Origin of the sequence: Paenibacillus antibioticophila (assembly GCF_000455265.1) — a bacterium.
Taxonomy (GTDB): domain Bacteria; phylum Bacillota; class Bacilli; order Paenibacillales; family Paenibacillaceae; genus Fontibacillus; species Fontibacillus antibioticophila.
In genome coordinates, this window is record NZ_HG005139.1 from 1,670,640 (window position 1) to 1,719,559 (window position 48,920).

Here is a 48,920-nt window from a genome sequence, read left to right on the forward strand (position 1 = left end):
ACAGCTCAGCCGTCTGGGGATCGGACTGGAAGAACGTCTCAAGGCGAAGGTCGGCACGCTGTCAGGCGGCGAAAGACAGGCGCTAAGCCTGTTGATGGCGACCTTTACCGAGCCGCAAATTTTGCTGCTTGACGAGCATACGGCTGCGCTGGATCCGGCACGGGCCGAATTGGTCACGCGCTTGACTCAAGCTATTGTAGAAGAGCTGAAGCTGACCACATTGATGGTGACACACAATATGGAGCAGGCAATTCGACTCGGAAACCGTCTCATTATGATGGACGGCGGGCGCATTATTCTGGATTTCAATGAGGAGCGGAAATCGGATCTGACGACTGAGCGTTTGCTTGGCGAGTTTGAGCGTATCAGCGGACACAAGCTGGCTGATGACCGCGTCGTACTTGGGTAATCTGCTGTCGAGACCGTCAGCTGGCCTTACTAGGCCGGTCTGGCGGTTTTTCATATGGCTTTTCGTTCATAATGTCGCAGGTCCGTGCTATAATCGATTAACGGAGGGGATGAAGCATGATACTGGAAGCAGCCCAGCTTCAAGTTAAGCCAGGCTTGATAAATGATTTTGAGAGTAATTTCCGTAAAGCATCCAAGATAATCTCACAGATGCCCGGATATCTATCGCATGAGCTACATAAATGTGTTGAGACAGAAGATAAGTATTTATTGCTTGTGAAATGGGAGTCCATCACTGCACATGAGGTCGGATTCCGCAAATCGCCTCAATATGAAGAGTGGAAAGCCTTATTGCATCATTTTTATGACCCTTTCCCAACGGTGGAACACTATGTACAAATTAAAAATTAACGATTATACCCTGCAGGATGCTGTTCTGTCTGATCTAGGGGATATTGTATCGATCTATAACGAGACCATTGCCGGACGAATGGTAACAGCCGATCTTGAACCGGTGTCTGTGGAGAGCCGGGTGAACTGGTTCAAGGAGCATTCACCGGATCACCGGCCTTTATGGGTGCTGAAATCCGGAGACAAGGTTGCGGCTTGGATCAGCTTTCAATCGTTCTATGGCCGGCCTGCTTATTCGGCAACCGCCGAGATCAGCATCTATATTTCCGAGGCCTATCGCTCCAAAGGCATAGGCAAAATACTCCTGGAGCAGGCGCTGGCCTTTTGTCCGCGAATCGGCGTGCTGACCTTGCTGGGCTTTGTCTTTGCGCATAACGAGCCAAGCCTGGCGCTGCTCAGAAAGTTCGGCTTTGAAGAGTGGGCTTTTTTACCTCGTGTTGCTAATCTAGATGGAATTGAGCGAGATCTGGTCATTTTGGGACGCCGAATAGATTCGGAGATCGAGATAGGAGAAGAGCTCCATTGAACGAATGGATTGAATCGATAACCGGGTGGCTGCTGGATGCTACCCAACTCAGCGGATTCGGCATACTTGCCATTACATTGCCGCTAGCCTTGATTCAAGGCACTTTCGGCGTGTTCCCCTTTGCGACCATTGTAATGCTGCATATTTCAACGCTTGGTGTGGCGCAGGGATTACTGGCGAGCTGGTTCACCGGATCGGTTGCTGGAATGATCGTATATTGGCTTTGTAAAACGACGTTTACAGAATGGATCAGCAAAAAATGGATGTACAAGCTGGAGAGATACGAAAAATGGCAGCGAAGTCTTGAGCGTTACGGGGTGTGGGCCGTGATTTTTTTGCGGACGATTCCAATCATGCCTAACAATCTGATCTCCTTCATGGCCGCGATCTCCAAGCTGAAGACAGCATCATATACCTGGTCCAATGCGGCAGGCAACTTATCGAGCATTTGGCTGTTCGGTATTTTAAGTGCTTCAATCGTATTTCCGGATATGGATTTGCGCAAGTTGATTTTCTCTTACGTGTTATTTCTTGCCTTGCTGCTATCTATGTTTGTTATTCGCCAGCGTCTGATGAAGCATCGGGAACATCATAAAAGCTCAGTGAAATCCTAATAATCATAATAGATGATAGATGGGCAGACCTTTAAATGGAGGCAGCAGGAATGAATATGAACGATAAGGCAGATGCCGTGACAAAGCCGAAACAAAGAAAGTTGCTATTTAGTGCAGGCCTAAGCTGGATGTTCGATGCGATGGATGTCGGGCTGATTTCATTTATTATCGCGGCGCTGGCTGCCGAGTGGAGCCTTTTGCCAGAGCAGACAGGCCTATTCACCAGCATAAATTCCATAGGCATGGCGGTTGGGGCGGCCATATCAGGCATACTCGCCGACAAATATGGCCGGAAAGCAATTCTGCTGTGGACGCTCCTGATTTTCTCGGTGGCCAGCGGATTGTCAGCCTTGGCAACCAGCTTCACCGTATTGTGCTTGTTGCGTTTTGTAGCAGGCTTCGGCCTTGGCGGAGAACTGCCGGTCGCTTCAACACTTGTATCGGAATCAGTTCCGGCAAAAGAGCGTGGACGAGCGGTCGTTCTGCTAGAGAGCTTCTGGGCTGCAGGCTGGATCTTGTCGGCCTTGATCGCTTACTTTGTGATTCCAAAGTACGGATGGCAGGCAGCCTTCATTCTTGGCGCAGTACCGGCGCTCTATGCGCTGTACTTGCGCAAATCAATTCAAGATCCTCCCCGTTATGTCCGGAGTACGGAGAGGCTTACGCTGGGTCAAAGCTTTATGTCCGTGTGGGCATCGCCGCACCGCAAGTCTACAATCATGCTGTGGATTCTCTGGTTTACCGTGGTCTTCTCCTACTATGGCATGTTTTTGTGGCTGCCAACGGTGATGGGGCTGAAGGGTTTCAGCCTAGTCAAGAGCTTTGAGTACGTTCTGATTATGACGCTGGCTCAGCTCCCTGGATATTTCACCGCAGCTTATCTGATTGAGAAGCTAGGCCGAAAGTTTGTATTGGTCGTCTATCTGCTTCTAACTGCTGTCAGTGCGGCCTGGTTCGGCAATGCCACCAGCGAGGGCATGCTGATTGCGGCGGGGATGTGCCTGTCATTCTTTAACTTGGGGGCATGGGGCGGCATGTATGCTTATACGCCAGAATTATATCCTACTTCAGTTCGTTCGACCGGTGTCGGCCTTGCCGCTTCGTTCGGCCGGGTTGGAGGAATTATCGCTCCGTTCATGGTTGGGATGCTTGTAGCGAGACAAGTACAGATCGGGTCCATATTCTGGATTTTCTTCGTAACGATTCTAATCGGAGCTGCGGCGGTATTATGGCTGGGAACCGAGACCAAAGGAAAAGAGCTTATCGATTAAGATAAGCTCTTTACGTCTATTCTGATTAGGGAATCACTCGAGCTCGGAGGATTGAATGAATTCTCCCGGCATGAGAGCCCGTCCTTGAATGCCCGATTCCTTCAAGGTTCTTACAAACAGATCGCCGTCCTGTTGAATTAGCCCGAAGGTATTGTAGTGAATTGGAACGACATGTCGTGCCTGCAGCCACTTGGCAGCCGTAAGAGCATCCTCCGGACCCATCGTGAAGTAATCCCCGATCGGCAGAAAAGCGAGATCAATACGGCGGCGTTCGCCGATGAGCTTCATATCACTGAACAAGGCGGTATCCCCGGCGTGATAGATCGTAAGCCCGTCCAGCTCAAGGACAATTCCTGCCGGGACACCCATATAGATGTTCGTTCCCTCAACCTCAATGGAGGAGGTGTGAAGCGCTGGTGTCAGGCGGAGCCGGCCAAAGGGAAACGGAAAGCTTCCGCCCAGATTCAGACCGGAGGTCTTTAGCCCTTTGTTAGCAAAATAATTGGCCAGTTCAACGATCGCGACAATTTCAGCACCGGTTCTCCGTGCAATCGGCTCTGCATCTCCGATATGGTCGGAATGCCCGTGGGTCAGCAGGATATAATCGGCCTGAATCGAGTCCGCCTTGCCGCTGCTTGAGGGGTTACCTGTGATGAAGGGGTCGATCAGAAGCTTGTAATCTCCGGTATCAATATGAACCGTGGAATGCCCAAGATAGGTAATCTTCATCCTTCATTACTCCTTTATTGGCAAATGTTGTACTGATTTCATTCTCTATTATAAAGAAACGAAATGCCTGTGTCATATCGCCAGAGCATCCATGCCCAGAATTCTGGATGCTTCGAACCGAGGAGGAGAGTCTTATGTCAAAGAATTTGCTGGATCAACTAAAAGAGGAGAGGATAGTAGCTATTTTGCGCGGTATTCCCAAGGAAAGGGCTAATCAGATTGCTCATGCTCTTTGCGAGGGCGGGATTGTCTTTACGGAGGTCACGATGAATACGGAGGGAGCGACCCGGATGATCTCAGACTGGAGAGAGCAATTCGGAGAGAGAATGCGGATCGGGGCCGGTACCGTGCTGGATCTTAAGACAGCTCAGGAAGCGGCCTCTGCCGGCGCCGAATACCTAGTCTCCCCAAATCTGGACGAATCCGTTGTTGAGTATGCATTAAGCCGGGGCTTATCCGTTTTTCCAGGGGCAATGACCCCAACCGAAATTATCCGGGCGTGGAAAGCTGGCGCAACCGCGGTGAAGATTTTTCCTATGGCTACATTAGGGGTGAGCTATTTGAAGGAAATACGTGCTCCGCTGGATCATATCCCGATGCTGGCGACCGGAGGGGTACGAATGGATAATATTCGCGAATTTCTCGCCGCCGGTGCTGTTGCAGTCGGTATAGGCGGGTATCTGGTGAATCCTGCGCTTGTGAGGGAAGGCCGCTATGAGCGGATTGCGCAAAATGCCAAGGATCTGGTTCGGGCTGTCAAGTCCTATGGACCTTCGCTTGTCTGACTGGCATTCCGGTCCTGTTCCGAATTTCACTAGCTCTAATGCGCAATAGCAAAGGATAGTTAAACATCGGAGGGCGAGTTAGAGGGGCAGCGTGTGAAGGGTTGCTACGATCGCTGTTGTTCGCGGATTTCTTTAATTGGACTAAGCTCTCGTAAGGGAGAAATCCGCTCACAAAGGCGAACGCTAACGCTCTATGCTTCCGAAGTAGCTTTCTTACAGAAAGCTTTTACCTTCACACTTATGCCCTGACTACTTCGCCTTTACGGTTTAACTGTAATGCAGTCTGCACATGGCTGAGCCATAAGCAGTGCTGCATGAGCTTGCGGCCTGCGGAATCATGCAAGCAGGGTACCACGCGCGCTAGAGTTGCGCCCTGCCCTAATGATGCTCCAAGCCTTGTAACGAAACTTCGCCTGCCCTGCTAGTACTGAAGTTTTCTCCGAGCTTAACTTGACCCACCGGCATTCCACCTTGCTCCGAACCTTATCCGCTCTTATTGACCAACCTTATTCTGCTCATGCTCATCCGGTCGCGATTTAGTGAAATTACTTACCTTAAAATCTTCATTCGACGCACGAACCCGCTTTTAGTGAAAAAACTTACCTTAGATCGCCAGTAACTAGCCAAATCCGTGTTTTAGTCCACTTTAAGTACAAAAATTTCACTATATCCGCATTTCTATCATTTCCACTGAATTTAAGCTAACTTTTTTCACTGCATGCGTAAGACCATATTTTCATACGGTCGACCGACCACTGTCATGCTGCGAGACACCGCGTCCTGTGAACGGTGCGCTCTGTGCGAGGTGTACGTATACGTATTTGGTGGGGGATGTTGCTGAACTACTGTAATAACTCCTGGGGCGGATAGAGTTGCACTCCGCTCACGATGCTCCTGCCTTGCGCGAACTTCGCTTGTCAGACTGGCCATTCCAGTCTTGCTTCGAACTTCACTCGCCCTACTTGAGTAACCTCATTCTGGTCACCCTTCAGTAAAGTCTGCATGCAATGGTTCAGCGTATAAGCCGGATGAACGAGCCTGAATGTGCATGTCGAGGGATTCGAGTGCTTAATCACCGCATGAACGGCATTGTTAGCAATTAATTTGCATTCGGCACCTATAAAGCCGGACTAAAGCCTGCGCTAAAAGGGTATAAGTGTGAAGGTTGGTGTAGAAACGGAGTGGTCGCCTTTGCGAGCTACCTTGTTATGGCTTATTCAATCAAGAAATCCGCGAGCAACAGCGAGCGAAGGCAACCTTCACACGTTACCCCCCGGCACGCAGAATCACTAGCCAGCTTTTTTGTGCTGCACAATGAGGCCGAATTTCATCCTTAACCAAGAAATTTGCATAGCATAGCCGAAGATGATGGATACTTTGATCAGGCTGTTCAACAGTTCATAAAGGGGATTATATCCGAGGACAAATAAAGTTCTTCTCAAAAGAAGGAATTCGTTAGTCGGGGAGCGAAAGATTTTAGTAATCGGTGATTCTTTGTATTCTCTTAACGATTCACTTGTTTAGAAGAAAGACGCAATGTGTCGAGAATGGCGGAATAAGGAAAGAAACATGAAAAAAGCGTCAACAACACGTGTCGACGCTTCATAAAATGACAGAAATTATCCTTGTTAAACATATTAAAATATGCTACAATGACGGATAGTCAAAACATATAATTTCTAACCAATATTGCTTATATATTAGCATATTACCGCCGATTTGTCAAATAAAGTGTATCGAAGTTAGAGAGAGAGCAGCCATTTATTTTTCCATATATTAGGGTGGGGGTCTGTAACCATGACAGAAGACTTGACCAAGAACCATGAACTTGATTTTGCGGATGACCTGTCATTGCCTCCGGGCGTGAAAATTGATGATCCGGTGCGGATGTATTTGAAGGAGATCGGCCGTGTTCCGCTTCTGTCTGCCGATGAAGAAATTCAATTGGCCCAGCGGATTGAGCAAGGGGATGAGGAAGCTAAACGACGTCTGGCCGAAGCGAATCTTCGACTTGTAGTTAGTATTGCTCGCCGCTATGTCGGTCGGGGAATGGTATTCCTTGATTTGATTCAGGAAGGCAATATGGGCTTAATTAAGGCTGTCGAAAAGTTCGATTATTCCAAGGGTTTTAAATTCAGTACCTATGCCACCTGGTGGATTCGCCAAGCCATTACAAGAGCGATTGCTGACCAAGCGAGAACGATCCGGATTCCGGTTCATATGGTGGAGACGATCAATAAGCTGATACGGGTATCCAGACAGCTGTTGCAAGAGATCGGCCGCGAGCCTACACCGGAGGAAATTGCGCAGGAGATGGATCTGACGCCGGAGAAGGTTCGGGAGATTATGAAGATCGCCCAGGAGCCAGTCTCGCTTGAGACTCCAATCGGTGAGGAAAATGACTCAAACCTTGGTGATTTTATTGAGGATCATGATGCTCCTGCTCCTGCGGAAGCAGCAGCTTATGAGTTATTGAAGGAACAGCTGGAAGAAGTGCTTGATACGCTGACCGAGCGGGAAGAGAATGTTCTTCGTCTTCGTTTCGGTATGGATGATGGTAGAACCCGTACCCTCGAGGAAGTCGGCAAGGAGTTCGGGGTCACAAGAGAACGGATCCGGCAGATTGAAGCCAAAGCTCTGCGTAAGCTTAGACACCCAAGCCGCAGCAAGCGGTTGAAGGATTTCATGGAATAAGGCAGAGAGGAAAGCATTCGCTTTCCTCTTTTTCTATTATTGGTCTATCGCTGATGATGGCAATGATACGGAGTCAGCCTTTTGCGTAATTGTGAATTTAATGGTCGGACACACATGTAGGATTTTCTCTTCCCTCTGGCGGGTGAGTTCAATGCGGATCGGCCTGAACGGGCAACACGAGTCCCGAACACCTTCATGAACCAGTCAATCGGATAGGCAATGGAAAGCCGGCCTTCATCGGAACCGGCAAAATTAACGGCGGCGGCTTGGTTGCCGGATTTGGTCAGCCAGACGGAGCCGGAATCCCCGGAGAGAGAGACGGGCTTTTTGCCGCGAATTACACTTTGATTCTTGAAAGTGATGGTTCCCAGATTGCCGTAACTGCCGTAATCTACCTGAATATCGGTATGAATGGACTCAACGCGCCCGGAGACAATGCCTGTGGTTCGGCCTACCTTCTTCATTCGATCTCCGATTTTATAGGTGCTTACATATCCAGGAACGTTTCCGAACACTGCATATTTGGGCGCTAGCAAGCGGCGGCGTAACGGTGCGGAGAGCGCGGCATCCAGATAATTGGGTTTGTTTTTATGGAGCTTGATAAATCGGGTCATGATCCCGATTTGATCCTTCCGCAGTGTTCCGTTATCAGCCGCTCCCGGTTGAAGCGTTGGAGAATAGCGGCTGCTGTTCTCATTTACAAGCACATGATTATTGCTCAGGATATATCTGGACCGCGGGCGACCTTTATCGCTGACAATTAGTCCGGTTGTACCCGAACCCTCCGGTGTTCCCACGCTATACCCGGCTATCACCGGGCGAATTCTGCGCCGGAAACGACCGCCGGAGCAGTCGACGGCGTTTTTTCGAAATTTCCCTGTTCCGACGATTCGGACAGGGACCTGCTTCTTAACTGCAGAAGGCAGGAGCGGCGGTTTTCTTCTCACAGGAGAGCCCGATTTGGTTCGAGGGGCGGAGGTAGTCACAGCTTTGTCGGCGTATACAATGAGGGCGGCCCCTTTATGGGGCTTGGCAGGGTCCTTGTATCCCACTCCTACGCCGTGAATTCCCCGTTTTTTGAGCATGGATGCCGCGTAACGCTGTTTCACCAGATAGGCACGTTTAAAACTGACCAATGACATCACCTTTTCTTCTTGGATTGCTTTATACTATGCAAAGGGGAAGAAGGGTGTATGTTCCTAAGGCTGAAATAAGGAGCAATTGGCATGATAAAAGCATCGGATATGAAAAGAAGATTAGCCAAGTGGGCCGGCAAGGAATCCTATTCCGGATTGATGGCTTCATTCTTAAAATGGGTGGTGCTTGGAGCCCTAATCGGTATTTTAACGGGAAGCGCATCCGCCCTGTTCCTGAAGGGGCTGGATGCAGTGACAGCGTATCGCATGGATCAGCCTTGGCTATTATATCTTCTTCCATTGGGCGGAGCATTGGTCAGTTTTCTTTATATGAGGTATGGCAAAAATAGCGGTCGGGGCAACAATCTGATTCTGGAGCAGGTACGGGGCGGACAAGAGACCATCCCTTTGCGGATGGCGCCTCTGGTGTTATTCGGAACACTGGTCACCCATCTCCTTGGCGGGTCAGCGGGAAGAGAAGGGACAGCGGTTCAAATGGGCGGCAGTCTTGCTGAAGGGGTTGGCAGGCTGATTCGCATTGATGCGGAGGATCGCAAGCTGCTGCTGATGTGCGGAATCAGCGGAGGATTTGGTTCCGTCTTCGGGACGCCGCTTGCCGGAACGATTTTCGGTCTGGAGGTCATAGCGATCGGCATGATCAGCCACCGTTCACTTGTTCCTTGCTTTACAGCGAGCTTTGTTGGGAACTTGACAGCGACCTACGTCTTGAAGGTCGGACATCTCCATTACGATATGGGACAGGTCCCGGGGTTGTCCGGCTTGATTTTGTTAAAGGTCTGCTTTGCCGCCATTTTGTTTGGCTTGACTGCCCGTCTCTTCAGTGAACTTTGCCACGCTTTTAAAAAAGCATTCACCCGGTTGTTTCCAAATCCGGTCCTGAAGACGGCGGCAGGAGGGGTGGCTGTCATTGTATTGGTATTTGTGGCCGGGACCCGGGACTATCTGGGATTAGGCATTCCGCTGATTCAGGACTCCTTTGAAGAAGGAGGTGTATCGCCATTCGCCTTCCTTTGGAAGCTGTTATTTACATCCGTTACACTAGGCGCAGGATTCCAGGGAGGGGAAGTGACACCGCTATTCGCTATCGGAGCTGCTCTCGGATCTTCTTTAGCGACACTGCTCCATATGTATGGTCCATTTCTGCCTGCCTTAGGATTCATTGCTGTATTCTGCGGAGCTGCCAATACACCGCTGGCCTGTTTCATCATGGGTATTGAGCTGTTTGGCTCCGAGGGAGCCGTTTATTTGATGATTGTTTGCATTATCAGCTATATTTTCTCGGGACATACCGGGATTTACAGCTCACAGCAGATTGGCATCCCGAAGGGCAGCATGCTGCTCATGCCCGGCGAAAGCTATACACTGGAAGAGTGGAAGCAGCGGAAGCGTTCGAAGCAAGATTAAGTGATCCTGAGGCGCTGTCTGAACCAGGCAGCGCCTCAGGTCTGTTCATGGCATAGATGCAGGGCAATGAGTTAGGTAATAATTGTGATCGTAGGCGCCGAAATGTCTGGAGGTGTTGTCATATCAGAGGTGACTCCGGCAAGACTAACAATTTCAAGTACGACCGGCACACCGGCAATGAGATCCGTGGTAGCCAGTACAAGAGAGGCTGTCGTAAGCGTCGATAATGAAGCTTGCTGAATAGTGCCGTTAATATATACGTTGAAGTAGTCGCTGGTACCCAATTCCGGCAAGGCTGTAACAGGTGCATCCGCATCGTCAACAAAGCTGGCGGCAGCAATCGTAGTGTCTGTTGCACCGATCATCCCGGCGTCAATAATGGCCAAGAAGCGGGTGGAATCCGGTGTGATCACCGTGGTCACTGTTCCTCCCGTGGCAACAGGTGCAGAGGATACAGCAGTAAAGTAGGGTTTAATAACAGGCATTTCTCTCACCTCCTTCCTAGCAAATAGAATCGAATTATATCGATCCTCTATAATGTAATATGTTTACCTTGAGACTGAAACGGCGATTCTCCACTGCCTGTAAATCTGTGTCCCCTAATTGGGGAATTCGTCCAGAGCAAGGGAGCTTGTTGCGCTGAAATTGGAAGTTGGGAGTTTGTGATAAATCAGTTACAATAGAATAACTACGGGATAAAGCAGGTTAGGAATCTATGAAAAAGTTCAAAAAATTCTATATCGAAACAACAAGTATTTGTAATTTGTCTTGCAGCTTTTGCCCACCGACGCAGCGGCAGGCCCGATTTATCGCGCTGGAGGAGTTCAAGCATATTCTTGACGAGATTAAGCCTCATACAGATTATATTTATTTTCACTTAAAGGGAGAGCCGCTGCTGCATCCGAAGATTGACCAAATGCTGGATATCAGCGAGGAAAAGGGCTTTAAGGTGAACATTACGACAAATGGCACCTTGATCCGTAAGGCGGCTCCGAAGCTGCTAGGCAAGCCGGCACTGCGGCAAATGAACTTCTCGCTGCACAGCTTTGATGGACATGAAGGCTCTGTGGACCGGGAAGGCTACATCCAAAGCGTACTGTCCTTTGTCCGCGAAGCCACCTCGATTTCGGACATGCTGGTGTCCTTCCGGCTCTGGAATTTGACACAGGATAATGAAACGAATCTTCAACGCAGCCGCAACCGGGAGACTTTAGCCATGATCGAAAAGGAGTTTAACCTTGATTATAAGATCGAAGAGAGGGTAGTTCCCGGCAGTGGAGTCAAGCTGGCTGAACGGATCTATCTGAATCAGGATCATGAGTTTGAGTGGCCAAGCCTGCATGCAAAGGAAGACGAAGGAAGGGGCTTCTGCCACGCGCTGCGAAATCAGGCAGGTATCCTTGTGGATGGAACGGTGGTACCTTGCTGTCTGGATGGAGAAGGGATCATCAATCTTGGCAACGTGCACCAAGCTCCTTTTTCCGAGATCATTGAAGGGGAGCGGGCAAACCGCCTCTATGATGGTTTTTCCCGCCGCACAGCAGTTGAAGAGCTCTGCAGGAAATGCGGGTACCGGCAACGGTTTGGCGGAGCGTAACGAACGGAAAGAACATAGGAGAGAACGATGAAATGTTAAAAAAAGAGCAGACTTACAGGTCGAAATACCTGAAGGTCTGCTCTTTCAATTGTTATAGGAATTGAAGTTACTTGAAGCTCAACAATTCGGGATTTACAGCGGGTACGATGCCCTCGCGTGCCGCCCGGTCCAGCAGGGCATGAACCGCAGCATATCCGTCGGCGCCGAGATCTTCCGTAAAATCATTCACATAGAGCCCGATATGGGCTTCGGTTACTTCAGGAGCCATCTCCTGGGCATGAGAACGAACAAATTCGGCGGAAGCCTCGGGATGCTGCCAGGCATAGCGCACCGATTCCCGAATCCAGCCGCTAAGTGCCTCCAGATCAAGGGAACGGCGTGCGATAATGGCGCCTAGCGGAATCGGAAGCCCGGTGTCTGTTTCCCACCAGTTGCCGAGATCTGCCAGCAAATGAAGACCGTAAGCAGGGTAGGTGAAGCGTGCTTCATGGATGACGAGCCCGGCATCGATGGTTCCATTCTGTACGGCAGGCATAATTTCATCAAACGGCATGACGACGATTTCTCCTATGCCGCCGGGAATGTGAGCCGCAGCCCATAAGCGAAACAGAAGATAAGCTGTCGAACGCTCGCTGGGTACGGCTACTTTACGACCGGACAGGTCCTGTGGACCGGCAATGCCTCCGGCGGTCAGAACAAGCGGGCCGCAGCCGCGACCCAATGCGCCCCCGCAAGGGAGCAGCGCATACTCTTCCAGGACCCAGGGGAGGGCGGCAAATGAAATCTTCAATACATCAGGGCCTTGTCCACTGGCAGCAAGCCCGTTCGTGATATCAATATCTGCAAAGGTCACGTCAAATTCCGGCGCACCGGGAACCAGACCATGAACCAGAGCATGGAAGACAAAGGTGTCGTTCGGACACGGGGAAAAAGCAATTTTCATGAGTGCAGCACCTCCGGTAGATAAGAGCAGGCCGCTTCAAGCGCCTGCAGGGCATCGCCGATTTTCCACAGCTCGCGCTGCCTCGGACCGACGAGGTTTGAGATCGTCCTTAGCTCAAGGACGGGCAAATTCAGTCTGCGGGCTGCGACGGCCACGCCGAAGCCTTCCATGGCTTCGGCCGCTGCGCCGGGAATGCGCGCAGCAAGCAAGGCCGCGGTAGCGGCGGTGCCGGTCACGGTGGACAGGGTCAGCACCGGTCCACGGCACACCGCCATGCCCGCGGCTTGCAGGCCTTCCAGCAGGCGGCCTGCAAGCACGGCCTCGGCTTCGATCCTGGCGGATCCGAAGCCAAGCTCCTCCACGCCGGTGAAACCGTCCGGCGTCTCGGCACCCAGATCCGCGGCGATCAGCTCGCTCGCGATCACCACAGACCCGAGCGGCGCCCGCTCCGCAAAGCCGCCGCCGATGCCGGCGCTGATCACCAGATCATACGCGCCGGAAGCCAACTCGGCCGCTGTGGATGCAGCGGCCATCGCCGGCCCGACCCCGGCAAGGCGCACCGTGAATTCCGGTGCGCTTGCCGATGGCCGGGCCGCGTGGAGGCCTCGCAGCACCGCTTCGCGCTCGGCCTCCACCGCAGTCATGATCAGAACCCGCCTGATGACAGCGGGTTCTATGCTTGTGCTAGGTTGATTCTCCATCAATTCGAATCACTCCATCTCCAGGATAGGGCTGTATTAAGAGCGAAGATATTGTCTTGGACGCTCGATGTCAGCGCCAAATTCCTTCGCCGCATTTAATGCCCAATACGGATTCCGCAGCAGTTCACGACCGAGCAGCACCAGATCCGCCCGGCCATTGCCCAGGATTTCCTCTGCCTGGTTTGCTGTTGTGATCAGGCCGACAGCTCCGGTAGGGATGCCGACTTGGTTGCGAATTGCATCGGACAAGCCGATCTGATAGCCAGGGAAGACATTAATTTTGGCAGGGACCACGCCGCCTGAGCTGCAGTCGATCAAATCGACGCCTTGTGCTTTCATTTGTTGTGAATAAGCAAGATACTGATCCAGATGGTTGCCTTGTTCATCGTATTCCTCCGCCGAGATTCTAACGAAGATTGGACCGCTCCATTCGGACTTCGAGGCTTCAATCACCTCACCCAGCAGACGGTAGCGATTATCCGGATTCCCGCCATATTCATCCTGACGATGATTGGTCAGCGGGGAGAGGAACTGGTTCAACAAATAACCGTGCGCTGCATGAAGCTCAATGACGTCAAACCCGGCCTCCCGGGCGCGGCGCGCCGCCTGCTCGAAGGCTTCTACAGTCCGCTCTATTTGCTGCTTGTCCATTTCGGCTGGTGTTTTCATATCGGGGAAAGGAATAGCAGAAGGAGCATAAATGGTTCCTTCCAGGTCCGCTTTCCGTCCGGCATGGGCAAGCTGGATTCCTGCCTTGGCCCCATGCTGGTGAATCAGATCGGTGATTTCCTTGAGTCCTGCAATATGCTCATCGCTCCAAATCCCGAGATCCTGGTCGCTAATGCGGCCCTCCGGTGTAACGGCTGTAGCTTCCAGTATAATAAGACCAACGCCGCCTACGGCACGGGTTGCATAGTGAGTCCGGTGCCAGTCTGCGACTTTACCGTCTTTATTTGGGGAAGAATACATGCACATCGGCGCCATAACGATCCGATTCTTGAAGGTTACTTCCTTGATCGTATAAGGGGAAAATAATTTGGTGTTCATTCTTCCACTCCTCATCTCTATATCGATTGAACAGATTAAATTGCTCGTTATCTATGTTAGAACAAAGCTTCGAGAGTTACAAGTTGCCGCAAGTCTACTATTGACATCCGGGCCCGTACGGGTTAATATGAATTCCAGTTTGTTCTCTAGGGTTCCGCGGCGCTTGCCGGTCCATGGTCCGAGAGAGAACACGCAGCCATGCTGCGGACACGGAGGGATAAAAGCCCGGGAGGATATCTTTTTGATATCTTTCCGGGCTTTTTTGGCTCCATGCAAGCCGACGGAAGACCGGAACAGATCATCATACAAACCGGAGGTGTTTTTCATGAACAAGGATTGGATTAAGGTATTTGCGGCCGCATTCTTTGAGGTGTTATGGGTCATCGGCTTGAAGCATGCGGACAGCTTCTGGACATGGGGCGGGACGATTATTGCGATTGTTATTAGCTTCTATGGCATGATTATGGCGGGCAAGAAGCTGCCTGTAGGAACGGTATATGCGGTATTTGTCGGATTGGGTACAGCCGGGACCGTCTTGTCGGAAGTGTTGTTTTTTGGCGAGCCGTTTAAATTGGCCAAGATTCTGCTAATCCTGCTCTTGCTGGCAGGCGTGATCGGACTGAAGCTGGTTACGAAGGATCAAGCACAGGAAGGAGCTGAATCCTGATGGCCTGGATTACATTAGTGCTGGCCGGACTTTTTGAGATGTTCGGCGTTACGATGATCAATAAGTGGCACAAGGATCAGAAATGGCAATCGTTAGTCATGCTCGTTGTCGGATTCGGGCTGAGCTTTGTCTTCCTGGCCTATGCGATGGAGACTTTGCCGATGGGAACCGCCTATGCTATATGGACAGGGATAGGCGCTTCAGGCGGCGCAATTCTGGGAATGGTTCTGTACAATGAATCCAAGGATTGGAGAAGAATCGTGTTCATCAGCATGGTGCTATGCGCAGCTGTCGGCCTGAAACTGGTATCCTAGACTTATAAGTTGAACTACTGAATTTTTACGTTCTGGGGGCAACGTGTGAAGTGTGCTTACGATCGCTGTTGTTCGCGGATTTCTCTAATTGAACTAAGATATTTTAGGGTAGATATCCACTCACAAAGGCGAACGCTTACACTTCTACAGCACACTTCACACTTATGCCCTTTCTACGTAGCTTTCATAGTTCAACTTACATAGTGAAATTTTATAGTAAAAAAACGTCCCTGCCGGGTTCCAGCGGGGACGTTCGTATTCATCAAGCTCAGGCCCGTTTGGTCGCCAAGGCGAACCGGTCCTTGATCTGTTTACTGCTTCGCTTCATGGCTGAGCGCTGCTCCTTCAAGATATGCGAGGAATTCCGCTCCTCCGGAACAAATAGCAGGGCATCCTTGGGCTGAAGGCCTACCGCTTTGCTAACCTTCCCGTTTTTAGATACAAATACACTACTCATCGCTTCAACCCTCCCAGAAATAATTTGATCCACTCGATAATTAAAGGATTTTTACTTAGTATAGCACGATTAACGCTTTCTTTGTAATGGATGAATTTCCTGGCGTTCCAGTCCGGGTCAGCCGGATAGTGAAGGGTAAGCACTTTGGAACCCGAGAAGATGCAATGGTAGAACATGGCTTTGGCTTCCTTATAATAGATTTGTTCGGCCGGATTGCCCATCTGAACCGTCAGAGCCATGTAAGAGCTTTGATCATCCAGCTTGAACTCGGGTACAGGAACCGCATTGCCTGAGGCAGCATCCAAATAGAGCATGTCCTCCAGAAGCGTATATAAGGTTGCCGCACAGCAATCGCGATAGTAACCGATACACTCCGTCATATATTGCCCGTAAACCTGTTCAATATCTCCACCCTTCAGCATGCGTCTGATCTTTTCAAGCGCACCCTCAGGCTGCTCCAATCCTGTAAATTGCATGGAAGGAAGGAGTGAAGTAATGAGCTCAAATGCATCGTCGTATTGCTCCAGCCGCATGGATGTTTGTTCAATGTAATCCTCCAGCGGCAACAGCAGGGAGCCTCTGCGCAGCAAATCGCTGAAGTACATCTCCCAGTCGATCGGCACCCCTAAGGTCAAATCATCAATGTACACCTTGCGCTGTGTCATATCATAGTAAAAATACCATACGTAAGGGTCGATGCCAGATGGAATTCTGAAGTCAGCTTGAAGCAGCTCAATCAGATGGGTCGGAGGGGGGAAGCGGGACTCCGATGCCACATATTTCTCAATGCACTGCTCAAGTATCGGCTTTACCGTGCCGAAATAGCATTGCTTGACTTCGATATCGGCAAAGACAAGAATCAGCTTGCCCTGCTCACAAGCTTTTATGAATTCCATATGGGTGACGGTTCTCATGGCATTCCCGTAATAAGTGCCGGCTTGACTTCCGATGAACAGCAAATAGATATCACTTTCTTCTACGGCCTCCAGGCAACGGTGCACCGGATCCACATGTCCAAGCCAAGGGCCCAGATTTTCTTCCCACATCAGGGGCTCGTGGCCAAGCTGTTTAAGCTGATGGTACACCTTTTGGCGAAGGGGCTTTAATCCGTCCTCATTCACAGAACTGATAAAAATTTTCGTCTTGGGCATCCGCAGCCTCCTCAAGCGTCTATTACTACCATTATAACCCAATTCTAGTTAATAGATAGTCAGTGGTTTAATTTTGGCCGTTCGGGTAAAATAAACGTATTTCAGGTAGAAGGAGAGAAAACAGATGAGCAGTATGATTGATTTACTGAAGAAACGCCGCAGTATCTATGCTATTAATAAGGAAATTCCGGTCTCGCAGGAGCGGATTGAGGAGATTGTGGGTCAGGCAGTCAAGTATGTGCCAAGCTCCTTCAATTCGCAAAGTGCAAGAGTACTTATTCTGTTTGATGAGCAGCATGATAAGTTTTGGGATCTGACGAAGGAGACGCTTCGGAAAGTGGTGCCAGAAGGCCAATTCGCCTCCACCGAGGATAAGATGAATTCCTTCCGCAGCGGCCGCGGGACGGTTCTGTTCTTTGAAGAGCAGGCTATCATTGAGGGGCTACAGCAGCAATTTGCGCTCTATGCGGATAACTTCCCTGTGTGGTCGGAGCAGTCCTCAGGCATGCTGCAGCTGGCCGTATGGACAGGTTTGGCCGACGAAGGAGTGGGAGCTTCATTACAGCACTATAATCCGCTTGTGGATGAGCAGGTTGCCAAGGAATGGAATGTGCCGTCCTCCTGGAAGCTGATTGCTCAAATGCCGTTCGGCGGGATTGCGGCTCAAGCCGGCGACAAAGAATTCGCACCGCTCGAGGTCCGAGTCAGAGTCGCAAAATAATAAAATGTATCTTCAAAACGTCTTCGACCCGTATAAAACGGTCCGGAGGCGTTTTTTGTGCAGATTTATAAGCAGCCAGGAAAGAGACGAGAGTCCATACAGAAATGCTGCCAAATGCATAGGATAAGCTGACGCAGAGAGAAGCGGGGTTATGTAGAAATGAGGAGGAGATGATGAGAATGCAGCTTCTGACCCTGCAGCTCGCTCCGGGATCTGGATACGCTACTACCTATTATGACTTTCGAGCTGACCGATCGGGCCCTGCTGCCATGATTATTTCAGGTGTTCATGGGAACGAGACCGCCAGCATCGCCGCTGCGCAGCAGCTTGTTAAACAGTTGAAAAGGGGAGAGCTGCGACTTATGAAAGGAAGGCTTGTGATTGTGCCCCTAGTCAATCAGCAGGCATATCGCCGAAAGGTGCGGGGACGACCCGATCTTAACCGGCAATTTCCTAGACATTCCGGAAGCAAAGGACGAAACGGACTTGCCAGAGCGGTATTCGGGCTGGCCCGGCAGGTATCCCCAAGCTGGTTCCTGGATTTGCACGAAGCTAACGGCTTGTCTCAGTTAAGCTCGCGTGTGCTCGGGCAGACATTGATCACGAATCCACGCAGCCCGGCTATTCCTGCAGTTCAAAGGCAAATTCGGAAAGTGAATGCAGCTATCCCGAACAGAAACCATCATTTTAACCGGCGCCTGCATGAGCTTCCAGGCTCCGCACGAACCGCGGCAACACGCCTGCTTAGAGCTAAAGCGGTAACGGTCGAAACATGCTGGAGTCTTTCGCGGGCGTCCAGAATCAGGTATCAGAAGCAAATCGTGCGAGGTTTCCTCCAGGAGGCGGGGCTGTTAAAGTAAAAAATCCGCCCGGTTACCCGGGCGGCGGGGGGAACGTTATTTGCCTTGAGAATCGGAATCGTTATAGGCAACCGGCTTGGCCACCCACTCATCGGCTTCCGGCTCGATATCCACACCATTCTCCAGCTTCTTCTTTTCCGCAAGTGAATCCCCATCGTGATCCCGTTTATTGCGAAGTTCAGCTTCATCCTGGGTATGACTGCTCTGATTATGCTGCGGCATGATACTTCCTCCTTCTTCTGACTGTACTGTAGTTAACCCATACTTATAGTTACCCGATAGAGGTAAATAAAAACATGAATTTTTCCAGCATCAGAAGCAGGCTTGTCAGAGGCTCAGGATTTCGCGGATGTCTTGTTCATTCAGGCTGGACCATGACTCTTCATCCGGATGGAGAACCTCGTCGATCAGATGCATTTTCTTCTGTTGAAGCTCGTACATTTTCTGCTCCACCGTATTCTCGGCAACAAGCCGGAGCACATGGACAACCTGTTTTTGTCCCATGCGATGAGCCCGGTCCGCCGCCTGCTGTTCGACGGCGGGATTCCACCATAGATCGTAGAGAATCACGGTATCTGCGCCGGTCAGATTCAAGCCTGTGCCGCCTGCCTTCAAGGAAATCAAAAAGACATCATTCTCGCCCGCATTGAAGCGGGAGCATAGCTCAACCCGTTGCTCAGGCGGTGTCTTGCCATCAAGATAGAAGAAGGGAATTCCCCGGTAGCCTAATTCTCTTCCGATCAGACTTAGCATCTCGGTAAACTGGGAGAAAATAAGCATCCGTTTTCCCGCGCTTAATGCTTCCTCGATGATCTCAAGCAGCTGTTCATATTTGGCAGAGCTATCCTGATAGCCCTCAACGAACAGCGCAGGATGACAGCAGAGCTGCCGCAGTCGGGTGATTCCGGCAAGGATCTGAATCCGGTTTTTCTCGAAGCTGTCATCATTCAGATGCTTGAGCGTATCCTGCTGGAGCTGGGCCAGCATAGCTGCATACAGCTTCTTTTGCTCCGGAAGCAAGGCGCTGGACTGCAGCGATTCGATCTTCTCAGGCAGCTCTTTCAGAACATCGCTCTTTAATCTGCGCAGCATGAAGGGGCGGATCATCCGCGCAATCTGCTCTCTCCGCAGGTCATTAAAGCGAGTGCGGCTTTGAAACAACGCCGGGAAGACGGCATCATAGATCGACCATAGCTCCTCAAGCGAGTTCTCGATCGGAGTTCCGGTCAGGGCGAATCGATGCCGGGCCCGAAGCGTCTTGACGGCCTTGGCGGTCTGGGTTGCATAATTTTTGAAGCTCTGGGCCTCATCAAGAATCAGCGTATGGAACGAAGCGTCTGCGAACAGCTCAACATCCATCCGAAGAAGAGGATACGACGTAATCAGGACATCATTCTCTTCCAAGTAGCGAAGCAGCCGAACACGGTCAGGCTTGGCTCCGTCAATAATGGTGCACCTTATATCCGGAGCGAACCGTACAAGCTCATTCCGCCAGTTATAGACTAGAGAAGCAGGAGCCACGATCAAAGCAGGCAATCGGTCCGTACGAATCTCTTCCAGCTTGGATAGCAGGAAGGCAATGCTCTGCAGGGTCTTTCCCAGCCCCATATCATCTGCGAGTACGCCGCCGAAGCCGAAAGAGGCCAGCATGCTCATCCATTGGAAGCCAAGCCGTTGATAGTCCCGCAAAACCGGGGCAAGCCCGGTCGGTATTTGAACCTGCATTTCTTCAGGATGCCGAAGCAGCGAGATCATTTTTCCAATGGCGCCATCCAAATGAATAAGGCCTCCATATCGTTCTTCATCCACCATCTGAAGTCCGCGGGCAACGGGCAGCTTGAAGCTCGCTCCGTTCTTTTCCGATGGGAGAAAGGGCCCGGCATCATTCATTAACTGGACAATATCCTGGAATTCGGCACTTTCAAGCGGCAGCAGGGCCCCATCAGGAAGACGGTAATATTTCCGCTTTGCTTCGAGCGCTTGGATGACCTCCCGGATTTCCTGTTCCGAGATCCCGTCCAGCCGAAAGGTCAGCTCCAGCCAGTCTGTTCGTTCTCCAAGAGCAAGGGAAACCTTTGGCGGCGCAGGTGCCGGCTTGACCCGGACCTTCACTGCTGAAGTGGCATAGACCTCAACCAGTTGCTCCAGCCGAGGAAGCATATGAACGAGAAAATCATACTCGGCTTCCTCGTTGTCAAGATAATAGGCGCTTTCCGTCTTGGTAAAGCCGCTTCCCTCCATGAGCTCCAGAATAAGCCGCTCCTGTTCATCATCCCGAAGCAGGATATGCTCCGTTCCGCGCTGCTGTTCTACGCTTTCCAGGGGATTCAGCACCACATTGCCGTAATGGAACTCCAGCCCGGCGAGCAGCCGTTCACGGAGCCGGTCCAGAAACAGCTTGGCCTTTAAGGGCGTCCGTTTAATCCGGTTGCTGACCTCCTCCGCAACCTGGATCTTGCCGAGCTTGGCAAGGCCGGGCACGACCCTGCGCATGAAGGGCTCCATTTGCTCCCCGGGAACATGGACATAATCTCTTCGGGAGGCATCCATCATCCCCTTCATTTCAGCAAGTCTTCGGCATTCCTCCTCTTCCAGGCGGATAAAGGCATCCTCATATCGGACAAGCCCGTAATCTGCATATAGCTCAAGCTCCTCCAGACCGTGGATTACCAGGATGCTGCCATGGTCCTCGGACGGGCGAACTTCAAAGCGTAAGGGCAAGGGATGATAGGAGAGCTGCAGCGGAATAGCCCCGCCCTGGCGATCTTCCACTTTCACAGAGGAAGAGTTCATGAACAGGGAAAGAAGCCGATTCCAGGCATAAGGCGGGAGAACCATCAAGCGTTCTTCCTGGCGACGTCCGGCTCCGTGAGGCTGGCTCGGAATCGCACCGGAATAGATCTGTTCATTTTTTGAAATAGCAATCAGCTCGCGAATGATCTCGTAATCCTGAGGATCGAAGCTGTGCTTCTCCGGATCATAGGCGAACTGGGGTGTGAACGAGAACGATTGCCCCCGGTCTACCAAATCCAGAAAGGCCAGAATATTCTTGACGATATAGTGCCTCGAGACTCCGAGCTTCATCTCCACGGCAAGCAATCGCCGATGGGCTCTGTAAGCATAGGGTCTTAGAATGAACTCGACCTGGAGTCGCATACGGGAGTCAAACCGCACCTCTGCCGGCTTTCGGCGATGGGAGCGCGGATCGAACAAGCCGATCAGGTCGCGGGTTAGCCATACGTCCTTGCCGGTGGAATCGGGCCGGGAAGGGGAGGCGCTTAAAGCGCCTGAATCCATCACAGGCTCATGCTCAATCTCTCTTCCCATATGCTGCTGATCATCAAAGATAGCCAGCAAAACAGCTGCAATATGCTTGCAGTAATTATGAAGAGAGGTATAGACATCGCAGCTGCACTGCGCGGCGACATTTCCTTTTGCAGACAGATCAATATGCACGAAGCAGGTATCGATATCATGTACGACAGCGTGGAATTGCTGCCCGTCCTGTCCCACAGGAGTGAGATCGACCTTCTTGTGACGGTAATAAGCTTCTCCTCGGTCATAAGCGATGCGGCCACAAAGAAGCTTGATAAATTGACGCGTTAATTTTGCACTCATAAGCGGTTGACCTTTCCTATCTTTGTTATAGATATCATTTATCATACCAGAAGATGAGTGAATATATAGAACCTATATAAGTTGAACTATAAATGCTGCGTAGGAGTAATGGATTTGCATCAAGTATTTGATAGGAATAGAATAACAGTTGATAGATCCTAATTCATTTCGGAAGGTGTGTGAAAGAATGGAGTTTACCAATTTAGGCCGATCAGGTCTGAAGGTCAGCAAGCTTTGTCTTGGAACCATGAATTTCGGCACAGAAACGGAAGAGAAGGAAGCATTCAAGATTATGGATGCGGCATTGGATGCAGGTATTAACTTTTTTGATACGGCCAATGTGTACGGCTGGGAGAATTCCGGACGGACAGAGGAAATTATCGGTCGCTGGTTCGCTCAGGGCGGAGGACGTCGGGAAAAAGTAGTTCTTGCTACCAAGTTCTTTGGAGAGATGAAGACGAACCCGCATGACGGACCCAATCAAGCACGCGGATTGTCTTCGTACAAGCTGCGGCGCCATCTGGAGGAGTCGCTTCGTCGACTGCAGACGGACCATATCGAGCTGTATCAGATGCATCACGTGGATCGAAATGTAAGTTGGGATGAGCTGTGGGAAGGGTTTAGAATCGCGATGTACCAAGGCAAGATCGGCTATGTGGGCTCCAGTAATTTTGCCGGCTTTGATCTGGTGAAGGCGCAGTACGAAGCCAAAGCAAAGGGCATGCTTGGCCTGGTGTCCGAGCAGCACAAGCTCAGTCTGCTGTGCCGCTTGCCGGAGCTGGAGCTGCTTCCGGCGGCAGAGGAGCACGGCATCGGGGTTATCGCCTGGAGTCCGCTCGACGGCGGTCTGCTTAGCGGACATGCACTGCATCCGATAGAGGGCTCCAGACGCTCGAACAATCCGGAGCGCGTAGAACGTTACCGCGCCCAGCTGGAAGCCTTCGAGGCGTTCTGCAAGGAGTTGGGCGAGAGCGAGGCGAATGTGGCCTTGGCCTGGACGCTGACACGTCCGGCGATGACGGCCCCGATTATTGGGCCGCGAACACTGGAGCAGCTAGAGGGCGCATTGCGCGCCGTCGAGATCCAGCTGGGTGAAAGCGAGCTTAAGCGGCTGGATGAAATTTTCCCGGGACCGGGAGGAGCCGCTCCGAAGGCATATGCCTGGTAATCATTCCTTATAATCATAGAGCCCCTGGTTGGATGACTCTGTCCAGCCAGGGGCTCTTTTATTTCAGTCTTCCTCAACGATCATTTCCGGGTTGTAGGCGACTTCCCAATAGTAGCCGTCCGGGTCGGAGAAATAAGCATGATATCCGCCCCAAAAAACATCCTGCGGCTCCTTCTCGATGACAGCTCCGGACTCTCTTGCTAATGCAATAATCTGGTGAACTTCCTCTTTGCTGTTCACATTGTAGGCCAGCGTTATCCCTGAAAATCCGGGGCGGATCGGCGGAGGATTGTCTGCATTAATATCCTTAGCCAGCAAATCAACCGGAAACAACTCCAATTTGATCCCCTGGTCCGTGTCAAAAAAGATGACCGGAGGGTCGTACCGGGTTTCTTTCGTCTGAAAGCCTAATCCATCCTTATAAAAGCGAATGGCCCGTTCCATATTTTCAACACCTAAACAGATGATCGTTATCCTGTTCATTAAATTACCTCCTTAAGCTGCAGCTTGGATTAATAAGTTTAGTATGGTACAAGGAACACGACAACAGTATGTCAGGTTACTCGTATTGCTTTAAAATGTTTTTTGCTTGCGCATAGATGTCTGCTCCTAATTCAGAAGGACTTATCACTTTTACTTTATCTCCAAAACTCAAAATCCATTGTGTTGCATAGTCCGGATTGGTAAAGGACTTTTGAAACAGCAATTTACCGGATTCGGTTGCTGTAAAGCATTCCGGTCCATATTCTTCGATCAACCGATATTTGGCAGTGTCTTCAAACAAAGCAACTAAGGTCATCTCTTCGGTCCGAAAATATCGTTCGAGGTCCAATTTTCCCTCGGGAAGCCTTCGGGGCTCATATCGAGTTGCCGTGCGCGCTAATTGACATATACGATTTAATTTGAATAGACGATAAGCCTGCCGAGAAAGACAGTATCCATAAACATACCAGGCAGCCCATTTGAAGACGATGAAATAGGGTTCAATTCGGCGTTTCGATTCGCCCTTATTCGAATGATAAAGGAATGAAATGACCTCCTGATGGAGGACCGCCTGCTTAATTTGCTCTATTTTATCCGTAATCCCTTCCTGATCCCATGCTGCCAGATCAATTAAAATCACGTCTTGCTCAGCCCTAAGGGTATCTTTATCCGTGGAGAATTTTTCAATTATGGTTTGCCTATAGGAGGTCTTGGAAATGCTGTCGATGCTCTTGATTCCGGCTAATACGACCTGCAATTCATTTGTTGTAAGGATGGTTTTATCCAGCTTATAACCCTTTGCAACAGAAATTCCTCCGTCGTATCCCTGCATGGATACGATAGGGATGCCTGCTTTGCACAGATCATCGATATCGCGCTGAATCGTTCGGCTTGATACTTCAAACCTTTCTGCTAATTGCGGAATCGTTACTTTGTCTTTTTGCAGTAATATGGTAATAATTCCGATGAGACGGTCTATTTTCACAATGCTCACCTCTAGGCGATAATAACATTAGAGATACGACATTTATTTGTTTGGGCCCCTAATTCAATTCTCTTTTAATTAGTGCTGTTGAGATATGGAGCGCCTTGATCCTGCGCGTGAGCAGTGTGTGCTGAGGTGTGCCTTCTTTCAGCTTCGGCAGGGCTTTCTCACATTTACTTATCGTCGATTCAAGCGCCCGTAACGCTTCTTTTAATTCTTCGCTCGTAAAGTTGTCCACGGCATGATCCTCCTTGATTTCCATCAAATTTGGCAGCAATCGTATAATAAATTATCTCCTTAGGGTATCATGCTGTCCACATGTAATTCAGAAGCATAGATATAATTTTTAAATTTAGGTATTGACCTTCACGTTACGTCAAGGTGTACTCTGGGTTTGTCAGGAGGGAAGCACATGGAATACACGATTCAAAAGCTCGGCAGGCTCGCGGGAGTCAGCACAAGAACGTTAAGGTACTATGACGAGATCGGCCTTCTCAAGCCGGCGAGAACGAACTCGTCCGGGTACCGGATATACGGTCAGAACGAGGTGGATCTGCTGCAGCAGATTTTGTTCTACCGGGAGCTTGACGTTCCATTGGAGCATATTCGCGAGATCATGCATAATCCGGAATTTAACGGAGAAGATGCGCTGCGGGAGCATCGTGGCAAACTCCTCGACAGAAGAAGACAACTCGATGCGCTGATTGCGAGCATTGATCAGACGCTTGATGCGCGGGAAGGGAGAACGACGATGACGGATCAGGATAAATTTGCAGGCTTCAAGCAGAAGCTGCTGGAGGAAAACGAGCAGAAATACGGTGCCGAGATTCGGGAAAAGTATGGGGAGGAAGCCGTGGAGCAATCCAATGCCAGGTTTGGCAGCCTGAGTGAAGCGCAGTACAATGATATGCAGCAGACGGAAAAGGAATTGTTTGCAGCCTTGAAGGTAGCGATGAAAAGCGGAGACCCGGCAGGAGAAGCGGCACAGCGTGCGGCTGACCTTCACAAGCACTGGCTCAGCTTCACGTGGCCTCAATACTCCAAGGAGGCTCATTCAGGCCTTGCCCGGATGTATGTAGAAGATGAGCGCTTCAAAGCCTACTACGATTCGCACTTCGAAGGAGCGGCATTGATGCTTAGGGATGCAATATTGCATTATACAGCTAAGTAAAGGGAGACGGGCCTCAAGGCTGTCTTCAGATCAACGGTCTGAAGGCAGCTTTTTTCGCTTGCATTGTTCGTCCGGGTTGATTAAGGTATCATGAAGAATAGACAAGAAAGGTGAACATTTCTCTGATTGAGGTGGAAACGATTGAAGACGGTTGTCATTGTTGGCGGGGGAGTTACCGGCCTGTCAGCGGCGTATTATTTAGAGCGGGAGTTATCTGGAGGACAGGAGCAGCTTCGAATCGTGGTCGTTGAGGCGAAGGAGAAGCTGGGCGGGAAAATACATACGATTCATGAATCGGGCTTTATTATGGAGGCTGGGGCGGACTCTATCGTTACGCGCAAGCAAAATACGGTTCCGCTGCTCGAGGAGCTGGGCTTGGCTGAGGAAGTTGTCTATAATGCTACAGGAAAATCATACATTTACACGGAAGGACAGCTTAAGCTGATTCCCGAGGAAGCGGTGTTCGGCATCCCGATCGGACTTGAGTCCTTGGCCAAGAGCGAGCTGGTCTCCGCAGAGGGCAAGGTGGAGGCGCTCAGGGACATTTACACGCCGAACGAAAGCTACACCGCAGAAGACTCGGTGGGAGCATTCCTGGAAGCCTTTCTTGGGGAAGAGCTGGTTCGCAAGCAAATCGCTCCGGTATTGTCAGGCGTATATTCCGGCTCCTTGAAGGATTTGACGCTGGCTTCCACGATGCCGTATTTGCTGGATTATAAGAATGAATATGGCAGCATTATGCTGGGGTTGGAGGCAAATCGGCACGTCTTTAAGGGGAACGGAAATAAGAAGTTTTTCTCCTTTCACGGCGGGCTTGGCTGTTTGGTTGACCGGTTCGAAGAGAAGCTGAAGAATATTGAATTCATTAAGGGAGTACCGGTGAACAGCATTCAAAAATCTGCGGATTATTCCCCAAGCTACCAGTTGCAATTAGGGGACGGATCTGTTTTGTCGGCGGATTATATTGTGCTCAGCGCACCGCATCAGGCTGCAATGTCCATGCTGAATAATGAGGATCTGAACGAGGACTTCTCCAGGCTTCGCGGCGGTTCGATGCTTAGTGTGTACGTCGGGTTTGACTTGGCTGACGATGCGCTGCCTGTGGACGGAACAGGATTTATTGTCTCAGGCTCAGAGGATGTCCGCTGCAATGCATGTACATGGACTAGCCGAAAATGGCCGCATACGTCGGCGGAAGGCAAGCTTCTTACCAGGCTCTTTTACAAGAGCACCAGTCCCGGATTTGAAGAGCTGGCGAACATGACGGAGGATCAGCTGCTGGACCTGGCACTTTCCGATGTGGCACGCAGCTTGGGTATTCAGGCAAAGCCGGTATCCTGCGTTGTCTATAAATGGCTGGATGCGATGCCGAATTATCATTTGCAGCATCCGGAGCTGGTGCGTTCCTTGGAAGAAAGAATGAAACAGCTTTATCCTGGAGTTCTGTTGGCGGGCTGCTCGTACTATGGTGTCGGTATCCCTGATTGCATTGCTAATGGTGAGGCTACAGCCAAGCGAATTGCTCAAGACATTAAAGAGGCGCAGTCTTAATTTTCGGGTGGCATGGCACGAAGTCACGATTTGTTCATTTATTAGGGCCAAGCGCGGTGATTTATTTTCTGTGAGACGGGTATACTATAAGTAAGTGGGAAGTGGTAATGATCATACAGCACAACGGAATGATGCTCCAAGCACATCCGGAAAGGCAGTTGATTCACCATGAAACCTCGTGAAAGAAGAAAGAGACGGAAGCTGTTGCTCGGTCTCTTGTCTGGTAAAGTTCCCTAGCAATTGGAAAGTTGCTTAACCATATTTAATATCGCTTCCCACCCCGGAAGGCTTGCGCGAAACGGAATCGCGCGAGTCTTCTTTTTTTACCGCACTCACCCATCCAAAGTAATTCGTGCTCTCTTCCTGAGGAATGATGTTATGTATGCAAATTAGGTGAAGATTGAACTTATGCTCCCGCCTGTTATTATATGTATATGTCATACATCGAAAAGATCTAAGTAGGAGGCACCTATACGTGACGAATCAAGATATATTGAAAGTCGCTATGCGGCAATCGGCCTTGGATTTGAATTGTCATGAACGTGATTTTTGCCAACAAGAAAATAAGGTCGTTACTTCAGCAGCTGACCCGAATGCGAGAAAATACTTGACGCTGCCCTTTTATTGCAATTTAGTTTCTTACGGCCATAACATTGTTGCGTCTGTGGATGAGGAGATCGCCGCTGTCGTACAGGACTACATAAATAAGTATCCTATAGAGCACTGTTTTGAGACACCGAACCTGCATGTTCTGGATGAGGAGCTACGCAAAAGAAACCGGCGTATTTGCTTCATGGCGGAATATTTTCTTCCCGATCTGAAGCTTCTTCGTGCGCTAGATTGCAGCTATGAGCTGAAGCTGATGACACCGGAGAGCTTCGGCGGGCTGTACACAAGCGAATGGGGCAATGCTCTATGTGAAAAACGTAAGCATCTGGACGTACTCGCTATCGGAGCTTATGAGGAGGGAGAGCTCATCGGATTGGCCGGCTGCTCTGCAGATTGCGAGACGATGTGGCAGATTGGGGTGGATGTTCTACCGGCATATCGGAAACAAGGGATTGCTTCTGCATTGACTAGCCGTCTGGCTGTGGAGGTCCTCCAGCGGGGGAAAGTGCCGTTTTATTGTGCAGCATGGTCCAACATCAAATCGGTGCGCAACGCAATTACCAGCGGATTCAAACCGGCATGGGTGGAGATGACTGCGAAGGAAGCAGGATTTGTAGAGAATATGAACGCTTAGAGAGTATCGGGAAAAAAAGGAAATGCCGCTATAGGTTAATATAGCGGCGTTTTTCATTTAAAGTGACATCAAACCCAGTTCCCTTGGCGGAATACAGGTTCGACCGAGCCGTCTTCAAGCTCCCCGTCGATGTCCAGCTCCGCGGAGCCCACCATGAAATCGACATGGGTCAGGCTGACGTTGGCGCCGCGCAACAGCAGTTCTTCTTTGCTGAGGGCAGCACCGCCTTCGATGTTCACAGGATAAGCACTGCCAAGTGCGAAGTGACAGGAGGCGTTCTCATCTATACCGGTATTGTAGAATATCCGGTTCATCCGTGAGATGGGTGAATCATGGGGAACCAAAGCAATCTCGCCGAGGTAGCTGGCACCTTCATCGGTTTCAAGCAGGGATGCCAGATGCTCTTCACCGGAAGATGCTTCATAGGATACCACCTTGCCGTCCTTGAAGGTAAGACGAATGCCTTCGACCAGGCGGCCGTTCAGGTTCAGCGGCATGGTACTGGTGACCGTACCGTTTACAGCCGTCCGCAGCGGCATGGAATAGATTTCCTCGGTCGGCATATTCGCTACGAAATAAACGCCGGCTTCATTATAATCGCCGCCGCCGAGCCACAGATGCCCCTCCGGCAAGCCGACCTTCAAGTCGGTTCCAGGAGCGCGATAATGCAGGCTTTTGTATCGCTTAGCATTCATGGCGTTCTGGCGTTCTTTAAGATGAGCAATGTGATCCTGCCATGCAGCCACAGCATCCTCGCCGTCCGTTACCCGGTTCATCTGGAATACAGCATCCCACATCGCTTGCACTCGCTCTTCTTCCGGCAGGTCGGCGAATACTTTATCTGCCCAGGCCCGAGTTGGCGCCTTGATCAGGGACCAAGTGATCCGGTTGTTGCGGGTATACTGCTGAAAGCCTTGACGCGCAATGGCTGCGGCCTTGACAGCACGGGAAACCTTGCTGCCGTCAATGCCCTTAAGCAGCATCGGATCGGGCACTTTAATATGTAACAGGGCTCCGCCTTCTTCGGCAAAGCGCTCCAGCATGTCGGCATGCCATTTCGGATAATAGTCGAACGAATCGTCCGCAGCCTTTTCATAACGGATACGGGTTATCGCTTCATCGTCCCAATCTACCTGTACATACTTCGCACCGGCTTCATAAGCCTTGGCTACGACCAGTCGTGTGAACTCGGCTGTCTCTAACGGCGCCTGAACGATCAAGGACTGTCCGGGCTGAATATGCACCCCGACCTTGACGACTAGATCGGCGTAGCTGTTAAGTAGTGTGCTGAAATCTGACATAAGCTGTTTCTCCTTCTCTGACTGCTTTATAAGTTGAACTATAAGATGCTGCTTGGCAGGGCATAAGAGTGAAGTGTTCTGACAGAAGTGCTAACGTTCGCCTTTGAGAGCGGATTTCCACCTTATAATGGCTTAGTACAGTCAGAGAAATCTGCGAACAACAGCGATCATAAGAACACTTCACACGTTGCCCCTAGAAGCGTAGTCATTTGTTCAACTTATAAAGCTATAAATTATTGTTCTATTATAGTCCCGGCATGAGAATGGTGCAAAGCGGGAATAATTTTGAGCTTATTGTCTCAGATTAGTACATGTATCGTTCAGTCAGACAGGAGGCAGATCATATGGAAAACCCATTTTCCAGCTTGCAATCTCAAAATCCCATCTCACTCGCCCAACAATCCGTTGAGAACGTGCACCGGGCGGTGAAGCAGGCTCAATCTCATCCCAGTGAGGAGACCGTGCAGAATGCGCGAAATGCGCTTGAGAAAGCGGAGCGTTCAATCGCCCAGGCAGAAGGCCGGATGAACCAGGAACCCATTGACCGGGCCAAAGAAAGCCTGGAGACAGACCGCGGATTTCTGGCGGAAGTGGGAAATCAATTAAATAACTAGTATGATAGCCATGAACAAAATTAGAGGAGTTGACAATCATGGCAATAGAACTGGCACCTTACTTAACAATGGATGGGAATGCGAGAGAAGCAATTACATTTTACCAGCAGGCGCTTGGCGCTGAGATTTTGTTTCTGCAGACCTTTGGAGAAATGCCTGATAATCCGGACTTTCCGTTGCCGGTAGAAATGAAGGATAAAATATCCCATGCCGCATTGAATGTGGATGGTGCGGAAATGATGTTCTCGGATGCTTTTCCTGGGAATCCTCCCAAATTGGGCGGTATGCTGTCTGTCTGCCTGACTACGGATGAGGAGTCGAAGGCAAAGCGCATCTTTGATGCCTTGGCAGAGGGTGGGCAGATCGAGATGCCTTTCCAGAAGACCTTTTTCAGTCCGGGATATGGCATGGTGACGGACAAGTTCGGCATCATGTTCCAGATCTTCACCAAAGGGGCAAGTGAATATAAGTAAGTAAGAACCGGAGGCAGTTGATGCTTCCGGTTTTTTTATCTTTGTATAATAAACGTAATATATATTATGTTAACTATCAGTAATATTAATAGTATCTATAAAATCATTATAATTGACCAGCTTCAGGAGCTGTGCTAATTTCAAGAGAGTATAATTCTTAGTGTGTTACTAGGAATTTAATGCAGAATTCTATGTAGGCTTGGTGAGGTGGATGAGCTTGGAATTACAAGTATCGAACAGCCCGTTTAATCAGGAACAGACAGAGCTGCTGAATCGGCTGCTCCCGTCATTAACGGATTCGCAGCGGGTATGGCTAAGCGGTTATTTGACAGCTCTTGCTAGGGCAGGTTTTTCGGGAGGCTTAGCAAGCACAGCGGTATCAGTTCAGTCAGCCGCTCCTTCCGCAGCTGCGCCGGTTCCTGCGGCATCGAAAGAGATCACGATTCTGTACGGCTCGCAAACCGGCAACAGCAGCGGCTTGGCCAAGAAATTTGCGAAAGCGCTGGAAGCCGAGCAGTATCAAGTGACGCTATCGTCGATGGGTGATTATAAGACAGGGAATTTAAAAAAGACGAGTCAATTATTAGTGATTGTAAGTACCCATGGAGAAGGAGAACCTCCTGACAGCGCGATTTCGTTCTATGAGTTCCTGAACAGCAAGCGGGCTCCGAAGCTGGATGGACTGAGGTTCTCCGTGCTTGCGCTGGGGGATACGTCCTATGAGTTTTTCTGCCAAACCGGCAAGGACTTTGACAAGCGGCTTGAGGAATTGGGCGGTCAACGGCTTGTACCGCGGGTGGACTGCGATGTGGATTTCAGCGAGGACGCTGGCGCATGGTTCTCGCAGGTTACAGCGGCACTTTCCGCCGGATCGGGGTCTGCGGCATTAAAGACGGAGGATCTCACAGCTCAAGTGGAAGCGGGAGAATCATCTTATTCCCGTGAGAACCCATTCCGGGCAGAAGTGCTTGAGAATCTGAATTTGAACGGAAGAGGCTCTGCGCGCGAGACGCGGCATCTGGAAATCTCGTTGGAAGGCTCCGGCTTGGATTATGAACCAGGGGACAGCCTTGGCATTTATCCGGAAAATGACCCGCAGCTTGTGGATGCGTTAATTGCAACACTGGGTTGGAGTGGTGCGGAGGAGGTTCCGGTATCCAAATCTGGCGATTTGCTCCCCTCGCGGGAAGCCTTGCTGAGACACTTTGAGATCACGGTGTTGACCAAGCCGTTTCTTACCCGATTGGCGGATATCACCGGACATGAGGGACTGGTAAAGCTTGTATCGCCAGGCGAGGAAGAGGCTTTGAAAGGTTATCTAAAGGGAAGAGATCTCCTGGATCTGGTGCAGGACTATCATCTTCAGGGCATCGGTCCGGATGCGTTGACCGGCTTGCTTCGCAAGCTGCCGCCACGGCTGTATTCGATTGCCAGCAGCTCCAAGGCAACACCGGAAGAGGTGCATGTGACGGTTAGAGCCGTGAGATATGAAGCGCATGGACGGCAGCGCAGAGGTGTAACTTCGGTGCAATTGGCAGAGCGCGTGCAGCCGGGGGACACATTGCCTGTGTTCATTCAGCATAACCCGAGCTTTAAGTTGCCAAAGGACCCGAATACCAAAATTATTATGATTGGTCCGGGTACAGGTGTAGCTCCTTTCAGGGCATTTTTGAGTGAGCGGGAAGAGAGCGACGCACAAGGCGAGAGCTGGCTTTTTTACGGAGATCAGCACTTTACGACTGATTTTCTGTATCAAGTGGAATGGCAGCGCTGGCTGAAGGATGGGGTGCTGACACGAATGGACGTTGCTTTCTCGAGAGATACCGAGCAGAAGGTTTATGTCCAGCACCGTATGCTGGAGCACAGCAAGGAGCTGTTCAACTGGCTTGAACAAGGAGCCGTGGTCTATGTCTGCGGTGATGAAGGAAGCATGGCGCATGATGTTCACGCCGCTCTTGCGACAATTCTGATTCAGGAAGGCGGTCTTGCGCCGGAAGCGGCGGCAGAGCGGCTGACAGAAATGCAGCGGCAGCAGCGCTATCAGCGGGATGTCTACTAGGTCGGCAGGGAAGAGAAGAACCCGTGATTGAAAGGAGAAGCTTACTATGTCCGAAAATCATTTATTATCCAAGAACAGTGCACCTCATAGTGATGTAGAAGATATAAAAATACGGAGCAATTACTTGCGAGGCAAGCTTGAAGAAGTGCTGGAGGACCGGATTACGGCATCGATCCCCGAGGATGAGAACCGGCTGATGAAGTTCCATGGCAGCTACATGCAGGATGACCGGGACTTGCGGAATGAGCGGAGCAAGCAGAAGCTGGAGCCGGCCTATCAGTTCATGCTGCGTGTTCGTGCGCCAGGAGGCGTGGTTACGCCCGCCCAGTGGCTGATGATGGACCGGATTTCCAAGGCTTATGGCAACGGGACGATTCGCTTAACTACGCGGCAATCGTTTCAGCTCCATGGTGTCTTGAAGTGGAATATGAAGAAGACGATCCGGGAGGTGCATGATTCCCTGTTGACCACGCTGGCAGCGTGTGGAGACGTGAACCGGAACGTGATGTGCAACCCGAATCCGCATCAATCCGATGTTCATGCCGAGGTCTATCATTGGGCATGCCTTCTGAGCGAGCACCTGGAGCCGCAGACTAAGGCATACCATGAGATTTGGCTGGATGGAGAGAAGGTGCTGGACAGTCAGGAAGCGGAGCAGGAGCCGATTTACGGCAAGGTGTATTTGCCCCGGAAATTCAAGATTGGTCTGGCTGTACCCCCATCCAATGATGTGGATGTATTCTCCCAGGATCTCGGGTTGATCGCTATTGTCGAGAACGGCAAGCTCGCTGGCTTTAATGTGGCTGTCGGCGGAGGCATGGGCATGACGCACGGCGACCCGCTGACCTATCCGCAGGTTGCGAAGGTAATTGGATTCTGTACGCCTGAACAGGTGATTGAGATTGCCGAGAAAACGGTGACGATTCAGCGGGATTATGGGGATCGCTCTGTACGGAAGCACGCCCGGTTCAAATATACCATTGATGACCGCGGGGTGGAATGGTTTATCTCTGAGCTGACGAGCCGGCTTGGCTGGGGGCTTGCAGAAGCAAGACCTTACAGCTTCGAGGATCACGGAGACCGCTATGGCTGGGTCAAGGGTACGGGCGGCAAATGGCATTTTACGCTCTTTATCGAGAACGGACGAATTAAGGATGAGCAGGATTATCAGTTAATGACGGGCCTGCGGGAAATTGCCGGGATTCATACGGGAGATTTCCGTCTGACCGCGAATCAGAATTTGATTATTGCCAATGTGACGACCGCGAAGAAGAAGAAAATCGAAGCTTTAATCGGCGAATATGGCTTGACTGACGGCTTGCGCTATTCGGCGCTTCGCCGCAATTCCATGGCCTGCGTAGCCCTGCCGACCTGCGGGCTGGCCATGGCGGAATCAGAGCGTTACCTGCCGGAGCTGCTTGGCAAGATTGAGCCGCTGCTGGCGGAGAACGGACTTTCTGAAGAGAATATCGTCATCAGAATGACGGGATGCCCGAACGGCTGTGCCAGACCGGCGCTGGCCGAGCTCTCCTTTATCGGGAAAGGCCCGGGGAAATACAATATGTACCTTGGGGGAGGCTTCGCCGGAGAACGACTGAACAAGCTGTATAAGGAAAATATCGGCGAAGGCGAGATTCTTGACTCGCTGCGGGTGCTGCTGTCTCATTATGCCAAGGACAGAAATCCGGAGGAGCATTTCGGAGACTTTACGATCCGTGCCGGCTATATTCAGCAGGTGGCCTCAGGACAGGATTTCCACGCGTAAGCCGATATGTGCGGAAACGGGCTTGACTAATGAACCGGAATCGAGTATTTTTAGCAATAATTAAATCGCTAAAATGCTATGACCAAGGTCTCGAGCTCAAAGGGTGCAGTCCAGAGAGGAAGCCGATTGCTGAAAGGCTGCCCTGCACCGGAATTTCGATCCTGCCTTGTGAGCAGTGACCGATGCCCGATATTCCGATAGGATGAGGAGTAAGCAGTCACCGGCCAGGCGCCGTTAAATCCATGAAGGATTGCTTATATTTGCTATGCAATCGAATTAGGGTGGTACCACGACACATTCGTCCCTGACGAATGTGTCTTTTTGCATTATAGAGGTCGTTCAAAAGTTATTAAGTCCATTATTTTATAGTAGGAGAGATGAATATGCTTCAAAGTCGGTTGTTGCAAGGTACGTTGCGGGAGGCTCCGGCCGAAGCGGAGACGGTCAGCCACCAGCTTCTGCTTCGCAGCGGATTGGTGAGGCAGGTCGCCGCAGGAATCTATACATTTTTACCATTAGGGAGAAAGGTACTGCGAAAGGCAGAGCAGATTGTCAGAGAGGAGATGGAGCGATCTGGCGCGCAAGAGGTACTGCTGCCGATGATGCAGCCTGCCGAATTATGGCAGCAATCCGGACGTTATGGAGTCTATGGACAGGAGCTGATTTCTCTAAGCGACCGTCATGGCCGGGAGTTTGCGCTTGGTCCTACCCACGAAGAGGTGATCACTTCCTTGGTTGCTCAGGAGGTCAGTTCCTACCGCCGGTTGCCGATAACCTTGTTCCAGATCGGAACGAAGTTTCGGGATGAACGGCGTCCCAGATACGGGCTGCTCCGGGGCAGGGAATTTGTCATGAAGGATGCTTATTCCTTTGACAAGGACCTGGACGGATTGGACCGCTCTTATCAGACGATGTATGAAGCGTACCATCGGATCTTCACTCGTTGTGGGCTAAGATTTCGTGCGGTGGAAGCTGACCCAGGCGCGATTGGCGGTGAAGGAGGAACTCATGAATTTATGGCGCTGGCCGAGATCGGAGAGGACACTATTGCTGCGTGCAACTGCTGTACCTATGGAGCGAATCTGGAGCTGACCGGTATTGCCGAAGGTGACCGCTGTCCGCGTTGCTCAGAAGGAACGATGCAGTTCTTTCGCGGAATTGAGCTCGGGCATGTATTCAAGCTGGGGACTAAATACAGCGAGGCCATGGGTGCCGTTTTCCTGGATGAAAAAGGAGTCAGCAGGCCGGTCATTATGGGCTGTTACGGGATCGGCGTATCCAGGCTTCTGTCTGCAGTTATCGAGCAGCATCATGATGCAGATGGGATTATCTGGCCTTTGTCCCTGGCGCCTTACCAGGTTCATCTCATTCCCGTGTCCGTCAAGGATGAGCAGCAAATGCAGCTTGCCCGCGATTTGTATGACCGCCTGAGGCAGGCCGGAGCGGATGTATTGCTTGATGACAGAGATGAGCGGGCAGGCGTCAAATTCAAGGATAGCGATCTGCTGGGGCTGCCGGTTAGAATCATAGTCGGCAAGGAGGCAGGACAGGGAAAGGTTGAATTTTCGGAACGCAGTGCTTTGTCCGATAAACGTCAGATGGACGTAGAAGAAGCGATCGCAGAAGCGATAGCAGCCTTGGAGGGTTAAACCGGGATCCTGGGTGTGGCAGAAAAGAGTGAAGGTGCCCCTACGACAACAGCGGTCGTAAGGACACCTTCACTTGCAGCCATCTCTTATGTATTCTGCAGCCTGTAGGCTGCTAATTCTTCGGTCTCGCAAATCGTCCCAATATTTCAGTCGATTGGACAACGTTCATAAAAGCCTTGGGATCCGTCTCGGTCACGGCTTGCCGTACCGCTGCCAGCTCATAGCGAGTAGTTACGGTCATCAGCGTATAATTCCGTTCCTCACTATAGCCGCCCTCCGAATGAAGGCAGGTAATTCCGTGATGGAGCTTGCGAAGCCGGCACAGCATCTCGTCCCGTTTTTTGGTAATGATGAAGCAGGTTACCTTGATGTGGCCTACGTGAATCATATCGACAACCTTGCCTTTGACAAAGGTAGATAGCATGGAATATAACGCCAAATCCCAGCTCTTATAGAAACCGAGCAGCAGGATGACAAGACCATTCATAACAAACAGAATGTTGCCCATTGCGATATCTCTTCTGCGCGTTACAATGGAGCCGACAATGTCGAATCCGCCGGTTGATCCGCCGGCACGCAGCGCAATGCCGATACCGATGGCAGAGATGATGCTCCGAACACGGCTGCCAGAATCGGGTCCTTGGTTAATCGAACCTGGGGGATAATAGCCATAAACCAGGTGGTGCTAACGACAGAAATCAGGCTTAGCACTATATATCTTTTGCCAACCGCTCTCCAGCCCCATATAATCAAGGGGGCATTGATCAGAAAATACAAGATGGAGATATTCCAGTCCGATACATATCCGATGATTGAAGCTACGCCTGCAACGCCACCGGATAATAACTGGTGAGGAATAAGGAAGAAATTGAGACCTGCCGCGACTAGCAGGGAGGAGAGAAGAATAATTGCAATTTCTTTTGCGGGTCTTAAGCTTGATTTGATAGGTTTGCTCAAAAGTGCTGAGCCTGAATCGACTTTCATGACTGCGCCTGCTTTCCGTAGTAATAAAAATTGTTTATCGGCTTAAATTATCTTTTCTATCAGTATATCCGACAATGATAATGATCACCAATTAAAATTTTTTTGACCTTCGCGAGGTGGAACAATGTTTAAAATTATGCTCATTGAGGACGATACAACCTTATTCGGGGAGATCAAAACCCGCTTGTCGCAATGGTCGTATGAGGTGTATGGAGTGTCTGATTTCGGCCGGGTGCTTCAAGAGGTTCACGAGCTTGGGCCCGAGCTGATTCTGATTGACATCCAGCTCCCGCTATACGACGGCTTCCATTGGTGCAGACAAATTCGGGCTCATTCCAAGGTGCCGATCATCTTTCTCTCCTCCCGCGACCACCCCATGGATATGGTCATGGCTATGCAACTGGGGGGCGATGATTTCGTCCAAAAGCCGTTTCATTTTGAAGTATTGATCGCCAAAATCCAGGCGATTCTTCGCCGGGTGTACGACTACAGTACAGAGCGGGTCGAGCTTCGCTCATGGCAAGGCGCAACGATTGAATTCGTTAAAAACCTTGTTACCCTTCAAGACTCCAGTGTCCTGCTGACCAAGAATGAGATGCTGATTTTGAAAATTCTGATCGAGCATAAAAATACGATTGTTAGCCGGGAGGAGCTGATCCGCAGTCTCTGGGACAACGAGCATTTTGTCAGCGATAATACGCTCACCGTCAATGTGAACCGGCTGCGCAAGAAGCTGGAGCCGCTGGGGCTGGAGAAATATATCGAGACCCGGACAGGACAGGGATATATTGCCACGGAAGAGGCTGACTTATGATCAGGGATTTTATAAGAGAGAGACGAAGCTGGCTGCTGTTATTGCTGAGCATGCAGCTCCTGCTGCTGCTGCTAGCCTTTGTAGACTCAGCGATTCCATTTCTGCCCGTGTTGTATGCTGTCGGCCTGAATACTCTTCTGTGCATTGGTTTCGTTATATTAAGATATTCGCGGGAAACCTCATTTTATCGGGAGCTCGATGCCTGGGATCATGCTTACGACCTGACTGGTTTAAAGGAGGCTGGCAGCCCGCTGGAGCAGAGAGTACAGAGTGCGGTTACCCGCCAGAGTGAACGCTTCCGCAAGGAGACGGATGAGCATTTCTTGCTTTTGGAGCAGGAAAAGGACGATATGCTGGCCTGGATTCACGAGATGAAGACACCTCTGACCGCGATGAAGCTGATGATTGAACGGTTGCCGGAGGAAGCCTTGAGGCAGCAGATGATGTACGAGTGGCTTCGTATTCACCACCTGCTCGATCGCCAGCTGCATCAGAAGCGCATTCCCTTTATGGAGAAGGATCTGTATTTTGAGCAGCTCGATCTGGAAGCCATTCTTCACGGCGAGATCAAAGCATTGCAATCCTGGTGTATTCGTAAAGGCATTGGATTCGACCTGATGCTGGAAGAGAAGCTCGTCGTATCGGATGCCAAATGGACGGCGTTCATTCTTCGTCAGCTGTTAACGAATGCGGTTAAATACAATTGTGAAGGCTCAGACGTTGAGATTATCAGCGGCGAGGCAGAGGGGCATCTGATGCTTTCGATCAAGGATGCCGGGGAGGGAATCACGGCCAGAGATTTACCAAGAATCTTCGAAAAGGGCTTTACCTCCACGCAAAACCACCAGTCCAGTGCGGCGACAGGAATGGGACTCTATCTGGCCAAGCAGGCCGCAGACTCCTTGAGTATTCAACTGAAGGCAGCTTCTGTGCCTGGAGCCGGCTCGACATTTACCCTTATTTTCCCGCGGGAAAAATGAGCTGCAGCATCTTACCGGCATGTGACAGGAATGTCACATGCCGGTTTGCTTTTGTTCGTTGATTCGCAGGAAGGCAGCTTCTTAGGCAGTATATAATAATGGCAAATATAAGTTGAACTATAAAAACTACGGAGAAAGGGCATAAGTGTGAAGTGTTAAAAGCTTTCTGTAAGAAAGCTACTTCGGAAGCATAAAGCGTAAGCGTTCGCCTTTGTGAGAGGATTTCTACCTTATAGTAATTTAGTTCAATTAGAGAAATCCGCGAACAACAGCAATCGTAAGAACACTTTACACGTTGCCCCCAGAACGTAAAATTCAGTAGTTCAACTTATATAGAACTGGATACATGGAGGAGTGAGTCGTCTTGACCATCTTGGAAGCAGCTAAAATAGTTAAAGTATACGGGAACAAATTCAATCGTCAGGAGGTCCTTAAGGGGATTGATCTGAAGGTGGAAAAGGGAGAGTTTGTAGGGATCATGGGGCCGTCCGGCTCAGGCAAAACAACGCTCTTAAATGTACTTTCGACGATCGACCGGGTCAGTCAGGGCTCGATCCTCATCGAAGGCAAGGACTTTACGGGCATGAAGGAAAAGGAGCTGGCCGAGTTCCGCAAACAGCATCTCGGATTTATTTTTCAGGATTATAATTTGCTAGACACATTGACGGTGAAGGAGAATGTACTACTCCCGCTGTCCATTACCGGTGTAAGCCGGCAGGAAGCGCAAAACAGATATCAGCGGGTATCCTCCGAGCTGGGCATTTATGAGCTTGCGGACAAGTATCCTGCGGAGATCTCCGGCGGGCAGAAGCAGCGAACCTCCGCTGCGCGCGCATTCATTCATCGGCCGAGCATTATTTTTGCGGACGAGCCTACCGGGGCCCTGGATTCCAAATCGGCAAGTGATTTGCTGGGGAAGCTGAGCGAGATGAACACCAAGTTCACATCGACTATTGTGATGGTGACGCATGATGCCGCAGCAGCAAGCTACTGCAGCCGGGTTATTTTCATTCGGGACGGACAGATTTATTCCCAACTGAATAAGGGCGATGAGAGCCGTCAGGCATTTTACAATGATATTATCCGAACACAAAGTGTGCTGGGCGGGGTGCAGCCATGAGTTTGCGAGTGATCATTTTACGGAATCTGAAGAAGAATATTAAAAATTATTATCTATATGTCTTCGCCTTGATTTTTAGTGTAGCCTTATATTTCTCGTTCGTGACCCTGCAATTTAATCCTTCGATTGACGTCCTGGAAGGGACCATCAAAGGAGGAGCAGCTATAGGCGCTTCCTCCGTCCTGCTGGTCGTGATCGTCGCTGTCTTTCTGCTGTACGCTAACACCATTTTCATCAAGCGGCGCAGCAAGGAGATCGGGTTATTTCAATTGGTCGGTCTGACAAAAGGGAAGATCTTCCAGATCCTCACCTTCGAAAATTTGATGCTGTATTTCGGCTCTATGGCCGTCGGGATTTTTGCAGGCTTCGCGGTATCAAGGCTCATACTGATGATATTACTCAAGATCCTTCAGGTTGATGCCATTGCCGGACTCAGCTTTTCACCCCAAGCGTTGGTTCAGACGGTAATTGTGTTTTCAGGCATCTATCTGTTGATTATGCTGATGAACTATCTGTTTATCAAAGGACAGAGTATTCTCAGTCTGTTCCGGGTTGTGTCGCTGGCCCAGCAGCGGGTGGAAAAGCTCTCGGTCTGGAGCATTTTGATGGGGATCGCGGGGATCGCGCTTATTTTGCTGGGATATCAAGTGTCGTCTCAGCTGTTCAGCGGGAAATTCACAGATATGGCCCAATTAATGGGTGCGATGTTATTTATCCTAGGATCGGTAATCGCAGGAACGTATTTCTTCTATAAAGGCTCCGTGAGCTTCATCTTCAATCTGATCCGCAGAAGCAAGAGGGGATATCTAACGATCAAAGAAGTGCTCTCGCTGTCTTCGATTATGTTCCGGATGAAGTCTAACGCACTGCTGCTTACCGTCATCACGACACTATCCGCGCTGGCGATCGGGATGCTGTCGCTTAGCTACATTTCGTACTACTCAGCCGCTTCCATGGCAAAAAATAATGTTCCGAACGACTTCTCTTTCTATGAGAGTGAATTGCTCGACAAGTTTACAGCAGTTATGGAATCGGAAGGTATTTCCTATGAGAAAAGCGTACTTGAACCGGTCTGGGCCAATCTGGATGCGAAATCTCTCATCAAGGAGGGAAATCTGCTTGACATCCAGTCGGATACCATAGCTGTAACCGTACTTGGCGATACGAGCATCGGGGAGGACATTCAGGCCGGAGAGGCATTATTCCGTGGCATGAAGGAGGGCATGATGAACTTTTTGCCGATGGATAAACTAGATCAAATTACACTATCGACAGCCGAAAAAACATATCCGCTCCGTTTAACCGGCTTTGCCGAAGAAACGGTGCTGCCGCCCCGTTTCAATTTTAGCTTCCCTGTAGTGATTGTGGACGAGTCGATCTATCAGGAGCTTAAGGTGGGGGGAAGTCCGGATCAGGAATTCACGGTGTACTACGGAGTAGATATAACAGACCGTTCCCAACTGAAAAACGCTAACGAAGCATTCGCAGGCATGAATTCATTTAAAGATGAATATGGCGCAAATTCCCAATACGAATATGAGATGGGGCAGCGTGCAAACTTTGGGTTGATCATGTTCATCGTCGGATTCCTGGGGCTTACCTTCTTAGTCACTTCGGGTTGTATTCTCTATTTCAAGCAAATGGATGAAAGTGAAGAAGAAAAGCCGGGATATACCATTCTTCGCAAGCTGGGCTTTACTCAGGATGATCTGGTTGGAGGAATTCGCTACAAGCAGCTATTCAACTTCGGCATTCCGCTTGTGATCGGGCTTAGCCATAGTTATTTTGCGGTAAAATCAGGCTGGTTCTTATTCGGTACGGAAATGCTGACCCCCATGCTGCTGGTCATGCTGCTCTACACGGTGCTCTATTCCATTTTCGGACTTTTGTCTGTACTCTACTATAAACGTGTGGTCAAGGATTCCATATAATGGTTAGAGAATGGAGAGCTTGCGGCGATGGATACGATTCTTTCGATAATTAAATCGATTATTTTGGGGATTGTGGAAGGGATCACGGAATTTTTGCCCGTGTCTTCTACGGGACACCTCGTTATTTTTAGTAATTTGCTTGGATTTAACGGGACCACACCTTCCTATGTGGAAATGTACACTTATGTTATCCAACTAGGTGCCATTTTGGCCGTTGTAGTCCTCTATCGAAAAAAAATAATAGACACACTAGTTCATTTCTTTCCGAAGAAAGCCGGATATCAAAGATCCGGTTTCAGATTCTGGTTGATGTTGGCGGTTGCCTGTATCCCGGGCGGAATTTTTGGAGTTCTTCTGAACGATTGGTCAGATCAACATCTGTTTACACCGTATGTTGTTGCATTTTCGCTCTTCTTCGGCGGGATATGGATGCTGTACGCCGAGCGAAAATTTCGCAATAACACTCCCGGCGGAGGCGGAGATGAGCTTAACGTAACCTTGAAGCAGGCGATGATCATCGGAGTTTTTCAATGCCTGGCCATCGTGCCAGGCATGTCACGCTCCGCTTCCACGATTATCGGAGGCTGGGTTGCCGGATTGACCACTGTAGCGGCAGCCGAATTTTCATTCTTCCTGGCGATTCCGGTCATGATCGGAATGAGCACACTGAAAATGATCAAAATCGGTGGATTCTCCAGTATGACCTCGGTAGAGCTTGTTTCTCTGGCTGTCGGCTTCCTGGTAGCTTTTCTTGTTGCTCTTATTGTAATCAGAATTTTTATATCCTATCTTCAGAACAGACCGATGAAGGTCTTTGTGTACTATCGAATGATTTTTGCGATTATCGTACTTGTTGCAGGCGCCTTTGGTTTTATAGGCTAGCCATGCTGTAAAGAACCGGCAGTCCACAGTTGGACGCCGGTTCTTTTTTTGGGGAGAAAGAATCCTATCAAATCAGATTTTGCAAAAGCGCTGGTTGCGATAGCATCTGCTTGTCAGGACATTCCCGCATGACAAAGACGGTATGAATCGCTACAATCAAGAGGAAGCTATATAAGTTAAAATAAAGAATTGTACAGAAAAGGCATAAGTGTAAAGTGTTCTGAAGAAGCGTAAGCGTTCGCCTTTGAGAGCGGAGTTCTTCCTTCACAGGGTCTAATTCTATCCAAGAAATCCGCGAACAACAGCGATCGTAAGAACACTTTATACGTTGCCTCCTGTGTATGATCATTTGTTCAACTTACGTAGTTCATAAGGAGGTCTAGAGAGATGAAATACCATACTTTATTGTTTGATGCGGATGAAACCTTGTTTGACTTTTCCCGGACGGAGACAGCGGCTCTTGAGGACACTTTTCTCGCCCATGAGATGGAGTTCTTGCCGATGCACTTCGAACGATATAAAGAAATTAACCATGAACTGTGGAGCGAGCTGGAAGCGGGACTAATCAGCAGCCAACTGCTGCGTACAGAACGATTCTCCCGCCTGTTTCAGGCGTTCAAGCTGGATTTGGATCCTGTCGCTTTTAGCGGCGAATATTTGGTAAATTTGGGCAGAGGGGCTTATTTGCTGGATGGCGCAGAAGAACTGTGTGCAGCATTGTCCGCTCAAGGATACCGCCTTGCAATCATCACCAACGGGATTAAAGAGGTACAACATGAACGTATTCGGAGGTCTCCGCTCAGCAACACCTTTGAGCAGGTCATTGTATCGGAGGAAGCTGGATCCCAGAAGCCGGAGTCAGGAATATTTGATGTTGCATTTGCAAAGCTGGGCCTTCAAGCCAAAGATGGAGTCCTCATGATCGGCGATTCTTTAAGCAGCGATATCCAGGGCGGCAACCGGTACGGCATAGAAACCTGCTGGTTCAATCCCCGCCGGGCAGACAACAAGACAGATATACAACCGACATACGAGATCCATGCGCTTCACGAGCTTTTTGATATTATCGGATGATATGGGCAGTAACGATTACGAGGGAGGACTTTGATGAAGAAACTGATTTTTCTTGCGGTGGTTGTTCTTTTGATTGCAGCAGGCGTGCTCTACCATACACCAAGAGAGATTCGGCAGGAGCTTCAGGGAGCGATCTATTCCGAACAAAAGAATTTTGAACGGGCATCGAAAGTTGTACTAACAGGAAAAGAGTATCCCAATTTGCTCGGAAAGCCGGTCATCAAAGGAACCCTTAGTATAGATGAACAGTTTATCTATCCCGTTACGCTGAAGTTCGACGGGTCCATGTATTCCTACACGATGACGGAATGGGGAGAGGACAAGTCACCGATTACAACAGCAAATATTACGGCTTCCCGCGACTTGACCAGGTTCTCGATTTACCTTCAAGACATCAATGAACACTACGGATTAAGTGATGCCTGGGTGACTGCTCCGCCAGTGCTTCGAGGGGAATAGATGCAGGAGGCGGAAGGCCTTTAGAGAATCATCCGGTATGGTCACTTGATCGACCATTTTTACTATCAAGAATTGATGGTATAATAGAGTGCGAAAATTTCAAATAGAAAGCAGGTACACCGATGGGTCGTAAATGGAACAATATTAAGGAAAAGAAAGCTTCGAAAGATGCGAATACAAGCCGGATTTATGCCAAGTTTGGCGTAGAAATTTATGTAGCTGCCAAGAAAGGCGAGCCTGATCCGGAATCCAACCGTGCGTTGAAGGTCGTGCTGGAGCGCGCGAAAACATACAATGTCCCGAAGGCGATTATCGACCGCGCTTTGGACAAGGCCAAGGGAAGCGGAGAAGAAACCTATGAGGACCTGCGGTACGAGGGCTTCGGGCCGAACGGCTCGATGGTCATCGTAGACTCGCTTACCAACAATGTCAACCGGACAGCTTCGGCGGTACGCGCTGCTTTCAATAAAAACGGCGGCAACATGGGGGTAAATGGCTCAGTATCCTATATGTTTGATTCTACTGCCGTAATCGGTGTGGCAGGAAAGACCCTCGATGAAGTGTTTGAGCTGCTGATGGAGGCTGACGTCGAGGTGCGCGATATTGTGGAGGAAGAAGACACGGTAATCGTCTATGCTGAACCGGACCAGTTCCACGAAGTACAGGAAGCATTCCGGGCCTCAGGAATTACCGAATTTACGGTAGCCGAGCTGACGATGCTTGCCCAGAACTATATTACCTTGCCTGCAGATTCTGTGGCTCAATTCGAGAAGCTGATCGACGCTCTGGAGGATCTGGAGGATGTGCAGCAGGTTTATCATAACGTGGAGTTTGACGAAGAATAAGATTGCGGCCCCACGCCCATAGAATGGAGCTTACCTTATGTATCGTAGTATGGAAGAATGTCTGATGGATTTGGAGAAGCGCGGACATCTGATCCGGATTCGGGAGGAAGTCGATCCCCATCTGGAGATGGCGTCGATTCACCTGAGAGTGTATGAGGCCGGCGGGCCTGCTCTGTTATTTGAGAGGGTAAAAGGCTCCAAATTCCGTGCGGTCTCCAATTTGTTCGGAACGATCGAACGCAGCAAGTTTATCTTTCGCAACACATGGGATGTTACCCAACGAATTATCGCTTTGCGTAATAACCCGCTCTCTGCATTGAAGCATCCGTTGCAGAGCGTCGGAACCGGGTTAGCGGCCCTGACGGCGCTTCCGATGAAGGGGATGAGCTCTCGCCCGGTTGCTGCGCAGGAGATTGCGATCTCCGATCTGCCGCTGATTAAGCACTGGCCGATGGATGGCGGGGCCTTTGTGACCTTGCCCCAAGTGTATACGGAGGATCCGGACAAGCCGGGAATTATGAATTCCAACCTGGGGATGTATCGGGTTCAGCTCAGCGGCAACAGTTATGAGCAGGATCGCGAGGTAGGCGTTCATTACCAGATTCATCGCGGAATCGGAATTCACCAGACCAAAGCGACGAAACGGGGAGAGCCCCTCAAGGTCAGTATCTTTGTCGGCGGGCCTCCTTCACATACGCTGGCCGCGGTTATGCCGCTGCCGGAGGGTCTGAGCGAGTTGACGGTTGCCGGCATGCTTGGCGGCCGCCGGTTCCGGTATAGCTACGAGGATGGCTTCTGTATTAGCCATGATGCTGACTTTGTCATTACCGGCGAGATTTATCCTGAGGATACGAAGCCGGAGGGGCCATTCGGGGATCATCTGGGCTATTACAGTCTGGTTCATCCTTTCCCGGTGATGAAGGTGCGCAAGGTGTACGCCAGGGAACATGCGATCTGGCCGTTTACGGTGGTCGGCCGGCCGCCTCAAGAGGATACAGCGTTCGGGGAACTGATTCATGAATTGACCGGGGATGCCATCAAGCAGGAAATTCCGGGGGTCAAAGAGGTTCATGCCGTCGATGCGGCAGGGGTTCATCCGTTGCTATTTGCCATTGGCAGTGAACGCTATACGCCTTACCAGCAGGTGAAGCAGCCTGCCGAGCTGCTGACGCTTGCCAACCGGATTCTTGGAACCGGACAACTGAGTCTTGCCAAGTATCTGTTCATTACGGCAGAGGATCGGCAGCCGCTGGATACGCATGAGATCGAGCAGTTCCTGATGTATATTCTGGAACGGATAGATCTGAAGCGCGACATTCATTTTCAGACGAATACGACCATCGATACTCTCGATTATTCCGGTACGGGTCTAAATACCGGGAGCAAGGTTGTATTTGCTGCCTACGGCGATGTGAAGCGGAAGCTATGCCGAGAGGTTCCCGAGCTGCTGAAGAATATTCGCGGACTTGATAACCCGCGTCTGGTATTCCCGGGAGTCGTTGCTGTTGAAGCCGGAACATTTGAGTCGTATGAACAAGCAGCCGGGCAAATGAAGGAGATCAGCGATGCTATCCGGGAGCAGGGAACGATCGAATCCTGTCCGATGCTGGTGGTATGCGATGACAGCTTCTTCTTAAGTGAATCCTTAAGCAATTTTTTGTGGGTCACATTTACACGCAGCAATCCTTCTCATGATATTTATGGTGTAAACAGCTATGTGGAGCATAAGCACTGGTCTTGTGATAATGTCATCATTGATGCTCGTTCCAAGCCGCATCAGGCACCCCCGCTTCTGCATGATCCCGAGGTCGAGAAGCGAGTGGATGAGCTGTTTGCCCGAAATGGCAGTCTCAGCTCGATCCGATTATAAATGGACAGCAAAAGAGCTTTCCTATCCGTCTAAGCAGACGAACGGGAAAGCTCTTTTGATTACCCCTTGATGGCACCTTCGGTCAAACCCTTCTGAATATATTTCGAAATGAAAAGGTAGACGATGAGCACGGGAATGACAGTCAGGGAGACGGCTGTTGCCATTAACCCGAAGTCGGTGCCGTACTGTGAACTGATCTCATTCAAGAGCGCAACGATGGGGCGCACATTTTCCTTATTCACGAAGATTAACGCCGAGAACAAGTCATTATAGGACCAGAGAAAGACGAAAATACTGGCTGATGCGAAGACAGGCTGGGAGATCGGTACGAAAATTCGGCTGAACATATTCAGGCGGTTGCACCCGTCCATGAATGCCGCTTCTTCAAGCTCCTTGGGAATCGTCTGCATATAGCCTGCCATAACTAGAATGGCAAAGGTCAGATTACCGGCCGTATGCGGCAGAATGAGCCCCAAATACGTATTGACCAAGCTGGTCTTGATCAGCAGCTCATAGACCGGAACGACGGTGGCAAAGGCCGGAATAAGCAGCGTCGCATACAGGATGGAGAAGATGATTCTTTTACCGGAAAAGCTGAACCTGGAGAGCACGTAGGCAGCAAGCCCGCCAAAGATCAGCACGAGCAGGACGGTGGCCCCCGACATGATCAGACTGTTGATATAGCTCTTGCCGATATTCATCCGGTCAAAGGCATTCTGGTAATTGATCAGATCCGGATTTAGCGCAAGTCCGAAGGAATTATTCATGACATCCCTCGACACCTTGAAGGAGTTGTTCACGATCCAGAAGAGCGGATAGATAGTTGTCATCGCCCAAGCGCTAAGAAAAAAATAGATCAATACGCTGCTCCATCGGAAGCGTCTGAATTCCCTCCGCTGAACCCGACGATCTACAGATATTGTTGGCTGCATAACGGTACACCCCTATATCGCTTAGTATGTAATCTCATCACGCTTGAGCAGGCGATTGGCCAGCAGGGACAGCAGAACGCCGAACACGACCATGTAGATGGCAATCGCGGAGCCATATCCAAAGTTCTGGTCAACCATCGCTTTTTTGTACATATACGTACCGAGCACCTCGGTTCCGTTCTGCCCGCTGGTAATGACCCAGATGAACTCGAACACCTTCAATGTCCCGGTAATGGCAAGCGTAATGACGACCTTGATATCGCTCATAATCAGCGGAATGGTCAGCATCGTCGTTCGTTTGAAGGCAGAAATGCCCTCGAGCTTGGCAGCCTCATAATAGTCTGAAGGGATCTTGGACATCGCTGTCAGGAACAGCACGAAATAGAACCCGACATAATGCCATACTGTCGGCACGGATACGGCTTTGAGCGCGTTGCCTTCATCCAGCCACAGCACTTTGTCAATTCCGAAATTGGCAAGCACACTGTTAAG

48 protein-coding genes, 2 pseudogenes and 1 riboswitch are annotated in these 48,920 nt (G+C 50.3%); of the genes and pseudogenes, 31 read left to right on the forward strand and 19 right to left on the reverse strand.

The features are described from left to right. The 5 genes from TX85_RS27435 to TX85_RS07620 form a co-directional block, all read left to right on the forward strand. Positions 1-409: ATP-binding cassette domain-containing protein (locus tag TX85_RS27435; protein ID WP_044478493.1), on the forward strand; the 409-nt coding region annotated here is incomplete at its 5' end. A gap of 116 nt (positions 410-525) precedes the next feature. Then, a complete protein-coding gene (locus TX85_RS07605; RefSeq protein WP_044478494.1) occupies positions 526-819 on the forward strand; it encodes an antibiotic biosynthesis monooxygenase family protein in 294 nt (97 codons plus the stop codon). Beyond that, positions 800-1,345 carry a GNAT family N-acetyltransferase gene (locus TX85_RS07610; protein ID WP_044478495.1) on the forward strand — a complete coding sequence of 182 codons (546 nt, stop codon included), beginning with the start codon at positions 800-802 and terminating at the stop codon, positions 1,343-1,345. The genes TX85_RS07605 and TX85_RS07610 overlap by 20 nt, the downstream gene beginning before the upstream one ends. Next, the gene (locus TX85_RS07615; protein ID WP_044478497.1) at positions 1,342-1,959 is read left to right on the forward strand and encodes a TVP38/TMEM64 family protein; all 618 of its coding nucleotides are present in this window, start codon (positions 1,342-1,344) and stop codon (positions 1,957-1,959) included. The genes TX85_RS07610 and TX85_RS07615 overlap by 4 nt, the downstream gene beginning before the upstream one ends. 50 nt (positions 1,960-2,009) lie before the next feature. Next, positions 2,010-3,230 carry an MFS transporter gene (locus tag TX85_RS07620; RefSeq protein ID WP_392391812.1) on the forward strand — a complete coding sequence of 407 codons (1,221 nt, stop codon included), beginning with the start codon at positions 2,010-2,012 and terminating at the stop codon, positions 3,228-3,230. A gap of 33 nt (positions 3,231-3,263) precedes the next feature. Here the strand turns inward: TX85_RS07620 and TX85_RS07625 are convergent, their stop codons facing one another. Then, positions 3,264-3,959 (reverse strand): metal-dependent hydrolase, encoded by a 696-nt coding sequence (locus TX85_RS07625; RefSeq protein ID WP_044478498.1) that lies wholly within the window; start codon positions 3,957-3,959, stop codon positions 3,264-3,266. Positions 3,960-4,093: 134 nt separating this feature from the next. Here TX85_RS07625 and TX85_RS07630 point away from each other — a divergent pair, with 134 nt between their 5' ends. Together TX85_RS07630 and rpoD are read left to right on the forward strand one after the other, a co-directional pair. Further along, a complete protein-coding gene (locus TX85_RS07630; RefSeq protein ID WP_044478499.1) occupies positions 4,094-4,744 on the forward strand; it encodes a bifunctional 4-hydroxy-2-oxoglutarate aldolase/2-dehydro-3-deoxy-phosphogluconate aldolase in 651 nt (216 codons plus the stop codon). 1,797 nt (positions 4,745-6,541) lie between these two features. Next, positions 6,542-7,438 (forward strand): RNA polymerase sigma factor RpoD, encoded by an 897-nt coding sequence (gene rpoD / locus TX85_RS07635; protein ID WP_044478500.1) that lies wholly within the window; start codon positions 6,542-6,544, stop codon positions 7,436-7,438. Between the two features lie 44 nt (positions 7,439-7,482). Here rpoD and TX85_RS07640 read toward each other — a convergent pair whose 3' ends face one another. After that, entirely contained in the window at positions 7,483-8,580 is a 1,098-nt protein-coding gene (locus TX85_RS07640) for a S1 family peptidase (RefSeq protein ID WP_233500643.1), read from the reverse strand. Between the two features lie 84 nt (positions 8,581-8,664). Here TX85_RS07640 and TX85_RS07645 point away from each other — a divergent pair, with 84 nt between their 5' ends. Beyond that, positions 8,665-9,999: a voltage-gated chloride channel family protein gene (locus TX85_RS07645; protein WP_392391813.1), complete on the forward strand. Its 1,335-nt coding sequence runs from the start codon at positions 8,665-8,667 to the stop codon at positions 9,997-9,999. A 71-nt stretch (positions 10,000-10,070) separates the two neighbouring features. Here TX85_RS07645 and TX85_RS07650 read toward each other — a convergent pair whose 3' ends face one another. After that, positions 10,071-10,484, reverse strand: a complete 414-nt coding sequence (locus tag TX85_RS07650) for a DUF4183 domain-containing protein (RefSeq protein ID WP_044478502.1) — start codon at positions 10,482-10,484, stop codon at positions 10,071-10,073. Between the two features lie 230 nt (positions 10,485-10,714). Between TX85_RS07650 and TX85_RS07655 the strand changes: the two genes are divergently transcribed. After that, the gene (locus tag TX85_RS07655) at positions 10,715-11,596 is read left to right on the forward strand and encodes a radical SAM/SPASM domain-containing protein (protein ID WP_044478503.1); all 882 of its coding nucleotides are present in this window, start codon (positions 10,715-10,717) and stop codon (positions 11,594-11,596) included. Between the two features lie 106 nt (positions 11,597-11,702). Here the strand turns inward: TX85_RS07655 and TX85_RS07660 are convergent, their stop codons facing one another. The 3 genes from TX85_RS07660 to namA are packed head-to-tail and all read right to left on the reverse strand — an operon-like array spanning position 11,703 to position 14,287. Beyond that, positions 11,703-12,539: a 1,4-dihydroxy-6-naphthoate synthase gene (locus tag TX85_RS07660; RefSeq protein WP_044478504.1), complete on the reverse strand. Its 837-nt coding sequence runs from the start codon at positions 12,537-12,539 to the stop codon at positions 11,703-11,705. After that, complete coding sequence (locus tag TX85_RS07665; RefSeq protein ID WP_044478506.1) at positions 12,536-13,240, reverse strand: futalosine hydrolase; 705 nt, start codon at positions 13,238-13,240, stop codon at positions 12,536-12,538. The genes TX85_RS07660 and TX85_RS07665 overlap by 4 nt, the downstream gene beginning before the upstream one ends. 36 nt (positions 13,241-13,276) lie before the next feature. Then, positions 13,277-14,287, reverse strand: coding sequence for an NADPH dehydrogenase NamA (namA, locus tag TX85_RS07670; RefSeq protein ID WP_044478507.1), 1,011 nt, complete (start codon positions 14,285-14,287; stop codon positions 13,277-13,279). 135 nt (positions 14,288-14,422) lie between these two features. Continuing rightward, a riboswitch (guanidine-I (ykkC/yxkD leader) is annotated at positions 14,423-14,521 on the forward strand. A 91-nt stretch (positions 14,522-14,612) separates the two neighbouring features. Here namA and TX85_RS07675 point away from each other — a divergent pair. Continuing rightward, complete coding sequence (locus tag TX85_RS07675) at positions 14,613-14,954, forward strand: DMT family transporter (RefSeq protein ID WP_044478508.1); 342 nt, start codon at positions 14,613-14,615, stop codon at positions 14,952-14,954. After that, positions 14,954-15,268 (forward strand): DMT family transporter, encoded by a 315-nt coding sequence (locus tag TX85_RS07680; protein ID WP_044478509.1) that lies wholly within the window; start codon positions 14,954-14,956, stop codon positions 15,266-15,268. The genes TX85_RS07675 and TX85_RS07680 overlap by 1 nt, the downstream gene beginning before the upstream one ends. A 268-nt stretch (positions 15,269-15,536) precedes the next feature. Here TX85_RS07680 and TX85_RS07685 read toward each other — a convergent pair whose 3' ends face one another. Beyond that, complete coding sequence (locus TX85_RS07685) at positions 15,537-15,725, reverse strand: hypothetical protein (RefSeq protein ID WP_044478510.1); 189 nt, start codon at positions 15,723-15,725, stop codon at positions 15,537-15,539. After that, positions 15,722-16,876 carry a DUF4062 domain-containing protein gene (locus TX85_RS07690; RefSeq protein ID WP_044478512.1) on the reverse strand — a complete coding sequence of 385 codons (1,155 nt, stop codon included), beginning with the start codon at positions 16,874-16,876 and terminating at the stop codon, positions 15,722-15,724. The genes TX85_RS07685 and TX85_RS07690 overlap by 4 nt, the downstream gene beginning before the upstream one ends. A gap of 124 nt (positions 16,877-17,000) precedes the next feature. On the opposite strand from TX85_RS07690, the gene TX85_RS07695 reads away from it, so the two are divergent. Together TX85_RS07695 and TX85_RS07700 are read left to right on the forward strand one after the other, a co-directional pair. After that, positions 17,001-17,597, forward strand: a complete 597-nt coding sequence (locus TX85_RS07695; RefSeq protein ID WP_044478513.1) for a nitroreductase family protein — start codon at positions 17,001-17,003, stop codon at positions 17,595-17,597. Between the two features lie 173 nt (positions 17,598-17,770). Next, entirely contained in the window at positions 17,771-18,457 is a 687-nt protein-coding gene (locus TX85_RS07700; protein ID WP_316244880.1) for a succinylglutamate desuccinylase/aspartoacylase family protein, read from the forward strand. Between the two features lie 36 nt (positions 18,458-18,493). Here TX85_RS07700 and TX85_RS07705 read toward each other — a convergent pair whose 3' ends face one another. Beyond that, positions 18,494-18,679: a hypothetical protein gene (locus TX85_RS07705; protein WP_044478516.1), complete on the reverse strand. Its 186-nt coding sequence runs from the start codon at positions 18,677-18,679 to the stop codon at positions 18,494-18,496. 105 nt (positions 18,680-18,784) lie between these two features. Then, entirely contained in the window at positions 18,785-22,075 is a 3,291-nt protein-coding gene (locus TX85_RS07710) for a DEAD/DEAH box helicase (RefSeq protein ID WP_044478517.1), read from the reverse strand. A gap of 187 nt (positions 22,076-22,262) precedes the next feature. On the opposite strand from TX85_RS07710, the gene TX85_RS07715 reads away from it, so the two are divergent. Further along, positions 22,263-23,243: an aldo/keto reductase gene (locus TX85_RS07715; protein WP_044478518.1), complete on the forward strand. Its 981-nt coding sequence runs from the start codon at positions 22,263-22,265 to the stop codon at positions 23,241-23,243. 63 nt (positions 23,244-23,306) lie between these two features. Here TX85_RS07715 and TX85_RS07720 read toward each other — a convergent pair whose 3' ends face one another. The 4 genes and pseudogenes from TX85_RS07720 to TX85_RS07730 all read right to left on the reverse strand — a co-directional run bounded on the left by TX85_RS07720 (position 23,307) and on the right by TX85_RS07730 (position 24,949). After that, the gene (locus TX85_RS07720; RefSeq protein ID WP_044478520.1) at positions 23,307-23,726 is read right to left on the reverse strand and encodes a VOC family protein; all 420 of its coding nucleotides are present in this window, start codon (positions 23,724-23,726) and stop codon (positions 23,307-23,309) included. 76 nt (positions 23,727-23,802) lie between these two features. After that, positions 23,803-24,558, reverse strand: a complete 756-nt coding sequence (locus TX85_RS07725; protein WP_233500644.1) for a helix-turn-helix transcriptional regulator — start codon at positions 24,556-24,558, stop codon at positions 23,803-23,805. Continuing rightward, positions 24,559-24,720 (reverse strand): annotated as a pseudogene (locus TX85_RS28160) (helix-turn-helix transcriptional regulator); the annotation flags it as partial. 49 nt (positions 24,721-24,769) lie between these two features. Then, positions 24,770-24,949: a hypothetical protein gene (locus TX85_RS07730; protein WP_044479892.1), complete on the reverse strand. Its 180-nt coding sequence runs from the start codon at positions 24,947-24,949 to the stop codon at positions 24,770-24,772. A gap of 174 nt (positions 24,950-25,123) precedes the next feature. On the opposite strand from TX85_RS07730, the gene TX85_RS07735 reads away from it, so the two are divergent. The 3 genes from TX85_RS07735 (at position 25,124) to TX85_RS07745 (ending at position 28,676) form a co-directional block, all read left to right on the forward strand. Beyond that, the gene (locus tag TX85_RS07735; protein WP_044478523.1) at positions 25,124-25,882 is read left to right on the forward strand and encodes a MerR family transcriptional regulator; all 759 of its coding nucleotides are present in this window, start codon (positions 25,124-25,126) and stop codon (positions 25,880-25,882) included. Between the two features lie 141 nt (positions 25,883-26,023). After that, entirely contained in the window at positions 26,024-27,433 is a 1,410-nt protein-coding gene (gene hemG, locus TX85_RS07740) for a protoporphyrinogen oxidase (protein WP_044478524.1), read from the forward strand. 475 nt (positions 27,434-27,908) lie between these two features. Beyond that, the gene (locus TX85_RS07745; protein WP_044478526.1) at positions 27,909-28,676 is read left to right on the forward strand and encodes a GNAT family N-acetyltransferase; all 768 of its coding nucleotides are present in this window, start codon (positions 27,909-27,911) and stop codon (positions 28,674-28,676) included. A gap of 68 nt (positions 28,677-28,744) precedes the next feature. Here the strand turns inward: TX85_RS07745 and TX85_RS07750 are convergent, their stop codons facing one another. Continuing rightward, the gene (locus TX85_RS07750) at positions 28,745-29,977 is read right to left on the reverse strand and encodes an aminopeptidase (protein ID WP_044478527.1); all 1,233 of its coding nucleotides are present in this window, start codon (positions 29,975-29,977) and stop codon (positions 28,745-28,747) included. Between the two features lie 344 nt (positions 29,978-30,321). Here TX85_RS07750 and TX85_RS07755 point away from each other — a divergent pair, with 344 nt between their 5' ends. The 5 genes from TX85_RS07755 (at position 30,322) to proS (ending at position 36,537) form a co-directional block, all read left to right on the forward strand. After that, the gene (locus TX85_RS07755) at positions 30,322-30,591 is read left to right on the forward strand and encodes a hypothetical protein (protein WP_044478528.1); all 270 of its coding nucleotides are present in this window, start codon (positions 30,322-30,324) and stop codon (positions 30,589-30,591) included. 38 nt (positions 30,592-30,629) lie between these two features. Continuing rightward, on the forward strand, positions 30,630-31,064 hold the full coding sequence (locus TX85_RS07760) for a VOC family protein (protein ID WP_044478529.1): 435 nt from the start codon (positions 30,630-30,632) through the stop codon (positions 31,062-31,064). A gap of 217 nt (positions 31,065-31,281) precedes the next feature. After that, a complete protein-coding gene (locus TX85_RS07765) occupies positions 31,282-33,123 on the forward strand; it encodes an assimilatory sulfite reductase (NADPH) flavoprotein subunit (RefSeq protein WP_044478530.1) in 1,842 nt (613 codons plus the stop codon). A 46-nt stretch (positions 33,124-33,169) separates the two neighbouring features. Then, positions 33,170-34,888 carry an assimilatory sulfite reductase (NADPH) hemoprotein subunit gene (cysI, locus tag TX85_RS07770; RefSeq protein WP_044478532.1) on the forward strand — a complete coding sequence of 573 codons (1,719 nt, stop codon included), beginning with the start codon at positions 33,170-33,172 and terminating at the stop codon, positions 34,886-34,888. Between the two features lie 383 nt (positions 34,889-35,271). Continuing rightward, complete coding sequence (gene proS, locus TX85_RS07775; RefSeq protein WP_044478533.1) at positions 35,272-36,537, forward strand: proline--tRNA ligase; 1,266 nt, start codon at positions 35,272-35,274, stop codon at positions 36,535-36,537. Positions 36,538-36,649: 112 nt separating this feature from the next. Here the strand turns inward: proS and TX85_RS28065 are convergent, their stop codons facing one another. Next, complete coding sequence (locus TX85_RS28065; protein WP_316244890.1) at positions 36,650-36,925, reverse strand: YitT family protein; 276 nt, start codon at positions 36,923-36,925, stop codon at positions 36,650-36,652. Then, a pseudogene (locus tag TX85_RS07780) lies at positions 36,923-37,521 on the reverse strand (YitT family protein); the annotation flags it as partial. The gene TX85_RS28065 and the pseudogene TX85_RS07780, both read right to left, overlap by 3 nt. A gap of 124 nt (positions 37,522-37,645) precedes the next feature. On the opposite strand from TX85_RS07780, the gene TX85_RS07785 reads away from it, so the two are divergent. From TX85_RS07785 to TX85_RS07825, 9 genes are all read left to right on the forward strand, one after another. Then, positions 37,646-38,335 carry a response regulator transcription factor gene (locus TX85_RS07785; RefSeq protein WP_044478534.1) on the forward strand — a complete coding sequence of 230 codons (690 nt, stop codon included), beginning with the start codon at positions 37,646-37,648 and terminating at the stop codon, positions 38,333-38,335. Next, a complete protein-coding gene (locus TX85_RS07790; RefSeq protein WP_044478535.1) occupies positions 38,332-39,315 on the forward strand; it encodes a sensor histidine kinase in 984 nt (327 codons plus the stop codon). The genes TX85_RS07785 and TX85_RS07790 overlap by 4 nt, the downstream gene beginning before the upstream one ends. 364 nt (positions 39,316-39,679) lie before the next feature. Further along, a complete protein-coding gene (locus tag TX85_RS07795) occupies positions 39,680-40,435 on the forward strand; it encodes an ABC transporter ATP-binding protein (protein ID WP_044478537.1) in 756 nt (251 codons plus the stop codon). After that, positions 40,432-42,366, forward strand: coding sequence for an FtsX-like permease family protein (locus tag TX85_RS07800; RefSeq protein WP_044478538.1), 1,935 nt, complete (start codon positions 40,432-40,434; stop codon positions 42,364-42,366). Before TX85_RS07795 ends, TX85_RS07800 begins: the two co-directional genes overlap by 4 nt. Before the next feature lie 27 nt (positions 42,367-42,393). After that, entirely contained in the window at positions 42,394-43,248 is an 855-nt protein-coding gene (locus TX85_RS07805) for an undecaprenyl-diphosphate phosphatase (protein ID WP_044478539.1), read from the forward strand. A gap of 387 nt (positions 43,249-43,635) precedes the next feature. Continuing rightward, on the forward strand, positions 43,636-44,322 hold the full coding sequence (locus TX85_RS07810; protein ID WP_044478540.1) for a YjjG family noncanonical pyrimidine nucleotidase: 687 nt from the start codon (positions 43,636-43,638) through the stop codon (positions 44,320-44,322). A gap of 33 nt (positions 44,323-44,355) precedes the next feature. Next, on the forward strand, positions 44,356-44,781 hold the full coding sequence (locus tag TX85_RS07815; protein WP_044478541.1) for a hypothetical protein: 426 nt from the start codon (positions 44,356-44,358) through the stop codon (positions 44,779-44,781). 122 nt (positions 44,782-44,903) lie between these two features. Next, a complete protein-coding gene (locus tag TX85_RS07820) occupies positions 44,904-45,626 on the forward strand; it encodes a YebC/PmpR family DNA-binding transcriptional regulator (RefSeq protein WP_044478542.1) in 723 nt (240 codons plus the stop codon). Positions 45,627-45,663: 37 nt separating this feature from the next. Further along, positions 45,664-47,496 (forward strand): UbiD family decarboxylase, encoded by a 1,833-nt coding sequence (locus tag TX85_RS07825; protein WP_044478543.1) that lies wholly within the window; start codon positions 45,664-45,666, stop codon positions 47,494-47,496. Positions 47,497-47,555: 59 nt separating this feature from the next. Here the strand turns inward: TX85_RS07825 and TX85_RS07830 are convergent, their stop codons facing one another. Continuing rightward, the gene (locus TX85_RS07830; RefSeq protein ID WP_044478544.1) at positions 47,556-48,428 is read right to left on the reverse strand and encodes a carbohydrate ABC transporter permease; all 873 of its coding nucleotides are present in this window, start codon (positions 48,426-48,428) and stop codon (positions 47,556-47,558) included. 21 nt (positions 48,429-48,449) lie between these two features. Beyond that, on the reverse strand, positions 48,450-48,920 hold a 471-nt coding region (locus tag TX85_RS27440), incomplete at its 5' end, for a carbohydrate ABC transporter permease (RefSeq protein ID WP_233500645.1).

Excerpts from the sequence above, each read along its gene's own strand:
- TX85_RS07630 (WP_044478499.1), top strand. The coding sequence starts at position 4,094 with ATGTCAAAGAATTTGCTGGATCAACTAAAAGAGGAGAGGATAGTAGCT.
- TX85_RS07700 (WP_316244880.1), top strand. The coding sequence starts at position 17,771 with ATGAGAATGCAGCTTCTGACCCTGCAGCTCGCTCCGGGATCTGGATAC.
- TX85_RS07760 (WP_044478529.1), top strand. The coding sequence starts at position 30,630 with ATGGCAATAGAACTGGCACCTTACTTAACAATGGATGGGAATGCGAGA.
- rpoD (WP_044478500.1), top strand. The coding sequence starts at position 6,542 with ATGACAGAAGACTTGACCAAGAACCATGAACTTGATTTTGCGGATGAC.
- TX85_RS07645 (WP_392391813.1), top strand. The coding sequence starts at position 8,665 with ATGATAAAAGCATCGGATATGAAAAGAAGATTAGCCAAGTGGGCCGGC.
- TX85_RS07710 (WP_044478517.1), bottom strand. The coding sequence starts at position 22,075 with ATGAGTGCAAAATTAACGCGTCAATTTATCAAGCTTCTTTGTGGCCGC.
- TX85_RS07815 (WP_044478541.1), top strand. The coding sequence starts at position 44,356 with ATGAAGAAACTGATTTTTCTTGCGGTGGTTGTTCTTTTGATTGCAGCA.
- TX85_RS07750 (WP_044478527.1), bottom strand. The coding sequence starts at position 29,977 with ATGTCAGATTTCAGCACACTACTTAACAGCTACGCCGATCTAGTCGTC.
- TX85_RS07790 (WP_044478535.1), top strand. The coding sequence starts at position 38,332 with ATGATCAGGGATTTTATAAGAGAGAGACGAAGCTGGCTGCTGTTATTG.
- TX85_RS07735 (WP_044478523.1), top strand. The coding sequence starts at position 25,124 with ATGGAATACACGATTCAAAAGCTCGGCAGGCTCGCGGGAGTCAGCACA.
- TX85_RS07620 (WP_392391812.1), top strand. The coding sequence starts at position 2,010 with ATGAATATGAACGATAAGGCAGATGCCGTGACAAAGCCGAAACAAAGA.
- proS (WP_044478533.1), top strand. The coding sequence starts at position 35,272 with ATGCTTCAAAGTCGGTTGTTGCAAGGTACGTTGCGGGAGGCTCCGGCC.
- TX85_RS07660 (WP_044478504.1), bottom strand. The coding sequence starts at position 12,539 with ATGAAAATTGCTTTTTCCCCGTGTCCGAACGACACCTTTGTCTTCCAT.
- TX85_RS07685 (WP_044478510.1), bottom strand. The coding sequence starts at position 15,725 with ATGAGTAGTGTATTTGTATCTAAAAACGGGAAGGTTAGCAAAGCGGTA.
- TX85_RS07810 (WP_044478540.1), top strand. The coding sequence starts at position 43,636 with ATGAAATACCATACTTTATTGTTTGATGCGGATGAAACCTTGTTTGAC.
- namA (WP_044478507.1), bottom strand. The coding sequence starts at position 14,287 with ATGAACACCAAATTATTTTCCCCTTATACGATCAAGGAAGTAACCTTC.
- TX85_RS07610 (WP_044478495.1), top strand. The coding sequence starts at position 800 with ATGTACAAATTAAAAATTAACGATTATACCCTGCAGGATGCTGTTCTG.
- TX85_RS07785 (WP_044478534.1), top strand. The coding sequence starts at position 37,646 with ATGTTTAAAATTATGCTCATTGAGGACGATACAACCTTATTCGGGGAG.
- TX85_RS07800 (WP_044478538.1), top strand. The coding sequence starts at position 40,432 with ATGAGTTTGCGAGTGATCATTTTACGGAATCTGAAGAAGAATATTAAA.
- TX85_RS07820 (WP_044478542.1), top strand. The coding sequence starts at position 44,904 with ATGGGTCGTAAATGGAACAATATTAAGGAAAAGAAAGCTTCGAAAGAT.
- TX85_RS07675 (WP_044478508.1), top strand. The coding sequence starts at position 14,613 with ATGAACAAGGATTGGATTAAGGTATTTGCGGCCGCATTCTTTGAGGTG.
- TX85_RS07755 (WP_044478528.1), top strand. The coding sequence starts at position 30,322 with ATGGAAAACCCATTTTCCAGCTTGCAATCTCAAAATCCCATCTCACTC.
- cysI (WP_044478532.1), top strand. The coding sequence starts at position 33,170 with ATGTCCGAAAATCATTTATTATCCAAGAACAGTGCACCTCATAGTGAT.
- TX85_RS07725 (WP_233500644.1), bottom strand. The coding sequence starts at position 24,558 with ATGCAGGGATACGACGGAGGAATTTCTGTTGCAAAGGGTTATAAGCTG.
- TX85_RS07695 (WP_044478513.1), top strand. The coding sequence starts at position 17,001 with ATGAGCAGTATGATTGATTTACTGAAGAAACGCCGCAGTATCTATGCT.
- TX85_RS07605 (WP_044478494.1), top strand. The coding sequence starts at position 526 with ATGATACTGGAAGCAGCCCAGCTTCAAGTTAAGCCAGGCTTGATAAAT.
- TX85_RS07665 (WP_044478506.1), bottom strand. The coding sequence starts at position 13,240 with ATGGAGAATCAACCTAGCACAAGCATAGAACCCGCTGTCATCAGGCGG.
- TX85_RS07690 (WP_044478512.1), bottom strand. The coding sequence starts at position 16,876 with ATGCCCAAGACGAAAATTTTTATCAGTTCTGTGAATGAGGACGGATTA.
- TX85_RS28065 (WP_316244890.1), bottom strand. The coding sequence starts at position 36,925 with ATGATTCACGTAGGCCACATCAAGGTAACCTGCTTCATCATTACCAAA.
- TX85_RS07625 (WP_044478498.1), bottom strand. The coding sequence starts at position 3,959 with ATGAAGATTACCTATCTTGGGCATTCCACGGTTCATATTGATACCGGA.
- TX85_RS07830 (WP_044478544.1), bottom strand. The coding sequence starts at position 48,428 with ATGCAGCCAACAATATCTGTAGATCGTCGGGTTCAGCGGAGGGAATTC.
- TX85_RS07655 (WP_044478503.1), top strand. The coding sequence starts at position 10,715 with ATGAAAAAGTTCAAAAAATTCTATATCGAAACAACAAGTATTTGTAAT.
- TX85_RS07805 (WP_044478539.1), top strand. The coding sequence starts at position 42,394 with ATGGATACGATTCTTTCGATAATTAAATCGATTATTTTGGGGATTGTG.
- TX85_RS07720 (WP_044478520.1), bottom strand. The coding sequence starts at position 23,726 with ATGAACAGGATAACGATCATCTGTTTAGGTGTTGAAAATATGGAACGG.
- TX85_RS07650 (WP_044478502.1), bottom strand. The coding sequence starts at position 10,484 with ATGCCTGTTATTAAACCCTACTTTACTGCTGTATCCTCTGCACCTGTT.
- TX85_RS07825 (WP_044478543.1), top strand. The coding sequence starts at position 45,664 with ATGTATCGTAGTATGGAAGAATGTCTGATGGATTTGGAGAAGCGCGGA.
- TX85_RS07705 (WP_044478516.1), bottom strand. The coding sequence starts at position 18,679 with ATGCCGCAGCATAATCAGAGCAGTCATACCCAGGATGAAGCTGAACTT.
- TX85_RS07680 (WP_044478509.1), top strand. The coding sequence starts at position 14,954 with ATGGCCTGGATTACATTAGTGCTGGCCGGACTTTTTGAGATGTTCGGC.
- TX85_RS07640 (WP_233500643.1), bottom strand. The coding sequence starts at position 8,580 with ATGTCATTGGTCAGTTTTAAACGTGCCTATCTGGTGAAACAGCGTTAC.
- TX85_RS07715 (WP_044478518.1), top strand. The coding sequence starts at position 22,263 with ATGGAGTTTACCAATTTAGGCCGATCAGGTCTGAAGGTCAGCAAGCTT.